This is a genomic window from Aestuariibius insulae (assembly GCF_040783535.2).
Taxonomy (GTDB): domain Bacteria; phylum Pseudomonadota; class Alphaproteobacteria; order Rhodobacterales; family Rhodobacteraceae; genus Aestuariibius; species Aestuariibius insulae.
In genome coordinates this window covers 338,838-396,508 of record NZ_JBFONW020000001.1, presented here as the reverse complement: position 1 = coordinate 396,508, position 57,671 = coordinate 338,838, and the positions used below count along the sequence as shown (strand labels likewise).

The 57,671-nt window shown below is 56.7% G+C and carries 47 protein-coding genes and 1 tRNA gene (2 of these 48 cut by a window edge); 24 read left to right on the top strand and 24 right to left on the bottom strand.

The window, feature by feature from the left end; genetic code table 11:
* The 3 genes from puhE to AAD018_RS01895 all read left to right on the top strand — a co-directional run.
* A protein-coding gene (gene puhE, locus AAD018_RS01905) for a putative photosynthetic complex assembly protein PuhE (protein ID WP_367313823.1) crosses the window boundary here: on the top strand, window positions 1–283 show its 3' end. 521 nt of this gene lie to the left of the window's left edge; 283 of the gene's 804 nt are visible here — the last part of the coding sequence; its start codon lies off the left edge, out of view; its stop codon occupies window positions 281–283.
* Window positions 280–1,494 carry a 5-aminolevulinate synthase gene (gene hemA, locus AAD018_RS01900; RefSeq protein ID WP_367313824.1) on the top strand — a complete coding sequence of 405 codons (1,215 nt, stop codon included), beginning with the start codon at window positions 280–282 and terminating at the stop codon, window positions 1,492–1,494. Before puhE ends, hemA begins: the two co-directional genes overlap by 4 nt.
* Before the next feature lie 108 nt (window positions 1,495–1,602).
* Complete coding sequence (locus AAD018_RS01895) at window positions 1,603–2,106, top strand: c-type cytochrome (protein ID WP_367313825.1); 504 nt, start codon at window positions 1,603–1,605, stop codon at window positions 2,104–2,106.
* Window positions 2,107–2,431: 325 nt separating this feature from the next.
* On the opposite strand, the gene gyrB is transcribed toward AAD018_RS01895, so the two are convergent.
* The 7 genes from gyrB to mutM form a co-directional block, all read right to left on the bottom strand.
* Window positions 2,432–4,846, bottom strand: a complete 2,415-nt coding sequence (gyrB, locus tag AAD018_RS01890) for a DNA topoisomerase (ATP-hydrolyzing) subunit B (RefSeq protein WP_367313826.1) — start codon at window positions 4,844–4,846, stop codon at window positions 2,432–2,434.
* 97 nt (window positions 4,847–4,943) lie between these two features.
* Window positions 4,944–6,029 carry a DNA replication/repair protein RecF gene (gene recF, locus AAD018_RS01885; protein ID WP_367313827.1) on the bottom strand — a complete coding sequence of 362 codons (1,086 nt, stop codon included), beginning with the start codon at window positions 6,027–6,029 and terminating at the stop codon, window positions 4,944–4,946.
* 15 nt (window positions 6,030–6,044) lie between these two features.
* A complete protein-coding gene (gene dnaN, locus AAD018_RS01880) occupies window positions 6,045–7,163 on the bottom strand; it encodes a DNA polymerase III subunit beta (protein ID WP_367313828.1) in 1,119 nt (372 codons plus the stop codon).
* Window positions 7,164–7,286: 123 nt separating this feature from the next.
* On the bottom strand, window positions 7,287–8,597 hold the full coding sequence (dnaA, locus tag AAD018_RS01875) for a chromosomal replication initiator protein DnaA (RefSeq protein ID WP_367313829.1): 1,311 nt from the start codon (window positions 8,595–8,597) through the stop codon (window positions 7,287–7,289).
* Window positions 8,598–9,381: 784 nt separating this feature from the next.
* Complete coding sequence (gene rpsT, locus AAD018_RS01870) at window positions 9,382–9,645, bottom strand: 30S ribosomal protein S20 (protein WP_367313830.1); 264 nt, start codon at window positions 9,643–9,645, stop codon at window positions 9,382–9,384.
* Between the two features lie 158 nt (window positions 9,646–9,803).
* A complete protein-coding gene (locus AAD018_RS01865; protein ID WP_367313831.1) occupies window positions 9,804–10,580 on the bottom strand; it encodes an enoyl-CoA hydratase in 777 nt (258 codons plus the stop codon).
* Between the two features lie 61 nt (window positions 10,581–10,641).
* Window positions 10,642–11,493, bottom strand: a complete 852-nt coding sequence (gene mutM / locus AAD018_RS01860; RefSeq protein WP_367313832.1) for a bifunctional DNA-formamidopyrimidine glycosylase/DNA-(apurinic or apyrimidinic site) lyase — start codon at window positions 11,491–11,493, stop codon at window positions 10,642–10,644.
* A 137-nt stretch (window positions 11,494–11,630) separates the two neighbouring features.
* On the opposite strand from mutM, the gene ubiE reads away from it, so the two are divergent.
* Entirely contained in the window at window positions 11,631–12,374 is a 744-nt protein-coding gene (gene ubiE / locus AAD018_RS01855) for a bifunctional demethylmenaquinone methyltransferase/2-methoxy-6-polyprenyl-1,4-benzoquinol methylase UbiE (protein WP_367313833.1), read from the top strand.
* Window positions 12,375–13,904 carry a 2-polyprenylphenol 6-hydroxylase gene (ubiB, locus tag AAD018_RS01850; protein WP_367313834.1) on the top strand — a complete coding sequence of 510 codons (1,530 nt, stop codon included), beginning with the start codon at window positions 12,375–12,377 and terminating at the stop codon, window positions 13,902–13,904.
* On the opposite strand, the gene AAD018_RS01845 is transcribed toward ubiB, so the two are convergent.
* Together AAD018_RS01845 and AAD018_RS01840 are read right to left on the bottom strand one after the other, a co-directional pair.
* The gene (locus AAD018_RS01845; protein ID WP_367313835.1) at window positions 13,901–14,551 is read right to left on the bottom strand and encodes a flagellar hook capping FlgD N-terminal domain-containing protein; all 651 of its coding nucleotides are present in this window, start codon (window positions 14,549–14,551) and stop codon (window positions 13,901–13,903) included. The two genes, ubiB and AAD018_RS01845, sit on opposite strands and share 4 nt — an antisense overlap.
* 15 nt (window positions 14,552–14,566) lie before the next feature.
* Window positions 14,567–15,895: a flagellar hook-length control protein FliK gene (locus AAD018_RS01840; protein WP_367313836.1), complete on the bottom strand. Its 1,329-nt coding sequence runs from the start codon at window positions 15,893–15,895 to the stop codon at window positions 14,567–14,569.
* Window positions 15,896–15,995: 100 nt separating this feature from the next.
* Between AAD018_RS01840 and AAD018_RS01835 the strand changes: the two genes are divergently transcribed.
* The 7 genes from AAD018_RS01835 to AAD018_RS01805 all read left to right on the top strand — a co-directional run bounded on the left by AAD018_RS01835 (window position 15,996) and on the right by AAD018_RS01805 (window position 24,281).
* Window positions 15,996–16,274 carry a rod-binding protein gene (locus AAD018_RS01835; protein WP_367313837.1) on the top strand — a complete coding sequence of 93 codons (279 nt, stop codon included), beginning with the start codon at window positions 15,996–15,998 and terminating at the stop codon, window positions 16,272–16,274.
* A 1-nt stretch (window position 16,275) separates the two neighbouring features.
* The gene (locus tag AAD018_RS01830) at window positions 16,276–16,605 is read left to right on the top strand and encodes a flagellar biosynthesis protein FlgN (protein WP_367313838.1); all 330 of its coding nucleotides are present in this window, start codon (window positions 16,276–16,278) and stop codon (window positions 16,603–16,605) included.
* A 186-nt stretch (window positions 16,606–16,791) separates the two neighbouring features.
* Window positions 16,792–18,342, top strand: a complete 1,551-nt coding sequence (locus AAD018_RS01825; protein ID WP_367313839.1) for a flagellin N-terminal helical domain-containing protein — start codon at window positions 16,792–16,794, stop codon at window positions 18,340–18,342.
* Between the two features lie 76 nt (window positions 18,343–18,418).
* Window positions 18,419–18,796 carry a flagellar biosynthesis regulator FlaF gene (gene flaF, locus AAD018_RS01820; protein ID WP_367313840.1) on the top strand — a complete coding sequence of 126 codons (378 nt, stop codon included), beginning with the start codon at window positions 18,419–18,421 and terminating at the stop codon, window positions 18,794–18,796.
* Window positions 18,796–19,200 carry a flagellar biosynthesis repressor FlbT gene (gene flbT / locus AAD018_RS01815; protein WP_367313841.1) on the top strand — a complete coding sequence of 135 codons (405 nt, stop codon included), beginning with the start codon at window positions 18,796–18,798 and terminating at the stop codon, window positions 19,198–19,200. The genes flaF and flbT overlap by 1 nt, the downstream gene beginning before the upstream one ends.
* Entirely contained in the window at window positions 19,200–19,982 is a 783-nt protein-coding gene (locus tag AAD018_RS01810; protein ID WP_367313842.1) for a DUF1217 domain-containing protein, read from the top strand. Before flbT ends, AAD018_RS01810 begins: the two co-directional genes overlap by 1 nt.
* 1,722 nt (window positions 19,983–21,704) lie before the next feature.
* Window positions 21,705–24,281: an HWE histidine kinase domain-containing protein gene (locus tag AAD018_RS01805; protein ID WP_367313843.1), complete on the top strand. Its 2,577-nt coding sequence runs from the start codon at window positions 21,705–21,707 to the stop codon at window positions 24,279–24,281.
* 446 nt (window positions 24,282–24,727) lie between these two features.
* On the opposite strand, the gene AAD018_RS01800 is transcribed toward AAD018_RS01805, so the two are convergent.
* The 5 genes from AAD018_RS01800 to AAD018_RS01780 form a co-directional block, all read right to left on the bottom strand.
* Window positions 24,728–25,495 (bottom strand): YHYH protein, encoded by a 768-nt coding sequence (locus tag AAD018_RS01800; protein WP_367313844.1) that lies wholly within the window; start codon window positions 25,493–25,495, stop codon window positions 24,728–24,730.
* Window positions 25,496–25,707: 212 nt separating this feature from the next.
* On the bottom strand, window positions 25,708–26,013 hold the full coding sequence (locus tag AAD018_RS01795; protein ID WP_367313845.1) for a hypothetical protein: 306 nt from the start codon (window positions 26,011–26,013) through the stop codon (window positions 25,708–25,710).
* A 146-nt stretch (window positions 26,014–26,159) separates the two neighbouring features.
* A complete protein-coding gene (locus AAD018_RS01790; protein ID WP_367313846.1) occupies window positions 26,160–27,119 on the bottom strand; it encodes a YHYH protein in 960 nt (319 codons plus the stop codon).
* A gap of 46 nt (window positions 27,120–27,165) precedes the next feature.
* Complete coding sequence (locus AAD018_RS01785; RefSeq protein ID WP_367313847.1) at window positions 27,166–27,807, bottom strand: PEBP family protein; 642 nt, start codon at window positions 27,805–27,807, stop codon at window positions 27,166–27,168.
* Window positions 27,808–27,840: 33 nt separating this feature from the next.
* Window positions 27,841–28,422 (bottom strand): EF-hand domain-containing protein, encoded by a 582-nt coding sequence (locus AAD018_RS01780; protein WP_367313848.1) that lies wholly within the window; start codon window positions 28,420–28,422, stop codon window positions 27,841–27,843.
* A 193-nt stretch (window positions 28,423–28,615) separates the two neighbouring features.
* On the opposite strand from AAD018_RS01780, the gene AAD018_RS01775 reads away from it, so the two are divergent.
* The gene (locus tag AAD018_RS01775; protein ID WP_367313849.1) at window positions 28,616–29,332 is read left to right on the top strand and encodes a response regulator; all 717 of its coding nucleotides are present in this window, start codon (window positions 28,616–28,618) and stop codon (window positions 29,330–29,332) included.
* Window positions 29,326–30,681, top strand: a complete 1,356-nt coding sequence (locus AAD018_RS01770) for an ATP-binding protein (protein ID WP_367313850.1) — start codon at window positions 29,326–29,328, stop codon at window positions 30,679–30,681. The genes AAD018_RS01775 and AAD018_RS01770 overlap by 7 nt, the downstream gene beginning before the upstream one ends.
* Window positions 30,682–31,325: 644 nt before the next feature.
* Here AAD018_RS01770 and AAD018_RS01765 read toward each other — a convergent pair.
* Window positions 31,326–32,024, bottom strand: coding sequence for a lytic transglycosylase domain-containing protein (locus tag AAD018_RS01765; RefSeq protein WP_367313851.1), 699 nt, complete (start codon window positions 32,022–32,024; stop codon window positions 31,326–31,328).
* 252 nt (window positions 32,025–32,276) lie between these two features.
* On the opposite strand from AAD018_RS01765, the gene AAD018_RS01760 reads away from it, so the two are divergent.
* Both AAD018_RS01760 and AAD018_RS01755 read left to right on the top strand, forming a co-directional pair.
* Window positions 32,277–32,669 carry a hypothetical protein gene (locus tag AAD018_RS01760; RefSeq protein ID WP_367313852.1) on the top strand — a complete coding sequence of 131 codons (393 nt, stop codon included), beginning with the start codon at window positions 32,277–32,279 and terminating at the stop codon, window positions 32,667–32,669.
* A 5-nt stretch (window positions 32,670–32,674) separates the two neighbouring features.
* Window positions 32,675–37,078, top strand: coding sequence for an nSTAND1 domain-containing NTPase (locus AAD018_RS01755; protein WP_367313853.1), 4,404 nt, complete (start codon window positions 32,675–32,677; stop codon window positions 37,076–37,078).
* A gap of 185 nt (window positions 37,079–37,263) precedes the next feature.
* On the opposite strand, the gene AAD018_RS01750 is transcribed toward AAD018_RS01755, so the two are convergent.
* The 6 genes from AAD018_RS01750 to AAD018_RS01725 all read right to left on the bottom strand — a co-directional run bounded on the left by AAD018_RS01750 (window position 37,264) and on the right by AAD018_RS01725 (window position 45,462).
* Complete coding sequence (locus AAD018_RS01750; protein WP_367313854.1) at window positions 37,264–38,241, bottom strand: AAA family ATPase; 978 nt, start codon at window positions 38,239–38,241, stop codon at window positions 37,264–37,266.
* Window positions 38,238–40,451 carry a hypothetical protein gene (locus AAD018_RS01745; protein ID WP_367313855.1) on the bottom strand — a complete coding sequence of 738 codons (2,214 nt, stop codon included), beginning with the start codon at window positions 40,449–40,451 and terminating at the stop codon, window positions 38,238–38,240. Before AAD018_RS01745 ends, AAD018_RS01750 begins: the two co-directional genes overlap by 4 nt.
* Window positions 40,448–41,206, bottom strand: coding sequence for a hypothetical protein (locus AAD018_RS01740; RefSeq protein WP_367313856.1), 759 nt, complete (start codon window positions 41,204–41,206; stop codon window positions 40,448–40,450). The genes AAD018_RS01745 and AAD018_RS01740 overlap by 4 nt, the downstream gene beginning before the upstream one ends.
* On the bottom strand, window positions 41,203–43,206 hold the full coding sequence (locus tag AAD018_RS01735; RefSeq protein ID WP_367313858.1) for a TniQ family protein: 2,004 nt from the start codon (window positions 43,204–43,206) through the stop codon (window positions 41,203–41,205). Before AAD018_RS01735 ends, AAD018_RS01740 begins: the two co-directional genes overlap by 4 nt.
* Window positions 43,207–43,374: 168 nt before the next feature.
* The gene (locus AAD018_RS01730; protein ID WP_412005197.1) at window positions 43,375–43,608 is read right to left on the bottom strand and encodes a helix-turn-helix domain-containing protein; all 234 of its coding nucleotides are present in this window, start codon (window positions 43,606–43,608) and stop codon (window positions 43,375–43,377) included.
* 483 nt (window positions 43,609–44,091) lie between these two features.
* Window positions 44,092–45,462, bottom strand: a complete 1,371-nt coding sequence (locus tag AAD018_RS01725; protein ID WP_367313860.1) for a hypothetical protein — start codon at window positions 45,460–45,462, stop codon at window positions 44,092–44,094.
* Window positions 45,463–46,336: 874 nt separating this feature from the next.
* On the opposite strand from AAD018_RS01725, the gene AAD018_RS01720 reads away from it, so the two are divergent.
* The 4 genes from AAD018_RS01720 (at window position 46,337) to AAD018_RS01705 (ending at window position 52,897) form a co-directional block, all read left to right on the top strand.
* The gene (locus AAD018_RS01720) at window positions 46,337–47,851 is read left to right on the top strand and encodes a hypothetical protein (RefSeq protein WP_412005163.1); all 1,515 of its coding nucleotides are present in this window, start codon (window positions 46,337–46,339) and stop codon (window positions 47,849–47,851) included.
* A 184-nt stretch (window positions 47,852–48,035) separates the two neighbouring features.
* Window positions 48,036–48,875: a competence protein CoiA gene (locus AAD018_RS01715; RefSeq protein ID WP_412005161.1), complete on the top strand. Its 840-nt coding sequence runs from the start codon at window positions 48,036–48,038 to the stop codon at window positions 48,873–48,875.
* Window positions 48,876–48,979: 104 nt separating this feature from the next.
* Window positions 48,980–51,031, top strand: coding sequence for an ATP-dependent nuclease (locus AAD018_RS01710; protein WP_367313863.1), 2,052 nt, complete (start codon window positions 48,980–48,982; stop codon window positions 51,029–51,031).
* Between the two features lie 18 nt (window positions 51,032–51,049).
* The gene (locus AAD018_RS01705; protein ID WP_367313864.1) at window positions 51,050–52,897 is read left to right on the top strand and encodes a UvrD-helicase domain-containing protein; all 1,848 of its coding nucleotides are present in this window, start codon (window positions 51,050–51,052) and stop codon (window positions 52,895–52,897) included.
* Between the two features lie 111 nt (window positions 52,898–53,008).
* Here AAD018_RS01705 and AAD018_RS01700 read toward each other — a convergent pair whose 3' ends face one another.
* Both AAD018_RS01700 and AAD018_RS01695 read right to left on the bottom strand, forming a co-directional pair.
* Window positions 53,009–53,563 (bottom strand): metallophosphoesterase, encoded by a 555-nt coding sequence (locus AAD018_RS01700; protein WP_367313865.1) that lies wholly within the window; start codon window positions 53,561–53,563, stop codon window positions 53,009–53,011.
* A 175-nt stretch (window positions 53,564–53,738) separates the two neighbouring features.
* Window positions 53,739–53,814, bottom strand: a tRNA-Lys gene (locus tag AAD018_RS01695).
* 87 nt (window positions 53,815–53,901) lie between these two features.
* Here AAD018_RS01695 and dapF point away from each other — a divergent pair.
* From dapF to AAD018_RS01675, 4 genes are all read left to right on the top strand, one after another.
* Window positions 53,902–54,747: a diaminopimelate epimerase gene (gene dapF, locus AAD018_RS01690; RefSeq protein ID WP_367313866.1), complete on the top strand. Its 846-nt coding sequence runs from the start codon at window positions 53,902–53,904 to the stop codon at window positions 54,745–54,747.
* Window positions 54,747–55,994, top strand: a complete 1,248-nt coding sequence (mtaB, locus tag AAD018_RS01685) for a tRNA (N(6)-L-threonylcarbamoyladenosine(37)-C(2))-methylthiotransferase MtaB (RefSeq protein ID WP_367313867.1) — start codon at window positions 54,747–54,749, stop codon at window positions 55,992–55,994. Before dapF ends, mtaB begins: the two co-directional genes overlap by 1 nt.
* A gap of 81 nt (window positions 55,995–56,075) precedes the next feature.
* Window positions 56,076–56,693: an FMN-binding negative transcriptional regulator gene (locus tag AAD018_RS01680; RefSeq protein WP_367313868.1), complete on the top strand. Its 618-nt coding sequence runs from the start codon at window positions 56,076–56,078 to the stop codon at window positions 56,691–56,693.
* A 20-nt stretch (window positions 56,694–56,713) separates the two neighbouring features.
* Window positions 56,714–57,319, top strand: coding sequence for a glutathione S-transferase (locus AAD018_RS01675; RefSeq protein ID WP_367313869.1), 606 nt, complete (start codon window positions 56,714–56,716; stop codon window positions 57,317–57,319).
* Here AAD018_RS01675 and AAD018_RS01670 read toward each other — a convergent pair whose 3' ends face one another.
* Window positions 57,320–57,671, bottom strand: the 3' portion of a protein-coding gene (locus tag AAD018_RS01670) for an outer membrane protein (RefSeq protein WP_367313870.1). The gene runs 290 nt beyond the window's last position; 352 of the gene's 642 nt are visible here — the last part of the coding sequence; the start codon falls outside the window, past its right edge; its stop codon occupies window positions 57,320–57,322. It lies immediately after the preceding gene.

The window sequence follows — 57,671 nt, the reverse complement described above, 5'->3', positions numbered from 1 at the left end:
CCCGCTGTCCCATATGGCCAGCTATTTCCGCAAAGGATCGGTCACGGCGGCCTTTCCCATCGGGATCACGGTGCTGACCTTTGCGGCGGCATGTTTCCTGTTTCAGCTCAGCCTCGCCGAGACCGATGCGGAGGCGGCCACATGGGCGCTTCTGGCGGCGATGGCGGTGCTCGCAACCCTCGAACATTGGCTGATGGTGGTGCCGCTGGCCGATGCGAAACTCTGGCGCTGGATGCTTCCCGCGCCTCTGCCTGCCTCTCAAGACGAAAGACCCAGATCATGAATTACGACGCGCTTTTTCAAGACCAGCTCGACACGCTCAAGGCCGAGGGCAACTACCGGATCTTTGCAGAGCTGGAGCGGCAATGTGGAAAATTCCCGCGAGCCGCGAACCACCATCAAGATGGCGTGCGCGACGTAACCGTATGGTGTTCCAACGATTATCTGGGAATGGGGCAGCATCCCGCAGTGATGGAGGCCATGTGCGAGGCCGTTCAGCGCTGCGGTACGGGGGCCGGCGGGACGCGAAATATCTCTGGGACGAACCACGATCACCTGCTTCTTGAGGCAGAGCTGGCGGATCTTCATGGCAAGGAGGCGGCGCTTCTTTTCACCAGCGGATATGTGTCGAACTGGGCGGCGCTGTCGACGTTGGGATCGCGGCTGAAGGATTGCGTGATCCTGAGCGATGCGGGCAATCATGCCTCGATGATCGAGGGGATCCGGCACAGCCGGGCAACCAAGGTGATCTGGAAGCATAACGATGTCGAGGATCTGGAGCGCAAGCTGCGGACGCTGCCTGCGGACGTGCCCAAAGTCGTAGCCTTCGAGAGCGTCTATTCGATGGATGGCGATATTGCTCCGATCCAGAGAATCGTTGAAATTGCAGAGAAATACGGCGCGATGACCTACCTGGACGAGGTCCACGCGGTCGGTCTTTACGGGCCTCGCGGCGGCGGGATCTCCGAGCAGGAGGGCGTGGCCGACCGGATCACTCTGATCGAGGGAACGCTTGGAAAAGCCTATGGTGTGGTGGGCGGATATATCACCGGATCGGTCGCTCTTTGCGACTTTATCCGAAGCTTTGCCAGCGGGTTCATCTTTACCACGGCCTTGCCTCCGGCAGTGGCCGCGGCGGCGCGGACGTCGATTGCGCATCTCAAGGTCAGCCATTCGGAGAGAGCGCGTCAGAGGCGTCAGGTGGCGCTGCTTAGATCGCGGCTTGATGCGCAGGGGATCCCGCATCTGATGAACGACAGTCATATCGTGCCGGTGATGATCAAGGATCCGGTGAAGACCAAGATGCTGGCCGATATCCTGATGGACGATTGGGGCATCTACGTGCAGCCGATCAATTATCCGACTGTCCCTAAAGGCATGGAAAGATTGAGGTTTACGCCGTCTCCGCTGCATTCGGATGCCGATATCGAGCATCTGGTCTCGGCGCTTTCTGTCCTATGGAAGCAGTGCGCGATCAATCATGCGGTTGCGTGATATTGTATGACAAGTCGAGATGCGCTTTGTCTGGACCAGCTATCGAGACATGCTAGGTTCCAACACAATGTGGTCTATGGATTACTGAAAAATCGTAAGGGAGTTCCTATGAAACATCTTGCCATTGCCGCTGCGGCGGCGCTTTTGACGGCTCCGGTTCATGCGGAGGGTCATATCGATCTGAGCGGCCTGCAAGGTGATGCAGCCGCCGGAGAAGAGCAGTTCAACCGGCAGTGCGTGGCGTGCCACGTGGTGGTCGACGAGGAAGGCGAAACGATTGCCGGACGCAATGCCCGGACCGGCCCAAACCAGTATGGTCTGGCCTACGAACTCGTTGGAAATGAAGAAGATTTCCGCTATTCCGACGGTCTGATCGCGATCGGCGAGACCGGTCAGCGATGGACCGAGGACGCTTTTGTGGCCTATGTTCAGGACCCCACCGGCTGGATCCGCGAGACGCTGGATGATCGCCGGGCGCGGGGCAAGATGAGCTATAAGGTGCGCGACGAGCAGGAAGCCTATGATCTTTTTGCCTATCTCGCATCGGTTGGTCCGGTCCTGGAAGGCGAAAAGCTGGAAGCTTTTGAGGCGGATACGGCTGAAGGCAGCTAAACCCCTCTTTCGAAACGATTTTGAGCCGCCTTCGGGAAACCGGGGGCGGTTTTTTCGTGTCTGATGATAGGATTTGAGGCTCGCTGGAGGACGGGTTCGAAGGGTCTGACGGAAAACAAAGGTTAACACGCCGGTTTTCCGAAATTTGGGCATGCGGCATCCGGTCGGAGTGCCGTCGGCATCTGGTCGGAGGATTCGCCGCGCGGTGGCGGATTAACGCTGCGCACGGTGCCCCCTCCGCAACGGGGATCTACAATCCATCCTTTAAGACATGGATTGTTTCAGCGCCTCCCGCCCCCTCAAAGATGGGCCGGGAGGCGCCGGATCAGAAGTCGAGATTCTCGACCGAGAGCGCGTTCTGCTGGATGAACTCGCGGCGGGGTTCGACGACGTCTCCCATTAGCTTGGTAAAGAGATCGTCGGCATCGGCAAGGTCCTCCACCTTGACCTGCAGCAGGGTGCGGGCGTCGGGGTCGAGCGTGGTCTCCCACAGCTGGTCGGGGTTCATCTCTCCGAGGCCCTTGTAGCGCTGGAGGGTGTTCCCCTTCTCGCCCTCTTCGAGGATCGCCTTGAGCAGGTCCAACGGGCCATGGATGAGCTGCGTGCGCTCCTTGCGGTGGAGCGTCGCGGGCGTCGCGTAGATCTCTTGCAGGGACTGTGTGAAGCTGCCGGTGCGGCGCGCCTCGCCGGAGCGGAGCATCGGGCCGTCGAGGGTGCGCACCTCTTCGACGCCGCGCAGGAGGCGGGCAAGGCGGATGCCGCGATCCTGCGTGATGCGACCTTGCCAGCCCTGTTCGTATTCCAGCGCGATCAGGTCGAGCCTGCGGGCGACGCGGTCGGCGGTGCCTTGCAGGTCGCTGTCGACCACGCCGGGCACGAAGGCGCCCGCGATGGCCGCCTGTTCGAGGATGTGGCGCGGGTAATGCGTCGGAAAGGCATCGAGGACGCGGCGCAGCTGGCGCGCTTCATCGACGATGCGGCGCAGGTCCTGACCGGTAATCTCGGAGCCGTCGCCAAGGCGCAGCATCGCACCATCGATGCCCTGGTCGATGAGGTAGTCCTGCATCTCGGCCTCGTCCTTGAGGTAGACCTCGGACTTGCCGCGGCTGACCTTATAGAGCGGCGGCTGAGCGATATAGAGATAGCCGCCTTCGATCAGTTGGGGCATTTGGCGGAAGAAGAAGGTCAGCAGGAGCGTGCGGATATGCGCGCCATCCACGTCGGCATCGGTCATGATGACGATCTTGTGGTAGCGCAGTTTGGAGATGTCGAACTCGTCCCGGCCAATGCCGGTGCCGAGGGCCATGACCATGTTGCCGATTTCCTGAGAGCCGAGCATGCGGTCGAAGCGGGCCCGCTCGACATTCAGGATCTTGCCCTTGAGGGGGAGGATGGCCTGTGTCCTGCGGTCCCGGCCCGTCTGGGCGGAGCCGCCGGCGCTGTCGCCCTCGACCAGGAAGATCTCGGTATTGGCGGGGTCCTTGTCGGAGCAATCCTTGAGCTTGGAGCTGAGGAAGTTCATGTCCATCGGGTTCTTGCGGCGCGTCAGGTCGCGCGCCTTGCGGGCGGCCTCACGGGCGAGCGCGGCTTCGACGATCTTGCCGACGATCTGCTTGGCCTCGTTCGGGTTTTCCTCGAACCATTCGGCGAGCTTTTCGTTCACCAGATTTTCGACCGCCGGGCGGACCTCGGAGCTGACGAGCTTGTCCTTGGTCTGGGAGCTGAACTTGGGGTCGGGCACCTTGACCGACAGAACACAGGTCAGCCCTTCGCGGGCATCGTCGCCGGTGAAGGAGACTTTCTCCCGCTTGGCGATGCCGGAGGTCTGGGCGTAGCTGTTGATCGTGCGGGTCAACGCGCCGCGAAAGCCCGCCATATGGGTGCCGCCATCGCGCTGCGGGATGTTGTTGGTGAAGGGCAGCACGTTCTCGTGGTAGCTGTCGTTCCACCACATCGCGATCTCGACGCCGATATCGTCGCGCGTGCCTTCGATGAAGATCGGCTCGGGCAGGACGGCGGTCTTGGACCGGTCGAGATATTTGACGAATTCCTTGACGCCGCCTTCGTAGAAGAGCTCGGTCTCGAGCGGTTCGGCGGGGCGTTCGTCGCGCAGCAGGATGCGGACGCCGGAATTGAGGAAAGCCAGTTCGCGCAGGCGCTTTTCCAGCGTCTCGAAGGAATAGTCGAGGTTCGAGAACGTGTCGGTCGAGGCCATGAAGCGGACCTCGGTGCCGGTGCGGTCGGTGTCGCCGAGCACTTTGAGATGCTTGGTCGTGAAGCCGCCTTCAAAGCGGGCCACGTGTTCCTTGCCCTCGCGCCAAATGCGCAGCTCGAGCCAGTCGGAGAGCGCGTTGACGACCGAGACGCCGACGCCGTGCAGACCGCCGGAGACCTTGTAGGAATTGCTGTCGAATTTGCCGCCCGCATGGAGCTGGGTCATGATGACCTCGGCCGCGGAGACGCCTTCTTCTTCGTGGATGCCGACGGGAATTCCGCGCCCGTTATCGGAGACAGAGACAGAGCTGTCGGCATGGATTGTGACGGTGACGCGGTCGGCGTGACCGGCGAGCGCTTCGTCGATGCCGTTGTCCACGACCTCGTAGACCATATGGTGCAAACCCGAGCCATCATCGGTGTCGCCGATATACATACCGGGGCGCTTGCGAACCGCCTCTAACCCCTTGAGAACTTTGATGGAATTTGCGCCGTAGTCCTCCGGCGCGGGAGTGGCATCTGCCATGGGATTTTCCCCGAATTATTGATGGCCCTATATACGAAGTGTGGGGGCGAATGTCACCCTTTGGCGCTATATTTTGTGTGCCTTGGTGGGGGTGATGTCAGGGGGCGATGCGCGAGATGCCATCGGTTTCCAGAACCTCGATCCGCTGGGCGCGGTCGCCCAGATCCTCGAAGAGCTCGGCGCCCGTTCCGGTCATCCAGGCCTGGGCGTTCAGGGCGATGATCTCGTCATAGAGCGCGGCGCGGCGACCGGCATCGAGATGGGCGGCGACCTCGTCCAGAAGCAGGAGCGGCGGGGTGCCGATCTGGGCCGCAAGGGCGCGGGCATTGGCGAGGATGAGGGAGATGAGGAGGGCCTTCTGCTCTCCGGTGGAGCAATCGCGGGCGGGGATGTCCTTGGCCGCGAAGGTGGCGAGAAGGTCGGCGCGGTGTGGGCCGACAAGCGTGCGGCCCGCGGGCAGATCGCGGGGACGGCTGGTCGCGAAGGCGGCGCGGAGGGCGTCTTCGGCGTCCGGGGCGTCATCGTCCAGCGCGAGGGTCGCCGTGGGGAAGGCGGTTTCGGTCGCCTCTTGGGCGGCGGTGAGCTGCGCGATGGTGTCCTTGCGGTTGGTGGTAATCTCGGCTCCCGCCTTAGCCATCGTCGCCTCGAGCGCGGCGTACCAGTGGGGGTCGCGGACCTGATCTTTGAGCAGGCGGTTGCGTTCTCGCATGGCCTTTTCATAGGTCAGGACCGCCTCACCATGGCGCGGCTCGAACGACAGAGCGGCGCGGTCGAGGAACCGGCGGCGGCCGTCGGCGCCCTCGATCCAGAGCCGGTCCATCGCCGGGATAAGCCAGAGGACGCGGGCGATGCGACCCAGCGCCGTCTGGCTGGTGGTTTTGCCGTCGATGCGGGTCTGGCGGGCGGCATGATCCTCGGACCAGGTTTCGATTTCGTGGGTGCGTCCCTGGGCGGTCAGATCGGCAGTGATTTTCCAGCCGATCGCCTCGGGGCGGCGCGTCATCTCTTGCGCGGAGGCGCGGCGCAGGCCGCGACCGGGAGAGAGCAGCGAGACCGCCTCGATCAGGTTGGTCTTGCCTGCACCGTTGGGACCGAAGATCGCGACGGGGCGCGGATCAAGGTCGAGCACCGTGCGATGGTGCGAGCGGAAATGGCTGAGGGTGAGGCGGGTGAGCGCGGTCATGCGCCCCGGGCGGCCTCAGACGCGCATCGGCATGACGACATAGACCGCGCTTTCGTCATTGCCTTCGCGCATCAGGGTCGGATCGCCGCTGGCATTGAAGAGGAAGACGGCGTTCTCACGATCCACCTGCCCCGCGATTTCGAGCAGGTATTTGGCGTTGAAGCCGATCTCGAGCCGTTCGTCGCCATAGGCCACGGCAAGCTCTTCCTCGGCATTGCCGGCATCGGGCGCGTTGACGGAGAGGACGAGGCGATCCTCGTCGATCTGCATCTTGACGGCGCGGGAGCGTTCGGAGCTGACAGTGGCGACACGGTCGACGGCCTTGGCGAAGTCGGCGGCGTCCACCTCGAGCCGCTTGGTGTTGTTCTGCGGGATGACTCGCGTGTAGTCGGGGAAGGTGCCGTCGATGACCTTGGAGGTCAGGGTGATATCCTCGGTCGCGAAGCGGACCTTGGTTTCGGAGACGGAGACGGCGATCTGGGCGTCGTCATCGTCGAGCAGCTTGCGCAGTTCGGCGACCGTCTTGCGCGGGACGATGACGCCCGCCATCTCGGCGGCGCCGTCGGGCAGGTCGGCATCGATGCGGGCGAGGCGGTGGCCGTCGGTGGCGACGCAGCGCAGCTGTTTGCCGCCCTCGCCGTCGGCGACATGCATATAGACGCCGTTGAGATAATAGCGCGTCTCTTCAGTGGAAATCGCGAATTTCGACTTGTCGAAGAGGCGGCGCAGCATCGGGGCGGGCGCGGCGAAGTTCGTGTCGTAATCAGCGGATGCCATGACGGGGAAGTCTTCGCGCGGGAGCGTGGCGAGCTGGAAATGCGAGCGGCCCGCCTCGATGGCGAGGCGGCCCGTAGTGCCGTCATCGGCGAGCGTGACGAGCGCGCCGTCAGGCAGCTTGCGGACGATTTCGTTGAGCGTGACGGCGTTGACCGTCGTGGCGCCTGCCCGTTCGACCTGGGCGGGGGCGCGATCGACGACCTCGATATCGAGGTCGGTGGCGCGGAAGGTGACACGGTCGCCTTCGGCTTCGATCAGGACATTGGCGAGGATCGGGATCGTGTTGCGGCGTTCGACAACGGATTGGGCCTGGGCCACGGCCTTGAGAAGGGCGGCCCGCTCGATGCTGATCTTCATATCCCTGTTCCTGCTTTTGACGTGCCCGGGTCCGACGGCCCCAGCCGGGACCGCGACGGTAGCCGTTTCGGGGGGAGCCTCAAGAGGTTTTTGTGACGGGGCTGTAACCTGTTGCGCCCGGGCCTACTCTTCCAGCTGGCGGCGCAGATTTTCCAGATCGTCCGAGAGCTGGCTGTCCTTGATCCTGAGATCCTCGATCCGGCGAACGCCGTGGATGACGGTGGTGTGGTCGCGTCCGCCGAACCGGCGCCCGATCTCGGGCAAGGAGCGGGAGGTCATCTGTTTGCAGAACCACATGGCGACCTGGCGGGGGCGCGCATAGTCGCGTTTGCGCTTGGGGCCGATCATGTCGCTGAGGCGGATCGAGTAGTATTCGCTGACCTTGCGCTGGATCTCTTCGACGGTGACCTTGCGTTCCGAAATCCGCAGGATGTCGGCGAGGCAGTCCTGCGCGAGTTCCAGCGTGATCTCGCGGCCGACGAGCGAGGAGAAGGCAAAGAGCCGGGTCAGCGCGCCTTCGAGGACGCGGACATTGGTCGAGATGCGGTGAGCGAGAAATTCCAGCACGCCATCGGCGACGACCACGTCGGGGTCAGTGTTCTGATGGGAGGTGAGCTTGGATTGCAGGATGCCGAGGCGCAGCTCGTAATCGGTCGGGTGCAGATCGACGACGAGGCCGCATTGTAGGCGCGATTTGATGCGGTCTTCGAGATCCTTGATCTCTCCCGGCGCGCGGTCGCCGGAGATGATGATCTGCTTTTGATCGTCGATGAGCGAGTTGAACGTGTGGAAGAATTCTTCCTGCGTGGAGGATTTGCCGGCGATGAACTGGACGTCATCGACCATCAGCACGTCGACGGAGCGGAAAAGGTGCTTGAAGTCCATCATCGTGTTGTCGCGGATGGCGCGGACAAACTCGTACATGAACTTTTCAGCGGAGATATAGAGCACGTTGAGCTCTGGCTGACGCTGGCGCAGCTCGTGGGCGATGGCGTGCATCAGGTGCGTCTTACCAAGACCCACGCCGCCATAAAGAAAGAGCGGGTTGAAGCTGACCGGACCGCCTTCGGCAACGCGTTTGGCGGCGGCATAGGCCAGCTCGTTCGGCTTGCCGACGACGAAGCGGTCGAAGGTAAAGCGCTCTTCCAGAGCGGGGGACGGGACGGTCGCAATGCCGGACGGCGCGGCTGCGACGTTGGCGACATCGAAAGCCAGGCGCTTGACGCTCTCTCCGGAGCGGTTGAGCTGGTAGATGATCTGGTCCGCGAAGTTCTGCGAGACGTAGTTGCCGATGAAGGTCGTGGGGACACCGAAGGTACAGACGCCGTCTTTCAGGTCTCGAAAGACGAGAGGCTCGATCCAGCTTGTATAGTGGCTTGTGCCGAGCGTTTTCTTGAGCTCATTGCGGACTACTCCCCATTGATCCTTCGTCATTCCCACCTGCGCCTGTTCCCGTTCGATCTTCACCAAAGGGTGGATATTTCCCCCCTTCGGACGGCCCTCGTTCGCCGCCCTGTTCCCAACGGTTCCTCATCCTTTTCGCAGGACAAAACCGGCCATGTCCGGTGCAACCCCGTTGCACGCGGTACGCCTTGACCGGCGTTTGACGAAGAGCCCGCCTGCGCAGATGGAGGGGCATCTGTCGATGCCTCGGTCCCGCGCAACGGACCCGTTCGGACATGTCTGTTGCTATGACGAACCGCGACGGATCGTCAGCTGCAGACGCGAAGCGTTGATCTTGCGAGCGACCTCCGTGGCCGATCCGGACCTTGCCTCACCGTGAATCACAGACCCCAAAACGAAGTGTCCGCGCAGTCGTCCCAACCGACGATGCCGACTTTGAGGTCTGTCTCTTCACCATGTCCCCCCAGGACGATGTGAATCGCATGGGGCAAGCTAGCAAGGGCGCTGCGGACCTCGCAAGATGAACAACACCCTTGACTAAACAAATGCTGAATCGAATCTCGAACTCGTAATCCCATCAAAGACTTGCCGCGGGAGCATCCTTGGCAGACTGCCCGTTTGGCGAGACTCCCGACGCACTGGTCGCGCCGTTTTTGTCACTAATCTGTTTCAAAAGTGTGCGCCTATGGAAGGGTCGGCCAGACTCTGCCACCCGGCGGATCCGGCGCCTCGCTCCCCCCCTCCCCCGGAACGACAAATGGCCCCGCAGATTTCCCTGCGAGGCCATCGTGGTCCGATCCAACCGGCGGCGCGATTAGCCGATGGCTTTGACGCGAGCCGACAGGCGGGACAGTTTCCGGGAGACGGTGTTCTTGTGGTAGACGCCCTTGGTGACGCCGCGCATCAGTTCGGGCTGAGCCGCGCGCAGGGCCGCGGTCGCCGCTTCTTTGTCGCCGGAGGCGATCGCCTCTTCGACCTTGCGTAGGAAGGTGCGGATGCGCGAGCGGCGTGCTTTGTTGATCTGGAAGCGCGTCTCGTTCTGGCGGGCGCGCTTTTTAGCCTGGGCGGAGTTTGCCATGTGTCGGTGTCCCTTTGCCGGGTTGATGTAAGTCGCACGTCACCCGCCAAATCCGGAACGTCGGTCGCCGGGACGAATCGAGCCTGAGAAGCGGGCTACACGCGCATGTCTGGCGGCGGTCTTTGAGCGAAGTCGGGCCTGCGGTCAAGCCCTATCCGCTATTTGTCGCGGAACTGGGCCTCGCGTTTTTCGATGAAGGCGGCCATGCCCTCGGCCTGATCCTCGGTTGCGAAGAGCGCGTGGAAGAGGCGGCGTTCAAAGAGCAGACCTTCGGAGAGCGTGGTCTCGTAGCTGCGGTTGACGGCTTCCTTGACGGCCATCGTGGCGATCTGGCTTTTCTCGGCGATCTTACCCGCGCAGGCGAGGGCCTCGTCCTTGAGTTTCTTGGCGGGCACGACGCGGGAGACAAGACCGGAGCGCTCGGCCTCATCGGCATCCATGAAGCGGCCCGTCAGGTGCATGTCCATCGCCTTGGATTTGCCGACGAAGCGGGTGAGCCGCTGGCTGCCGCCGATCCCGGCGACGACGCCGAGATTGATCTCGGGCTGGCCGAACTTGGCGGTGTCGGCGGCGATGATAAAGTCGCACATCATCGCAAGCTCGCACCCGCCGCCCAGCGCGTAGCCCGCGACGGCGGCGATGATCGGCTTGCGGCAATTCAGCAAATCGCGCGTCTGGGTGCCCATGTAATCGCTCGTGAACATATCCACGAAGGACTTGGACGCCATTTCCGAGATATCGGCACCGGCGGCAAAAGCCTTGTCCGAACCGGTGATAACGATGGAGCGGACCTTGTCGTTCTCGCCCGCCTCGCGGATCGCCTGGGCCAGCTCTCCGAGCAAGGCGGCGTTCAGCGCATTAAGCGCGTCGGGACGATTAAGGGTGATGAGTGCCACGTGATCGCCGATGTCGACGATGATGGTTTCGAATGCCATGATATCCTCTGGCTTCGGTTTGACAGACTTCGTGCTTAACAGCCGGTGCCGAGCTTTCAAGCTATCTTTGGCAGGTCGGACAATAGAAGCTCGACCGGCCGGACTGGACGATCCGGCGGATCGTGCCGGTGCAGCCATCGCTGGTGCAGGCCGCACCCTCGCGGTCATAGGCGCGAAAGGTGTGCTGAAAATAGCCGAGCTCTCCGTTTGTCTGGCGGTGATCGCGCAGGGACGAGCCGCCCGCCTCGATCGCGTCCGTGAGCACGTCGCGGATGATCGGCACGAGGCTGTGGATCCGTTTGGCTGACAGGTTGCGTGCTTTGCGGCGCGGGCTGATACGAGCGCGATGGAGCACTTCGCAGACATAGATGTTGCCAAGGCCCGCAACGATGCGCTGATCGAGGAGCGCGGTCTTTATGGGGGTGGCCTTGCCTTCGAGAGCGGTGGTGAGTGAGAAGCCATCGAAGCTGTTGCCCAGCGGCTCAGGGCCAAGCTTGGCAAGCAGCTTATGTGCGTCGATGTGGTCCGTAGGGGCAAGATCCATGGCGCCGAAGCGGCGCGGGTCGTTGAAGACGATGCGAGCGCCATTCTCGGTCTGCAGGACGACGTGATCGTGCTTTGCCTGCGGAAGCTTCGCGTGATGGAAGACGCCAGGCGCGGCGCTTTCGATCAGCATCCGGCCCGACATGCCCAGATGGATCAGCAGCGTCTCGCCGGTGTCGAGATCGGCGAGGATGTATTTCGACCGCCGCCGGAGACGGTCGACCCGCGCGCCGGTCAGACGCTCGGCCATTCGATCGGGGAAAGGCCAGCGCAGATCAGGGCGATTGACGTCGGCCCGGGCGATGCGCGCGCCTTCGAGGACGGGCACAAGGCCGCGCCGGACGGTTTCGACTTCGGGAAGTTCGGGCAAGGTCTTTGCTCTTTTCCAGGGGCAGAGTGCGGATATAGGGCGCGCGGCCGCCTCTCGCAAACAGGTGCGGCCTTGTCGGCCTTTGTGATTTGCGCGCGCAGCCTATATCGCGAGGGAGCGACTAGCAGGACGGGCCCATGACCGACGACGAGAAGACGACGCATTTCGGGAACGAGACGGTTCCGGAAGGGGAAAAGGCGGACCGGGTCAGGGGGGTCTTTACCTCGGTCGCATCGCGCTATGACGTGATGAACGACGTGATGAGCGCGGGCATTCACCGGCTTTGGAAAGACGCGATGATGGACTGGCTCGCGCCGCGAGCCGGGCAACGGTTGCTTGATGTGGCAGGCGGGACCGGCGACATCGCGTTTCGCTTTCTCAAGCGGGCCGGGGCCGCCGAGGCGGTCGTGCTGGATCTGACAGAGGATATGCTGGCGGCGGGACGCAAGCGGGCTGAGGCGGAAGGCGCGTCGATCGAATGGATCGCGGGCGATGCGATGGCGCTGCCGTTCGAGGATGCGTCTTTCGATGTCTATACGATCTCGTTCGGGATTCGGAACGTGACGCGTCCCGCCGATGCGCTGGCCGAGGCTTTTCGCGTGCTGCGGCCCGGCGGGCGGCTGATGGTTCTGGAGTTCTCGCAACTGCCCAATCCGGCGTTGCAGGCGGCCTATGATGCTTATTCGTTCAACGTGATCCCGCGCATGGGCCAGATGATCGCCGGAGATCGCGAGAGTTATCAGTATCTGGTCGAATCGATCCGAAAGTTCCCGGATCAGGAGATGTTTCTGGGGATGATCCGCGAGGCGGGATTCGAGCGGGCAAGCTACCGGAACCTGTCGATGGGAATTGCGGCGCTGCATTCCGGCTGGAAGATCTAGATGCGGGGTCCTCACAATATCTGGCGGTTGATCCGGACGGGCGCCACGCTGGAGCGGACGGGCGCGATGAACGTCGTGCTCGATGCGTTTCAGGCGCCGCCCTCGCTTAGGATCGTGGCCAAGGCCTTGGGCTGGCCGTTCAAATGGGCCGGGCTGAAGGGCGATCCGAGCATGCCGCCTGCGACGCGGGCGCTGACCGCTTTGGGGCCGGCCTATATCAAGTTCGGGCAGATCCTGTCGACGCGGCCCGATGTCGTGGGCGACGAGCTGGCTGTGCAGCTGCGGGTGCTTCAGGACAAGCTGCCGCCGTTCTCCATGGAGGAGGCGCGCGAGACGATCGAGAGCGAATTGCAGATGCCGGTCGAGGCCGCCTTTGCCGAGATCGGGCCGCCGGTTGCGGCGGCATCCATCGCGCAGGTTCATCGCGGCAAGCTGGTCGAGAGCGGCGAGGATGTCGCGATCAAGGTGTTGCGGCCTGGGATCGAAAAAGCATTCCGCAAGGATATCGATGCGTTCTACCTGGCCGCCCGGATCGTGGAGATCTTCTCTCCGGGTTCGCGGCGGCTGCATCCGACCGAGGTCATCGAACACTTCGAAGGTGTCGTGAACGGGGAGCTGGATTTCCGGCTGGAAAGCTCGGCTGCCGCCGAATTCGCCGCCAATACGAAAGGCGATGCCGGATTTCAGGTCCCCGAGATCAAGTGGTTCCTGTCCTCCCGCCGGGTGATGACGTTGGGCTGGGCGCAGGGTGTCCCGGCGGGCGATAACGATGCGCTCGATGCGGCGGGGCATGACCGCCGCGCCTTGGGAGAGCGGGTTCTGAAGCTGTTTCTCCAGCATGCTTTGCGCGATGGATATTTTCATGCCGACATGCATCAGGGGAATCTGAAGGTCGCGCCGAACGGGGACATCATCGCAATCGATTTCGGCATTATGGGACGGCTCGATGCCTATACGCGCCGGGTCTATGCGGAGATCCTGTTTGGGTTCATCCGCAAGGATTACCGGCGTGTGGCGGAGGTCCATTTCGAGGCGGGGTATGTGCCTGCGGACCGGGACGTGGACGAGTTTGCGCGTGCGTTGCGTGCGGTGGGCGAGCCGATCTTCGGCATGGATGCGACCCGGATTTCGATGGGCCGGCTTTTGACCTACCTCTTCGAAGTGACCGAACGGTTCGGGATGGAGACGCGAACCGAGTTGATCCTGCTGCAGCGGACAATGGTAGTGGTCGAAGGCGTGGCCCGGTCGTTGAACCCGCATATCAACATCTGGGAAGTCGCTCAGCCGGTGGTCGAATCCTATATCACGAACAATATCGGGCCGAAGGCGCTGCTAGGCGATCTGGCAAAGACTGTCCGGATCGTCTCTCGCTTTGGGCCCCGGCTGCCCCAGATGGCGGAAGCCGCATTGATCCGGCAGACCAATCCCAAGGCGCCCACGCGCACGCGTCGCTGGACGCATCCGCTCATCATGATGCTGGTGGGGGGCGGTCTGGTCCTGTTGGGGATGGTGTTTGAAAGCCTGCTTTAAGATCGGAGCGCGGTAATCTCGCCCGCAGGCACCGCCGCGCCGCCTGAGATGATGGCGACATTGGCTCCATCTTCGACCCGGACCTCGGTCACCCGTGCGTAATGTGCGACGGGATCCCGCTGCACGATCTGTCCGTCGAGCTGACTTTCGATGCGGAACGTATAGGCGCCCGCAGGCAGGGGCGCGCCTGACGCATCCCGTCCGACCCAATCGATCGGCCCAGGCTCTGCGGGAAGCGATTCGCGCGCGACCTCTGTGCCGCGAGCGTCGTAGACAACGAGTGCGCGGGTGTCGGCGCGCGCGATCGGTTCGGGCAAAAGCGTCAAAGGAGCGCCATCAAAGAAGGCAGGCGCGGTTGTTCGCGCCTCCATCCCGACCCAGCCTGCCATCTGGCCAAGGCCCGATACCTGCGATTGTTGCGTGAGCCGGGTCAGCAGATCGTTTGTCAGAACCTGCTGTTCGACCGATGAAAACTGGGCGAGTTGCGCCGCATAGTCGTCAGAATCGACAGGATCCGACGGGTCCTGATTTTGCAGCTGTGCGGTGAGGAGGTTCAAAAAGGTCTCGAAATCCGAACTGATGACCGAGTTGGTCGATGTCTGGGTGCGACCCGATTGGGGCGTCGAGAGGTCGGTCTGAATGTCCATGGGCTGTCCTATTGGTCAGAGGCGAAGGTCAAGTCGGTCCGAGAGACTGTATCGTTGGGGGGGTGTGGCAGCTTGAGGGGCGGTCTCCTCGGTCGCTGGAGAGGCGTCACCTTCCAGTGATGGCTCGGCATCTGGGGACGTCTGCCGGTCCTGAAACTGAAGATCGAGCCCGTCATATCCCATCTGGGTAAAGTCGGAGAGGAGCAAATCGGCATTCCGCCTTAGCAAATCGAGCGTATCGCTCCGGTCGGCAGTAACGAGCATGACGGTCTTTCCTTCTTGTTGGGTCAATTGGAGGCGAACCTGTCCCAGCTCTTCAGGTGAAAGGGTAATCTCGATCTGACCCGAAGCGGATGTGCTGAGCGCCGCAGAAATCTGACGCACGACGCCGGCAGGATCGGCTTGCACCGGCTGAAGACCTCGCGGAGCCGCCTCGAGACCAGTACGAAGGATCGTGGATCCTCTTTCAGATGTTTGTCCTTCAGCGCCCAGATCTGCGAAGGCGGCCGCGCTGTCGTCCGACATCTGGACCGGAAGAGGAGCAGACGTCACAGGGGCAAGAGGCACAGCAGGCAGAGATATCGAATGCGGCGACGGGGACCCTGGCCGAGTTGGCGCCAGAACGGTCGAAATTTCTATACTCTTAGGCGTCGCTTGCGCGCTTCGGGATTCGGTTGGTGACTTCATTTCGTGGACCGCGACATTCCATGCGACGGGCGGAGAGGACTTGGACGCCTCGCCGGTCGGAGCAGGAGACGTTCGGAGATCAACCCGCGCGACAACGTTTTTCAGGTCCTCACCGGATGGATTGGCCCGCGATATATTCGAGGGGTCCGGGGGCCGTTGATGGGAACCGACATGCAGGTTCTGAGGACGAGACATGTCTGCCGATAGAATATGATGTGGCTCAGTCGGCTGTTGTGACCGAGAGACGTCCTGCGCTGACTTTGCGTTCAGCGGTTCTACCGTGCCATCCTCAGAGCTTTTCCCGGCATCGCTAGCGAGAGGCGTCCGTTTTGTCTCATCTATCCGCCTATCACCGGGTTCGATACCGTTCGATATCGCGATATCCCCACTTCTTTTCAGTTCATTCTTTTTTTTGGTAGTCGGAAGCTCTAAATCCTGCGCACTTTCCAGATCAGATGTTGTCTCTAGTTCTTCTGTTTGAGGAAAAACCCCATCCGCGAGGCTTCTATCTTTTGGCTTCTGAGGTATTTCTTTTTCAATATTGGCTAAAATATTCGAGAAATTTGAAACGATATCCTTATCAAGGATTTCGATCAATCCTTCCGATCGAGAGATACCCGAAGGCGTAGGAATCTCCTGTGTGGAATAATCATACATTGTTATAGCTCCGGACTTCATACAGCTGATCTATCATCCAAAGGCTTACGATTTCTTTACCCGCGATACCTAAATTCGGCTTGAGTGAAGGAGATTCGAGATGGATATCGGTCAAATTGCTGCAGCCTCCCACCGCGAGAACGAGGTGCGTCTGCGCGCTGCCTCCGATGATCTCGAGATCAGCTTTCTGACCGAGATGCTGAAGGAGGCGGGCCTTGGTCGCGCTCCGGCTGATTTCGGAGGAGGAGCTGGTGAAAATCAGTTTGCGTCTTTTCTTGTGAGGGAGCAGGCGAGCCTGATTGTTGCCGCTGGTGGCATCGGCCTGTCGGAAACCATATTTAATTCCCTGATAGCAAGGGTAAATCATGCCAAAGAGTAGATTGACATCGGAGGTTCTGACACTCCTTCAGGCCGAGCGGGCCGCGCTGCTATCGGGTTCGTTCAGCGATCTTCCGGCTATTTCGGACCGTATCGAACGCCTCTTTGACAGGCGGCTGGAACCGGGCATCGACCAGGATGGTCTTCAGTTTTTGCGGGATATGGCGACGCGCAATCAAACCCTCATAACCGCAGCGCTGGACGGCATACGGGACGCACGCGCCAGGCTACAGCACCTGAGGACGGTCGCAGACACGCTTTCCACCTATGACAAAATTGGTCAGCGTGTCGACGTTACCGTTACTGGGTTATTATTGGAAAGAAAGCTCTAATTATACAAAAATGCCTCGTAGTCTTATTTGCGGTAGTAACTCAATATTAAGCTCGTGAAGTGAAGAAGAAATACCAGAACGGAAAACGCAGACATCTTAGCGATATCTGCATTTTGTCAGAATGATATGGTGATCCAAACGGATCAAGAGACCCGCGGCAAAGGTCCCGCAAACAAGGAGCTTGGTATGTCCAGCATTTTGACAAACAACAGCGCAATGGTCGCGCTTCAGACTCTCAAATCGATCAATAGCGATCTTTCGAAAACCCAATCCATGATCTCGACCGGAAAAGAGGTTGGATCAGCCCGGGACAACGCTTCTGTCTGGGCCATCTCCAAGGTGATGGAGGCAGACGTTAAGGGCTTTCAGAACATCTCGGACAGTCTCTCCCTTGGGCAGTCCACAGTGGCAGTTGCACGAAATGCCTCGGAAACGGTCACCGACCTGCTGACCGAAATCAAAGGCAAGATCGTCGCTTCACAGCAGTCGAATGTTGACCGCGGCAAGATCCAGACAGATGTCGAAGCCCTTACGGGACAGATCAAATCTGTTTTGAGCGCGGCTCAGTTCAACGGCCAGAACCTTGTCGATAACTTCGACGAGGCAAGCATTTTGTCCTCGCTGGATCGAGCCAACGATGGAACAGTGACCGCGGCATCTATTTCTTTCACTGGGCAGAACCTGACAACAGATGCAGGTACGCTGGAGACCGCGACTGCAATCAATCGGATCGGCAGTGTTGACGATGCCGGCGCCTATACGATCGGCGGAGGAGCAACCCTCGAAAACACCGCCAATACCGCGACTGTGACACTGGCGACGGATCTGAACAACGGTGATACGGTGACAATCAATGTCGGAGATCAGCAATTCACGTATACCAACAACGACTTCAATGGTGACGGGTCGGCTATGGCCATTGCCGATCTTGAGGACGTGGTCGCGGCAGGTCTTGGTAGCCTTGGACTTGAGAACGTCACCACCTCCGTTACCGGTGCTGGAGAGATCACGCTGAGTTCGACGAATGCGTTCGAATCCTTTGCCATTTCAGGAAGCTCTCCGACAACGACGGTAACGGTCGCAGGAGACGGGGCCGGAAGCGATACGCTGATCGCACGTGCCGAGACAATCTCACTCGGCGGCCAGAATGGAGGTGCCGTCAACGAAGGAGACGGTTACCAGATCGCATTGGGTGGCAACACATTCAACTATGTGGCCAAAGCAGGCGATACGCTTAACGATGTTGCAAGCGGTCTTAAACGTGTGATTGATGCCGGCGGCGTCGCGGGAATTTCGGTGAAAGTAAATACCGTTAATGATCCTGTTCTTTCCGCTCCAACGATTCAGATCGACAATAGTGATGCCTCTGCAGTTACCTTGACGGTTGATGACGGCGCTGGCGGTATTGCCTCGGGTGGTTTGATCGGTCTCGACGGCATTGATGTGACGACAACCGAGGGCGCCCAAAATGCACTCGCCAACATCGAAGGGCTGATCCAGACTGCGATCAATGCAGCTGCTGAATTCGGTTCGGTTCAAGGGCGGATCGACTCGCAAAGCGAGTTCATCAGCAATCTGACCGATAGCCTCAAGTCGGGGATCGGATCCCTTGTCGATGCCGATATGGAGGCTGCGTCTGCCCGACTTCAAGCTTTGCAGGTACAGCAGCAGTTGGGGATTCAGTCTCTGTCTATCGCCAACCAGGCACCCCAGTCGATCCTGTCGCTCTTCCGCTAATATCCACGAGGGAGCCTCCGATAGAGGCTCCCTCATTCCGGCACTTATTATTGAATATTTTCTCTGAGGTTTCAGAATGAACGCTCATGACTTGGCCTTGAAGGCGTATGGTGCGCCTGGCGGCCCCATACGATCTGCACGCGATACGGAACACGCGGCTTTTAGTAAGATTACACAACGCATCTGCAAGGCGCGGGATGCCAATCCATTTAACTTCGCGGAGCTTGCAGAAGCTCTTTACGACAATCAGAGGCTCTGGACGCTTGTGGCTATGGATGTCGCAGATGAAGGCAACGGTCTATCCGCCGAATTGCGAGGCCGTCTTTTCTATCTGGCACAATTTTCGACAAACCAGACGAAGCTTGTCCTTGGTCAGAAAGGTTCGGTAGATTCCATTATTGAAGTGAATACGGCGATCATGCGCGGCCTTCGCCCCATAAGGGATGCGGCATAATGGCGGGGCTGGTTCTCAAACTAACGCCCAACGAGCGTCTGTTGATCAACGGAGCTGTTCTTGAAAATGGCGAACAGCGCAGCAAGATCAGGATCATGACACCAAACGCTCGGATCCTACGCCTAAAGGATGCGATCCATCCGGAGGAGGCGACGACACCAGTGACGCGTTTATGTTATCATATTCAACTTATCTTATCCGGAGATCGCGAGGGTGCAGTTGCCAAAAAGGAGATCCTTGACGGGATCGAAACGCTGAGCCGTATTTTTACAGATCCGGACAGTAAGGGATATCTGGACAGTGCATCGAGCGCGATGATCGATCAAAACCCCTATCGCGCTTTAAAGGCTCTCCGATCCCTTGTTCCCCGTGAACTTAGGCTCCTGCAGGCGTCCGCAGACTGATGTTTCAACCGGTTCTTCCAATACAGGGCTATGGGGGATGGCAGTTCTTACAGCGAACCCTCGACCAACAAAGGGATACGTTCCAAGAGACCCCTGTTGTTAAACGCCTTACGGAAGCTTTCGAAGAAAAGATCGGAACAGTGCTCACAGCAGGACAACTTGTTGAAGATCGAGATCTCCTGCAGGTTGCGCTTGGGGCCTTTGGGCTGGATGAGGACATCGGAAATACCTTCTTCATCAGAAGGATTCTTGAGGACGGCACTCTTGACCCAGCTGCTCTTTCAAATCGGCTAAGCGATGTGAGATATCGCAATTTTGCAGATGCCTTTGGCTTTGGTGCCAATCAAATACCAAAGACGATCGAGCCAGATTTTGCGTCAGATATTATCGAGCAATACCAAGCAAGACAATTCGAGCGGGCTGTCGGGGATCAGAATGATGATTTCCGTCTATCGCTCAACGTAGAACCGGCCATTGCAGAGATTCTCAAGCGCAGCAACGATATCGATGCTCAGTGGTTCTCGGTCATGGGAACGCCCCCTCTTCGCAAAGTTTTCGAAGTTGCTTTCGGACTTCCCTCATCATTCGCGCAAATCGATCTAGATCAACAACTTGAAGTCCTTAAAGACCGTAGTCGATCGCTCTTTGGAGATACAAACCTGGCATCGATTTCCCAGAAAGAGCAGACCGAAAAGCTAATCCGACTTTTTCTGCTTAGGAGCGAGGCTGAGGCAGCAGTTCTACCGCAAGGTCAGATAGCACTCTCATTACTACAAAGCTAACAGCCTTTGCGGTAGCTAGCGTATTTTACAAACTTTGACTAGAGCCATCTGCACTAAAATAAGTTCTTCGAATACAAGAAATTTATCATCTAAGCCTTATTTCCCTTTTTAGGTTTGAATGGAGTTTGTTCAAACAGAGGCAGTGCGGCAAAGCGCTTTCTACCGAGAATTCTGAAGTTCCGTAAGCCTTGACTATGCGGCATCGTTTATCTTCCCGGTCCGGGACTAATTTATCTTCCACATGGTAATCGGCTTAGCTGTCGGTTAGTGCTGGTTAGTCAGTGCAAATCGAAGTTTGTCGAGTCAATGCTCGATGCTCTTGCTTGCATGGTCCGCCGTCGTTTCATCATGGAAACAGACCGCGCTCGCGCCAGGCTTGATCGTACGGCACCTGACGTCGTAATTTTCCTTACGCTTCACGGAACAATACGATACGTTAACTCTGCAACCGGCGCGCTGTTTGACGAACGCTTACTGCTTCGGATTGAACGATGTCCGTTACTCAGGAAGTCAGAACGTGCATCGGCCTTCATGCCTGGGTTCAACGCCAATTCAATAGGTGCGCATTGTCTCAATAGTCTTGCGTTAGGTTAACCCGCTTATGCAGATCCAAATGGCTCCAAGGCCGTTGTATCGGTTGAAAAGGATGGTGTGCACTGTAGTGCAATCTCCACGACTCCTCGAACGGACGGTCGGAATTATGAGCGTTGCACTCCGGTTGACCCTAAGCGAGGCAGATCTCGTTCTCGGTTTGACGAGAGACGCGCCGACTTCGCTAGGGCGCCGATCGTTTAGGGGTCGAACCGACTACGGTGTGCCTATTCCGAGAGCGTCCATACGCGAAGTTGGATCTGAGAGGACAGTCTGAACTCGCGCAGTTTATCCTTCACAGACATACGCCATCGAAATAATTGGTTTTATGACTATAGTAAGAGATTGGATCTTCGCAGCCGGGCCAGCTAAAGCCTATGCTGTCGGCGGCGCGACCGAGCAATTAGACCGTGATTTGGCGCTTATAGCGAATGGCAAGTTCTACGCGCTACAGTGCAGTATTTGGCCCATGCGTTGGAGGATAACTATAAGCTGTCTGTGCTGTCAGACAAAGCCAATATTAGTCATTGGCTGCGCGGCATTCGCTGGTCTCTGTTGGCCCGGTTTACGTTCCTTTCGCGTTATCGCTACCTGCTCAGGGAGCGGAAGATACATCAGCAAGGGCGAGCAACCGGGCTTATCAATGGCCGCGGTACAACATGATACGCCATGACCCAAGGATCCTTGAGGCTCGACTGCCTAGACACCCGACGTCCTTAAGGTTCCCGGACAGAGCTTTGAGACGTTGGACTGGGTTCGGGAGTAGATGCAGACCGATGAAGCACGGGCGCCTCACGGTTTTTGATTGTGGATCGCAAGATCAACGTTTTTGGTGTTCCTGCCGGTGGCGACCGTGTGTTGCCGAGATTACCGCAGTGCTTGGCACCGATACCAGATGGCAGGTGGCTTTGAATGAGGTCAGGCGTTGACTTGTAGCTGACGGACATTTTCGAGGGTTTGGCCTGGAAAAAGAGGATCTCGGGTGTGGCTCCGTGGTTCACACGTCGCCCGATTGATAGCGTGTCCCTGTCCGCGACGCTGTGGTGATTTGCCAGCGGACCGGCGGCCCTGTAGTGGTCAAAGGGGATCACGCTTTTCATCCGATTTGAACGGTACCGAGAGAGACAAGGCATGCTTAAAACAGTTGATGGGGAAGCCCTCAGTCTCGACAATTGCGATCGAGAGCCGATCCATACGCCTGGCCAGATCCAGCCTTTCGGCACACTGCTGGCCGGGGCGCCGTCCCTCTCTGCGATTGAGTATGCGGGCGCCAATCTGGCCGATCATCTTGGATATGAGGCCAAGGATGTACTGGGTACATCCTTTGGCGAGCTTCTTCCGAGCAATGTCATTCACGATGTTCGGAACATCTTGTCCTATTCCACTGCTGACAGTCAGCGGGAACGCGTCGGCCGGTATGCCGTCAACGATCGCGAGGTCGAGATCTATGCCCACCGGACCGCGAACAATCACGCCATTGTTGAGTTTGAGTCGGGCCTAGAGGATCCGCTGGCAGGAAAGCGGGCTCCGATCGAGCAGGCTCGGCTGTTCCTCGCAAAGGCGTCGAGCATGAGGCAGATCGACCGTCTTATGCATATCGCCGTGTTCGGATTGCGCGAAATCACCGGCTATGATCGCGTCAAAGCGTATCGGTATGCTGAGGATGGCAGCGGGGAGGTCATAGCAGAGGCGCGGAATGGAAGCGTGCCAAGCTTTCTTGGGCTGCGCTATCCCGCATGGGACGTGCCCACGCAAGCGAGAGCTTTGCAGGTCAGAAACCCGTTACGGATGCTGTCAGATGTCCGGCAGGAGCCGATCCCGCTTCTAGCACAAGACCAGAGCGCGCCCGCTCTTGATATGTCGCTTGCGCATCTGCGCGGCATCTCTCCGATCCATGTCGAATATCTCAGCAATATGGGTGTCGGCGCGACGCTGACGATCGGCCTTATCGTGGACGGCAAGTTGTGGGGGATGTTCGCCTGCCATCATATGAGCCCTCGTGTGATCGAATCCGATACCCGCATTGCCGCAGAGCTTTTCGGGCAGATGATATCGCTGCTGATCAAGGAGCGGATCGAGAACGAACAGGCAGAGGCCCGTGCCCAGACAGCGAGCGCCCGTCAGGAAATCATTGCGAAATCGGATGCGACCACCGATCTGCTTCACGCGTTTCCGGCAGTGGCAAAGGTGCTTCGAAACCTGGTGGAGTGCGATGGTCTCGCCGTGCTTCGCGAAGACCGGCTTCAGACAGATGGATCCGTTCCCTCGCCCGACGCGATCCGGGCTATCGGAGGCCTGGCGGCTTCGGACGAAAACCTTCTTCGAGAAACGAGTTCTCTTGCCGAAGCTGGTTGGCACGAGAACGGGTTCGGGGAAGGGCATGATCTGAACAAGTCCGCAGGATGTATGCTGGTACGCGCAACCGCGGCCTTTCCGCTACAGCTTTTGTTCTTTCGCGATGAGATCGTTCAGACGGTTCGCTGGGCGGGCAAGCCGGAAAAGGAATACGACAAAGGGCCCTATGGCTCTCGTATCACGCCGCGGGGGTCGTTCGAGGCCTATCTGAAAGAGTTGCGCGACAGGTCAGCGCCATGGACGCCCTTCGACCTGTCCGCGGCCCGCGAGATCCAGATTATGCTCACCCAGATCACGGCAAAGGGAGAGCGAAAGGAACTGGATCGGCACAAGGATCTGGTCAGTCACCAGCGCCAGCAGGATCTGATGATCGCTGAACTGAACCACCGGGTGAAAAACATCCTCGCCCTCATCCGGTCCCTGTCACGTCAGGCCAAGGCGTCTTCCGCGTCGCTCGAGAGTTACGCTCTGGCCCTTGAGCAGAGGATTGCAGCCCTTGCAGCGGCTCATGACCTTGCGGTGTCCGATTCCATGCGCGGTGTCTCTCTCCGCGGCATCCTGGATACCGAGTTGGGCCCGTATTTGAGGGACGATCAAGCCCAGGTCGTCCTCTCCGGTCCGATCGTTGGCCTGCGTGCGGACGTGGCTCCGATGATTGCGCTGGTGTTCCATGAGATCGTCAGCAACGCGGCCAAGTATGGAGCGCTCTCGACAACTGACGGCATCGTGCAGGCGCGCTGGTCGGTCGATCCGGATGGTCTGACCTTCAACTGGCGCGAAATTGGCGGCCCACCTGTCGAGGCGCCGTCCCGGCATGGCTTCGGTCGGTCTTTGATCGAGAAGGCTATTCCCTACGAATTCGATGGCTCGGTCTCGCTCGACTATGATCCTGCAGGCGTGAAGTTCAGCTTCGATTTACCTGCGCGAAACCTGGTCGATCTCGACGAGGAGACCCAACCGAAGCTGGCCATGAAAGTCGGCGAGATCAAACATGTCGCGACGGGAAAAACCGCGTTGATCGTGGAGGACAACGTGGTGCTCGCCATGGATATGGTCGAGAGCATCACGCGTCTTGGAGCCGAGAAGATTGAGACTGCGGGAACGATCGAAAGCGGCCTTGAACTGTTGGATCATCACGAGTTTGACTTTGCGGTGCTCGACATGAACCTGCGCGGCGAGGTTGCTTTTGATCTGGCGCTGAGGCTCAGGAAGGAAGGCGTGCCGTTCATCTTTGTTACCGGCTATGGATCACGGATCGACGTTCCTCCGGAATTGGAAGAGATCCAGATCCTGACAAAACCGGTAGATGACGGAACGCTGTCTCGCGGACTGGCCGACATTTTGAAATCGTAAGACTAAGGGATTGCAGCACAAACGTCTTTTCGAAGCGATGTCTGCCGCGTCTCGCTTCTATCCAGACCTCCGATCTTGACCTGCTACAGTGCGTTTAGTCGCTGGAAGACTGTACAAAATAGCGTCTTCGGTTCAGCGGGTCGAATGGCAGCGTAGTTCGAGCCTTCGGTCTCTAAAGGGTGGCGGCATTCGCCGTTGTCGCGAGTGGATCAAATGCGGACTACGGGCGCAACATTAAGATGGCGGATTGTGTTATCGAGGAGCTGGGGGGTGGGGCGTCCCAAAAGGCTCTAGAGGTGCTTGGGGTAGTGCGTCAGGGCCCCGAACGGACCCCATAGGGACGCGCTGGATGTTTGATGTCGGATTCTGCATGGGCGTCGGCTAATGCGTCAGTCTCCGCGTTGATCGCAGTATTTCATCTAGCACCATTCTTTAGCCGTCGTCACCTATCGGAGGTCGGCTGCCCCCCGGGGGTGTCGATCGCCGCGTCCGCCGATGAAGTCACTCGACACGGTTCCTTTGAAGCAGCGTGGAAAGAACGGATAGGTGTCGGTTGCGAAATAGACATACTGACCGTTGAACATGGCGCCGTTGCATTCATCCAGAGTGCCAGAGCCTGCGACAAATTCGTAGTCCTGCACATAGGTGCCGTCGTGGGCGCCACCCGGACCGGAGGCACGCTCCCCAGGTTTCAGTTGCCACGATGATTGTGCCTCAGCGCCCACGTAGTGGATTTCGAACCCGTCCGCGGCATAGCCGAAGAGCGTGCCGTCAAGCGCGCCTGTCACTGCGAAAGGGATGCCGTGGTAGTGATACATCCCATCCCCGTCTACATGCGCATTCTGGGCGTCCATGACGAGCCCCCCGATCCCTTCGACGTTCCATCCCGAAGAGGGATCGCGCGAGTAGCCCCTTTCGGACGACGGATCATAGTATTCCGCAGTGCCCGGGCGCAAGGGGATGCCGGTCACCGTAACGCCCGAGATACGAACTCTGCTGGTGACGGTGCCAGTCAGCTCTGGTGTCGCATCCAGGCAAAATTGATGGTTCTGTTCTTGCACTGTGGCCCAGGCGCGCCAAGGGCCGGTTTCATGATCCGGCACGCCGTCGGATGTAATACAGCGCCGGTCGCCCTCTAAGGTGATCGTCACATGCGCCTGAGCCGCGCCGCTGGTCAAAAGCGTTAGAGCGAGCATGGCGCCAAGGGTTTTCATGCTGACCTCCGGGTCATTGGATAAATATCGAACGGGTTCAAAGTCTTGATGGGTCTGTTCGTTCATGGCCTCGTCTCCTGTTTTCTGGCTGTTGTCATGCTAAGATCATCGGGCCGTCATTTCGGTCAGCAGCGGCGTATATGGCCCGCGATGATCGCCCTGGCCTTCTTCATTCAGAGGTCGTCGCTGAAGCGTATGGAAACGGTCGCCCATTAGGCTAGCTTCACAGGTCGCGAGCCATTCGTGGGTGCAGACGAGCCTGACCACCGGGTAGCGGGGTCCTGCACGGTACCCGCGCGGTCATTTGCCATGCCGACAGGACCCTGTGCGCCGGTCCTTCGATGGACGGCGACGTATTGGATCATTCCAGTCTTTGAGCAGGCCGGGCGGTTGGTCGGGCGCGCGATGACAGCGACTTCGCTTGGCTCGAGCTCTGCGATGTCGATCTCTACCGGACCGGCCTCGACTTCGATCAATCGATCCTCGGCGACAGGGCGGTCGGTGGGATGCCGTCCCAATCGACGAGCGTGGCGGGTTGAGCGTTCAGGAGCACTGGGCAGAACACACCGGTAGAAGAGGCGCCGACGGAGGCGATGACGAGGATCAGGATCTGCCCTGATACCTGGTGGACCCGGATCGCGGTCCGTTCGGCGAAGTCCGCATTTCATCGGCAGTACTCGCCGCTTACGACCTCGCCAGCATTCGTGACGGTGCGCGTCGTGACGTCGTAGCAGCCGGGCGTTTCGGAGGGAGCGTAGCGGATGTAGTAGTCTTCGCCCTCGTAGCTGTAGTCCATGCTTCGCTGGCCGTCAGGACTTTCGGTAAAGGCGAGGCCTTCGACGCCGCCGCTTGGAGGCCGTCCTAGGGATACGCTACCGCCGTCCACCGCCGTCAGAACCCGCACACGGGGCAGCGTGTCGAAGGCCGCTACCTCGCCCATGAGGCATTGCACGATGTAAGGAGCATCCTCGGACGTGTGGTAGCGATAGCCGAACGTCTCGTCTGGCTGGCCGTTGCAGATATCGAGGGCGCCCTCGGGGATAGCAGTGCCATCGGGGTTCAAGCGCCCATAGATCGGATAGCCGTCGAAGGCCCAGCCGATAACTGCGCCAGGGCCGGAATTCTCCATCTGCGCGATCATGCAGGTCGGCTCAGCGTGGTAGTGATAGTCGTCGCCGCGCCCGGCATGGCCGCCGCAGACATCGAGCTGGCCGGTCTGGATGGTGTCATGATGCGCCTGGTGGTGTGCGAGATCGGATTGGCTCATTTCTCCGCCTGCCGTGTAGTCGAAGATGGGCACCCCGTTTACGGCGACGCCGAGGGCCGAGTCGCGGGTGAGCGGCATCATGCCCGGCACCGGATCGAGCAGGATTGGAGCCGCGTAATCGGCGGGGACAGGCACCTGCTCGTTCGTGCCGGTGATGCCGGTCATCATCTCGTGGTCGGGATACGTGTCCGATCGAAGGACGGCGTGCGCGTCGGTGCAGGTGACAGTGACGCTGTCGTCAAATCCGGCGTCAGCGACGGAGGCGGCAATCGCCTCGCAATGGTCGCCATGGGCCTGCGCCGCATTGGAAAAAGCGAGGCCACCGAGGATCGCGATCAGGAGGTAGCGATTGATCATTGCGGTGCTCCTTCATCCGGTGGGGCTTTGGTCTCGTGAGGCGGCCTCATTCGACGGTGAGGCGGCAGAGGATCGTATTATCCCGCTGTAGGTCCGGGCCCCAGATAAACTGGGCGTTGGGGGACCATGAGATCCGGTCGTAGCCATCCTTTGGGTCGACTGCGGCTGGAGAGTGGATCGTGGCCTCGGGCCAGGCGGAGGCATCGAAGGCGGGCAGATCCCATCCGTCCGGCTCTTCTGCGATGTCGAAGCCGCACGCCCCTTCCCCCGCGACAGGGTTGGCCTCTGCCGCGCAGGCTGGATCGAGTGGGGCGGCGTGAATGACGCGGCACAGCCAATCCGCGCCGGATAGGGCAACGGGGCGACCGGCAGCATCGATGATCTGAAGGATGACTCCTCCATCGCTGATCTGCTGGCGGCGCGTGCCGATGTATTCGAGTCCAGTATCGTTCTCGATAAAGTCGCGGGCAACGAGGCCGATGGTAAAGGGACGCTCCGCCGCGAAGGCGAAGCTCTCCGCATTGAAGGATCGTTCAGTGGTGATTGGCACGCTATCCTCGGCAACCGAGAGGCCGTCTATGCGCATGTCGAACCAGTTATCGGCCCAGATGTCCGCCTGAAACGTCTCAGCCCATGAGATGGCCGGACACAAGGCTGGCAGACAAAGGGCAATGGAAACGAGGCGCATAGGCTATCCTTCCTTGTCAAAGCTGAGAGCAGGTCAGTCGCGGTCCCGTCGTGAAGGACGGTCCTGAAGCGTCAAAGCGTCGTCGCCATCTCGGTCAAGGCGGACGACCGCATCGCCGAAGCGGGCGTCGATCTCTTCTGCGGTGATCGCGCCGGAGCCATCGGCATCAAGGTGCTGGAACCGATCGACGATCCGTTCCTCGATGCGGGCGACGTAGATCGGCTCGAACTCTGCCAGAGAGAGATTGCCGTCGCCGTTCGCATCGGCGCTTGTGATCTGGGCAGCGAGGAAGGCGTCGATTTCCTCCTGCGAGACAGTCTCGCTTCCGTCCGCATCGAGTTCGGCAAAGAGCGTACGAAGGTCGCCAGGGCCAAACACGCCAACCAGACCGCCACCTTGCTTTCGACCGCGGCGCCCAGCTCTGACGTCGCCGGAACGTTGGCCGCGTGCCTGCGCGGGCGCCGACCGCGCGTCTGCAGGTGCTCTATTCAGTTCTGGGGCGGGGCTTCCCTGGGTTGAGGCGTCAGGACCGGGCAGCCCTTGCGCGACAGCGAGCGTTGCGCGTCCGGCTACGAGTGTAGTTGCGATTAGGATATATTGGGTGAGGGTTCGCATAGATGTCTCCTATCTGAGGCGGATCGGCCCGTGGTCGTCGCAGCCGGTCCGCCGGATCTGAAACCGGCTTGCCATGCATCGAGGGCCCTGCCGAGCAGGGCGTTGTCGCTGTTTGTCGCTAGACCTATGGCCTGATACATTTCGCGACAAAAAAATCTGCACATGGCCCTGCGCAGGCCGGTAGATTGTCCCTGTGACTAATACAGAGCCTCATATTCTCGTCGTCGACGATGCCCGCGAGATTCGCGAGCCGCTCGGCCGTTACCTCCGCGGACATGGCCATCGCACGAGCCTAGCGGCAAACGCTGCAGTAGCGCGGCAGGCGATTGAGGAACGGGCTGTCAACCTAGCAGTGGTGGACGTGATGATGCCGGGCGAAGATGGGCTGTCCTTGACGCGCTGGCTGGTCGACCGGGGCGGCCCGCCGGTCGTCCTGCTCACGGCCATGGCCGAGGAAGCCGACCGCGTGCTGGGGCTGGAACTCGGCGCCGATGACTACGTCGTAAAGCCGTTCTCACCGCGGGAGCTGCTTGCACGCATCCGCGCTGTTCTGCGTCGGACACAGCCGGTTAGCTCCCAAATCGCGCTGGAGACGCGGCGCTTCGCGGGCTGGTCGTTTGATCCAGCTTCACGCATGCTCGCACATCAGGACGGACGAACCGCGACGCTGACCTCTGGCGAGGCGCGGCTTCTTCGCGTCTTTCTCGATAATCCTCGCGCGATCCTTTCGCGCGAGCGTCTCCTGGATCTCACGCAGGGGCGAGAAGCGAAGATCTATGATCGGACCATCGACAACGCTGTGGTACGTCTGCGCCGAAAGCTGGAGGATGACCGCGCGAATCCGCGTCTGCTGGTTACCGAATGGGGCGGCGGCTATGCCCTCGCGACCGACGTGGACGCTGAATGCTGAGGCGGATATGGCCGGACGGGATCGGAGCGCGTCTCGCCCTGCTGCTGGCGGCTATACTGGTCGCCGCGAACTTTGTGGCCTTGGCCCTGCTCTCGCTGGAGCGGGACAGGCTTGACCGGCAGGCCCGCGCCGAGCGCGAGGTGGAACGGGCCGCCTCGCTTGTCCCTGCGCTGGAGGCGGTCGCACGAAATCAGCGCGATGACATCGCCCGTCTAGCCTCGACCCGGCGGACCCGGCTGAGGGTGCAGGACCTGCCGAGACTCGCCTCGACCTCGAGCGATCGCCGGTCCAACAGCCTACGAGCGGCTCTGGAGAACGCGCTGCCCGGTCGTACGATCCGGGCGAGCGTTCGACCTCGGAAAAGTGGTCACAGCGCGCGAGATGTCGAGACAGTGATAGTGTCCATCGCCCTGTCCGATCCTGGAGGACGCTCGGGAAACTGGTTGAACCTCGTGTCCTCTCCGTTTGGCAGCCGCGTCTCGCAGCGCCGCCAGCAGGACTTCGTGGTCGCTCTTGGCCTCTCGCTGCTTGGCGTCCTTGGAGCCACGCTTCTTATTACAAGGCGGATGACCCGCCCCCTCGGAACGCTTGCCGACGCGGCACAGGCTGCTGGCAGAGGCGACCGGTCCGCGCGCGTCCCCGAGCGAGGTCCCCGGGAAGTGAGAGAGGCAGCGATCGCTTTCAACGATATGCAAAGCCGCGTAGCTCGTTTCGAGTCCGAGAGGATGCGAACGATGGCGGCCGTCGGACATGATTTGCGAACGCCGATTACGTCTTTGCGCATTCGGGCCGAGATGCTGGCCGAAAACGAGAAGGGCGAAGCAGCCGCCGAGGCTAAGGCCATGCTCGCCACCCTCGGGTCCATGGAGGTGATGGCCGACGGCCTTGTCACCTACGCAAGAGACACGAGCGACGCCGAGCCGACACGGCGCTCCGATCTCGCTAGCTTCCTCAGCCGGATCGCAAAGGAGCGCGGTGCGACGTTGGGGCAGACCACCGCCCTCGATGTCGATATTCGTCCCGTCGCTGTCACGCGTGCTGTCGGCAATCTGATCGACAATGCAATACGCTATGCCGGGACTGCGACTGTGTCCTTGACTGCCGAAGGCGGAGAGGCCGTGATCGCTGTGGAGGACCAGGGACCCGGCATATCCAAGGCGCATCTCACCGATATCACGGAGCCCTTTGTGAGAGGAGAGGCGTCCCGGAGCGCCGAGACAGGCGGATCTGGTCTCGGTCTAGCAATCGCGCGCGCTGTCGCTGAAAGCCATGGTGGGACGCTACGCCTTGTCAATCGCGCTGAGGGCGGCCTTCGGGCCGAGCTTAGATTGCCACGTCAAGGACGCTAGGAGGATAGATACCTGGCATCGCTCGAATTCGTTGATCTCGATTGCGAAAGCTCCATAAGTAGGCTCATTCCAGGGATCAAAACGTCATGATCCGTGCAACAAAGTGCTGCTTTGTCCCATCAGCAACGAGCCAAGTGGCAATGTATTGAAAGTCTGTATTCCTAAGGACAGCATTTAGATATCCCTAAACTGACACTTCCTCTTGGTAGAAAAAACAACTGCTCCTTTACTGTCAGATGGTTGAAACGAATTCGCCGACCTCATGACCATGTAAATTCGCTCTCAACTTGGCGAGTAACCAGAATGACGAAAAACATGACCCGAATGGTCAAACATCACGGGTCGTCACAAATGTCAGTTCCTCATAAGAGTGCAACTTCGGTCCTATCTCAAAGATGGATCACTTGTAACTGGCGGAAAAAATTAAGAAAAATGAACCGAATTTCTTGGTTTTCTGATAAGCTTACAAGCGTAACCGATAACCTTGCAGTTTTTCGACCTGTAGAGCTCAATTTAGAAATTGATCGCGATACGGCGAGAAAGATTTAGAGCATTCTGACACGAGAAAAATTCATTCATTTACAATGGGGTAACATAGAATTTCCGGAGTGCGGGCCGGCGCAATGACCGGCCCGCGCTTTACCTTACTGTGCCGCGGCGAGCGCTTTTTCTATCTTCGGAAGCATTGGAAGCACACGGGATCTTGCTAGATCAACGCCACCGTAATTGTTGGTGAAGCTGCCATCGTGGTGGCGTGCGTAGACATACTCGTCACCAAGACCAGCACGCTTTGCGGCGGCGTAGTTGTCTAGTGTGTGCTCCACCAGTGCGCGCGCCTGCTCTTGCACGTCCCAACGGTTGGCATTAGTCAAACCATATGCCTCACCAGTCTTGCGGATGAACTGCCCCAAGCCCTGTGCGCTGGTAGTACCTGCTGCTGCGTCGGGGTTAAAACCGGATTCGACGTAGGCGATTGCAAGCACCATGGCTTCCTGGTCTGCTGTCATATATGCCCGCTTGGCCGCCGCACGAATGGCATTGATGCTGGCGCGCTGAGTGGCTTGGGTTGCATCACCCCAGATGCGTGAGTTCCCGCGAAGTTGGCCATTCTCCACGATTGGAGCGTTGTAGTATGACCATTCAACAACCGTTTTGTACTTCGCACCTTTCTTTGCATAAAGGCTGACGTAGGGATCTTCGGTCGCAACGCTAGTGGTGACTACATGCGCAGGCTGTTCGATGCGAGTAGCGATATCGCCAGAAACGCAGCCGGAAGTGGTAAAGGATATGGCTGCAACGGCAACCATGTTGACTGCGGTACGGCCGTTGAAAACGTGTGTCATCGGAAGCTCCATTTGTTGGTTCCGATGCCGAGGTTGGGAGTGTTGAGATCGGCGCTTTAGGCCGCCGATCGGTGCCGATGAGCACGTCTAGAGCTCTATAATCATGTGATAAAATTTGAACGGCAAGGATCGGCGCGATCGGCGCCGAACGGTGTCTGCAGTGCTGCTGGAAAAGCGTGTTCGCGTTAGAATTGCGTCGAATCGACAGCCTGATTAGGCTTGTCTGAAGTCATTTGATTTGGGGGATTTGAGGTGCCGGTAACGAATGGTGAGCTTGTTCAGGAGTTGGTGAGGAGAGCGCTAGTTAAGCATCCGCAGCTCAACAAGACGGGGGTCTCTGGCGACCAAGGAGATGGCCATCAACCTTACGGCTTTGCAGCAAAGCAGTTGTTGAATGCTGAGAAGGGTGAGAATGTCACAACCCAGAAACTAGCTGCGATTGCTCAGCGGCTCGGAGAGCTGCTTGGGGAAGAATTGTCGGCCGAGGATCTTGTCGGACCAGAGGAAGATGCTTCTGCTGGAGCAGAGGAAATGCCTCGCGTTGGGAAAGTTATGACCGCCATTGCGGCCGAGGGCGCGCCGGCTGTGAATGCCGAAGAGAATGCTCACGTCAGCATCAGCATTAGCAACACGGCGAAAGACTGAGTTCTTTGGCCAACCGTGACGATACGAGCTCGAACGAGCAGAAGGCTGTTGCGACGGGCAGAGGCTCTCTGGCAATCAACGCAGCCGAGTATGCTAATGTCACGGTCTATCAGTACGTCACCTATGCAGGTGACAAGGTCACGGTCCGGGAGACCATCGACCCATCCCGTTGCCCATACCCCGGTCTGGAGACCTTCCGAACTTCTGAGGCCAAGTACTTTGCCGGTCGGGCGGACGATGCCGCTGAGCTGGAAGCCAAGCTGAGAGATCATGACATCTGCGGAGTGATCGCGGCATCCGGTGCGGGCAAGTCTTCTCTTGTCCATGCAGGTTTGATCCCTGTTCTTGCAGAACGCGAGATGGAAGCTTGGGACATCTTCGCCTTCAAGCCCGGCCAGGAGCCGCTCTATGGTCTCGCCCGATCCATGTCCGGTGTGCTGGCGGAAGCGGAGACCCGCAAAGGCCAGTTTGATGAGATTGATGCCACTGTTGCTGATCTGCGCGAAACGCCCGGGCGTCTGCGGAGATACATCGAAGACATCATCAGCCGCCGGGCATCTGCGGCTGATGGCAAGCAGCATCGCGTCCTGATCTTCGTTGATCAGTGGGAAGAACTCTACACGCGTGAGAACGACGACGATCGGGACATTCTCGTTCGGGAGCTGATGGACGTGGCTGAGCGTGGTCTTGCCAAGGTACTTCTGACAATGCGCATCGATTTTATGAATGATCTCGTGAGCAAGAGCACGGAGTTTTACGATGTATTGGAACCCGCTGTCCTCATCCTCCGCCCTCTAAGTGAAACCGGCCGCAGGGCGGCGATAGAGAAGCCCGCTGAGGTCGCTGGATTAAGAGTGCCACCGGAACTGACATCCAGATTAATAGCGGATCTGGGGAAAGACAACGGCGCGCTTCCCTATCTCCAGTTTGTCCTGCGCCAGCTCTGGGAGATGCGCGACAAAGAAGCGAATAGCCTGACGACTGCAACGTATGACAATATGGACGGTCTCAAGGGCGCAATCGAAGCCCACGCCGATGATGTGTTCCGAAAGTTGTCGAAAGAGGAACAAGGCCTGGCGAAACGCGTTCTGCCGCGCCTTGCCAACGTATCCGAAAATGGCATCACGTCACGGCGTCTACCCTTTGCCGACTTCGACGAACCTGCCAGAAAGCTGCTGCGGCAGCTCGCAGAGACGGACGCGCGTCTGATCGTTCTGAGTTCGGCAACGGACGACGTCACTGAGGCTGAGATCGTCGCTGAAGTCGCGCATGAAGCCCTCCTAGACGACTGGAAAACCCTCTCAGGCTGGATTGCAGACCGCAAAGACTTCTTCCGCCTCAGAAACAAGCTCGAAGCTGATGCAAAAGCATGGGTCGAGAACGACAAAAACCCCGAGTTTTTGATATCCGCAGGAAAGCCTCTCTTGGATGCTGAAGACTTGCTCGCCAAAGCGCTGCCAAGCGATCTCAGCAAAGACCTCGACGTTTTCGTCTCAATGTCCACGGAGAAGAAGAAACAAGATGACGACGCTCAACGACATGCCGACTTGGAGCAGCTTGCTAGGCTAAAAGCCAAGAACCGTGGACTGATGGCCCTCGCTGCTGTGCTCATCCTGGCAACCATTGGCGCTGGATACTTTTGGAATCAAAGTATCCTTGCAGGCCGCGACGCAGAGAGACAGCGCGTTGCCGCAGAGACAGCTCTAGATGCAGAGAAAGTGGCAACGGAATTAGCAGCCGCATCTGCAGAGGCCGAGATGGCAGCGAGAATAGATTCTGAAGCGGCTGAGCTTGAGGCTCAAAGAAACTACATTTCTACCCTTTTGGAGCAAGCAGAGCTCGCGATATCTACACAAGATTTCTCTCTTGCCGGAGCGAAAGTCGATGCTGCGGTTGAAGCCCTTGAAGCGCTTCCAGATGACTTCGATCTGATTGCTACAATAAATCTGACAAGGCACCGCTCAGAGAACTCCATAGATGAGGCAAACGTTCCTCGTGAAATCAATGACGGTAGATTCTATTTTTCACCTTCAACTCAGCATCTTATATCAGTCAACTTGCTGACCTTAGCGGAGCTTGAAGTATCAAATGGCGTTGTCAAAACTTTTGATACACGAAGGTTTACCCGCCTCGAGGCACATATAGTTGGAACCGATTTTTTCTTTACACTGGACGAAGATTTTGAGGGAGCGTTTGGGGCAACAACCGACGAGCTCTCAAGAAGAACCTTCGTTCTAACACAGGATCTCAATCAGCTCGCTATCCTCAACAGCGAACCACCGTCAATCAGCAAAGTAAGCCTCAGTGCGTTAGATACCGAGAATATACCTGAGAACCTATCTTATTTTGAATATGCTCCGGCAGTTGGCAAGATTATCCTTTCGAATGGTAAGCAATTTTCGCTTCTTGATCCCAACGATGCCTCCGTTCATCAACTGGATCTCGAAGAGTTACGGTTACTACCTTACCACCTCGTTCAAGATGCCTTTCTAAGCATCAATAGCTATTCCGCAGATCAATCCAGAGAGTTGATATCCGCCATTGGTCGTGCCGTCGAGGACGAAGAAGGCGGTAGATCTAGAACTATGTCGGCCGTCGCACAACGCAGGGACTTTCACCATATACCAAGCTGCTACACTGCCTTACTTAGCTTTGAAAATGGTAATACCATTATATTTGATACACAAAAAAACAAGATTCAGCGCGCGTTCTCATTTAGAGGCGTTCCATATTCCACATTTCTCAGCTCAGATTGTAAGTTGGCGCTGTTGGTTGATGAGCTTGGATATACAGAACTATGGGATGTTGATTTGGGGCAGCCGACGTTGCGATTAACTGCCCCAACAGATTTCAATGCTGTCCTTGGGTTCAGCGAAGACAATAGCTTTGGGGTTCGAGTTAGAAATGATGAATTGCCGAATGAGGCAAATTTCTTAAACCCACCTTTTGAGGAGGGCGACCGAGTCGAACTCTCAAACCTCGCTCAGTATACTCAAGTCGCGCCGGGAAAGTTTCACAGGATATTCAGCGAAGCTAACACCCAGCTATATTCATTGCTCCCAAGGCTTGGCTTCAGACAAAGGCGTATAACAGGTGTAGAGAGCGCATCCTTTAGTGAAGGCTTATTATTGACGGTAGACGAAGCAAGTACTAGCCCATCTCTAAGGGTCTATACCAAAGAACTTCAAGAAATCGACAGTTTGCTTCTCGACGAGACGGGAGCTGATATTGCATTTCTCAAGTACGTTCCGAAAACGCGCCGATTTGTTTTTCTTTTGGAGGGGAACGTTCATATTTTCGATAGAGGCATCTCGAACGTTACGAGATTTGAGAATTCTGGGCGAGAAGAAACCATTGAGCTCTGGTCAGAAGCTGAAGGTATACTTGCAACCAGCCGAATTTTTGATGTTTTGATCAATGATCGGTACTTCGTGCGAGAAGACAACGGCGCGTTTGTGCTGTTTGATTTGGAAGCGGTCGATCCATTGCTTACCAATTCAATCGTTGAGTATTCAACTGCGATTACGCCAGAGGATGGTGATTTTCTAGATGGGTATTTTTGGCTTCTCGCTAGAAATGCAGAAGGCGTACCCGGCATTTATAGATTTGGATACGATTCGAGTTCTCTAGAACATATTGTAAGTCTCCCATCAGACTGCGGAGTATCCTTGTCCAAGATTCGGCAGGACTTATTTGTCTATCATTACTCGAATGACGATTTTGAATGCTCGACCCCAGGAACCTCCTATATTCAGAGGCGCTCCAACTTTGTAGCGCTGGAGTTTTTTGACGGCTTTATGCTAGATGCGCTACCTGAGCAGGATATCTATTTATTCTACCACTCGAAAAATACTAGTCGGATTGAGGCCCGTTCCGGGGCATCGTCATGTAATTTCAATGCAAGTTCTCAACCGCGGATCTCACATCTTAGGCCCGGGAAAGTGCCGATAAGTAGTCCGGCCAGAGAGAGAATTTCTGGATTAGAAGGATTTTATTCAGGCGCGATTGATTCGTTTCTCCGGCAGAAGAGATTTGTCTTATCTCCCCCGGGGACCTATATCATTGGCACAGACTATTGGACGGTGGAACGCCGCGAAGTCGCTACCTGTTCGACGACTTGGAGACGTGAATTTCTGACTGGTCAAGGACGCGTGGATAAGCTGTCCCACACCACGGGTTCCTCAGACGGTGAAGAAATCTATGTACTTCGGAGCAACTCTGGACAAATGAGTGTGCTTCAAGCAACGTCTGGGCAAACTATCGATAACTTTGATACGTTCGGAGATCCTCGTAGAATTTTAATTGATCCGAGCAATCAGATTTTTGGATTTTCTAGTAGCTATGGTCCACCTCATACCATCTACACAATACAGCAGGGTTACTCCCAGATCCGTGCGTCGTCCGATTAGTAGTGCATCATTATACCATGCACACGTGGATTTAACACTTTTTTATAAGATGCGCTCAATATCCGATGAGGTTAAATCTCTTCGCATTGATTATGCAGATAATAGAAAGCTTCGCTGATAGAGCTGAACCTTTATAAGGTCTCCGCCAGGGCTCACTTTCAACCGTTGATATTATTTTCAGATACTCACTTGCTTAGCCAAGCGGACAGTATTGCCTCGCTGTCGAAGTACTTTTCATACTCGTTGATCGAGAACGGAGAAGTTCGGGGGTTTAGCTCCTGTGCTTCGGTGAACGCACGACAAAAGTGGGCAGACGTTATGGAGGCCTCCTTTGCAGAGACAGCTTTGACCAAGGCGTCAAAGAGAAGATTGATGACCAAACCCCAACGGTTGGAGCACGCAAAGGCCAACCTGCGGAAGAAGTCCGAGTTGCTCAGGTCGATAAAGTCCACTTCGACTCGGTCGGCATAAGCGAAGCAGAGTCTGTTGAGCTCTAGCAAGTCTTCTTCGCTGCTCGGGTCGATCTCATCATAAGTAACGGTCTTGACCAGAAACCGAAGCTGCTCTTCCCTCATGATGAATTCTCGAAGCTCCTCTACGCCGGAGAAGATCAACATAAGCGGCCAACTGGGCTTCTTGAGCAGAGACTTGAAACTATCGATGAGAATGTTCTGGGCCTCGGCGGACTTGTCTTTGAAGATATGTTGGCACTCATCGTAGTGAATACACACCACGCCGTGTTCTTGGGCATGTTTTGCAACTAGGTTCCAGATCACATCTTGATTTGCGTTTTGCGGAACCTGGATTGGAAAACCAAGTTCGGTCAGCGTGCTCGAACCGAGCATTTTCCAAGTCACGAGGCCGCTTAGAGTCACCTTGATCATCTTTGCGGTTCTGCCATCGGGCAGCACGATTTGAGCCGAGTTGAACTCTCTGCTCAGTTGTTCGAGGTCAGCCGTTTTTCCGACCCGAGAAGGCCCAATCAGCAGTAGTGCGAACGCCTCAAATCTCTTTCCACCTTGCTCCCGAATGCCTGCCCGCGCTAGATAATCGGTCACAATATGTGTAAACACTCGCTCCAAGCGACGGGTTCTCGGGAACTCATAGTGAACCGAAGCGAGTTTCTTTAGGATCGCAGCCCTTTCATCATCGACGAACTTCACTTGAGGTTGCCTTCAGATTTAGGGCGGCCAAAGTGCCTCTTCTCGGTGGCCTCCGACGTCGCGGGTGGTTCATCTTTATCAAAGTCGATTGGCCCATCGAACCCAGATCCAACCTTGAATACGCCACCTGTGGGAGACAGCGCGGAAACCTCACCAGGTGATGCTGTACCAGACAGTGGTTCATGCCTGGCATTTCGAACCTGAATGATCGTTTGAGCCTTGGTCTCCGCTTCGGCGATCGTCATGAAGCTTCTCGGCAGCTTCTCTTCGAGCCCCTTCCTTTTCACTTCGTCGTGGCGCCTCTTGCGAGCTTTCAAAAGGCGCGTCTCGTAGTCAGCTGCGTCATCGGTCGGTTCGGAACAAGCATAGGCTTGAAACTCTAGAGCCTCTGCCACCGTCAGGTCACTCATCATCGTCCAGGTCAGCTCACCAAGTACTGGCGTGTCATTTCCCTTCTGCAAAACGGTCACTTCGTTAACGCAATCGGGATCTGAGAAGACGGTGACCTTCCGATTCTTGCTTTCCGCTATGACCTGTATCGCTTCGGACGAGTAAGGAAGACCAAAGACCCTCACGCCCTCATGAGTGACCCTTGCTTCGGAGCGCCACCCCAAATGAATCCGACGTGTCATCTCGGGGATTGCCGCCACGCACCCATAATTGTCATTGGCATAGTTGTAGGCTTCAATCGGACGCATACCGCGCATCGTTGAACCGCCATGTCGCCGGAAAGGGTATTCGTCTACGAAGTAGCGGGTTATGATCCCAAAAAGCTCATCCGCGTCAAATACGGCGTTCTTTATCGGATCATAGCCCTTCAAATGACCCGCTTTCCGGCCCGTATATCCATGAATGAGGTTGAAGACCTGGCTTTCGTTAGAACCGAAGAAGCGTTCGATGTAAGGTCGGTCTCCAGAATGATGAGATCGACAGTCGACTGATTGAGCTAAGATCCCCATCGTCGCCATCTTTACCGGTCCGTTTCGCAGGCCTGCTCCATTATCCGTCTTAACAGCGAGGAGACCCACAGCAGGCGCAGGATCAGACTCGCAGCCGTACAAAACTTTCTCTTTCGTCTTGTCTCTTGTGGCCATTCGCAGAACGTCTAGCGTCGCCTCGTGACCGGGGTTGTCGGTTAAGGTCCACCCGAGGGGCAAGCGGGTAGCAACATCGAATGCAACGATGAGCCAAAGCCGGGTCGTCAGGATCTTCTCAATCTCTTCGACTACGAGTTTCTCTTCTTTTGAAAATTTCTCCCACCAGCCCTTCTCTTTGCACACTGTCATCAATGAGAGACGACATTCGTCGAGCTCAATCTGTTCGCCAAACTTTAGAGCATGTGTTTCAGTCAAGCCCCGCAAATGGTCGTTTTGTGCGGCTCGCTTCCCATCGCGGGCAACAGCGCGGGCAGTTGGATTTATTTTCTTGATCTCCCGACGTACAGTTTGCTGTGATACCATCTTGAACGATGCCAGACCAATTTGCTGACGTCGTTCGTTTTCATCCATGAAGAGCGTTTCCAAGTAGGCATGTGCCGCAGCTGGGGATGCACCTTTCTTATCCATGTAAATTTCGTCGACAGCCTGTCGAATGACCTCCCACATGCGCGGGCTGACACCATGGTTTGACCGATTACCCTTTAGGTGATCTTTGTCCGCCAGTACCAATTCGTCGCAATCATGGTCGTAATAGCGCTCGCGGTACTTCCAAATTGTGCGGCCACCAGGCACGAAGTTGGCGTCTCGGCGTGATCCTCCTCTTACCTTTGACTGTTCAGTTTGCAGCCAGACGATTGGACGGGTTGTGTAGATCTTCTCAGCAAATTTGATAACGCGAAGCACTACCTCTTTCTTGTCCAACGCAGCTTGATAAATGGCGACGCCTTCAGCTTCGACGGCATCGACTCCCAGGATAAGTGCTTTGCGAAAATCAATCTGGTCACGACAAGCAGGCGACAACGTGTCTTTATAAAGTCGCTGTCCAGCTCGAAGCGCGGTTGCGGCACCAGAGACAGACTGAATAAGCTGCGCTGCTGCTACGCCCGGCATCTTTAAGAAGCTCAGAACTTCGTTGATGTTCCAGATGCAGTGTGTCCCTGCCGTTTCGTTGAAGACGTCGTATGCTCCATCGCTGCGGCGCTCAATACTCCTCGTCTGTCCAGCAAGAATGAGCTGCGTACGGTCTTCAATCGTGTAGTTTGGTTTCTTCATACTGAAGCCTTCCAAACTCTGGAATGGTGACAAATCACGTTGTCCAGATTTGCGCGTAACTGCCCGTTAGCGAGCAATCTCAAACAAGCATCGAAGATTCGGGCTCTCGACAGGTCGACAACCTTGCTGATGTCGGACATGCGCCAGAGTGCAGAAATGCCCCACAAAGCGTCCGTGACAATTTGATCTGCAATCGGGTCCGGTTCGAAGCAAACGGCCCGGTGCATGCGGCGTAGGTTTTCCCGGCGCGGTCTTGAATAGGCGTCCGCCTCTACGACCGCAAATTCATGTGCCTCGGATGGAGGCGTCGCCAACCAAATTGCTTCGATCTCTTCCTGAGTTTCAGGCTTCCGCAAGCTGGTGCGGTTCCTCACGAATACAAACCGCCTTAGGCCGTTCCTGAAAGTCAGACGCAGGTCAATCGTATGCTTGCGTTTCCGACCAGCAGGATACTGGTACGCGAACTCAACCGGCTGAAACTCGACATCGTAAATGTCAGGTGAAATCAACGCTTCTTCGGCTACTGCTGCCTCAGAGGCACTCTCCGCAGCGCCAACTCTTGGGATCCAGTTGTTTGCCTCAGTCTTGTAGGGAAGCATGACCTTTTGAGAGGTATTACTGACGGAGATTGGATTCCGGACGCCCGTAAATGGCAACACGCCATGAATGGGCCCCAGTTCGATCTTACCAGCTGATCTGGTCTTAGGTAGACCGTATGCCCAGGTATCATGATCGATTGTATTTTCATCAATCATCGGCGCTCCCCCGAAAGGTAGGGCTGCGTCAACATTTGTGGCCGAGAGACGGTCCGGAGCTCGTTGTCGAGCCGCGTCATCATCGCTTCGAATTGTTGATTTCCTGATCTGACCCTGAAGCCACAATCAGCGATGTCTGAGCGATAGTAGATGAGGCTGTACTTTGGGCTTTGAGTGAAAGGGATTAGGTCTAATCCCTTAAGCTTGGCGTAAATTGCTTGGCCTTGGACACCTTCATCAGCTGCGATCAGGCCGAGGGTGACATGACCCTGTACAAACTGTTTCAGCGAGCCAATTCCGACCATCCCAATAGCGCGCCTATGGCGACTTCGCTTGATGGTTTTCATTTCAAGAAATCCCTCTTCGACGAGAAATTTCACGGTGCTGTCGTTGATCCGTAGAAGAGCTTTAAGTTCCGTCTTCGTGATACCGGTCCACGGATCAAACGGGAGCGCGTCCCAGACCTCTTCGGGATCTGCAAATATGCTTCGGAATCCTCTGTCCGATGCATCACTACAAAGCGATTGGATCTTGCCGCTAGCCACCAATGCTTGCAGTTCTTCGATCGGGCATTTGGTGCGAATACAGAGCGCCAGTAAGTCTTCAAAGTTGCTGGGGATGCCAGAAACTATCTTCGCGTGGCGTTTGGTTTGATTCAGAAGTTCGAGGATGTCGGAGGGGTGATAACACTGTGCAATCCCAGGAAGTTCAAACTGTGGCCGTAGCTTTTTTGACCGGTGCAGGCGCTTGAAGGCGTCGTAGCCGATCCCAAGTTTTGCGGCCGCCTCCTTTGCCGAAAGGCACTCCGCGAACCGTTGAATTTCAGTGCCATAGCGGTCTATCGGAAAAACCATCCCTTTACCGATTGAGCCCTGGGGCAAGTCACTGGCTCGCAGAAACCTCTTTAGCCGAGGGCCATCCACACTGAACTCGCGCGCCGCGCTAGACAGTCGATGGATCTTCCGCGTAGTGCGCTTGCGCCCAAACACTGCCTTGTCGACAGGAATTGGGTAATGTGCAAAGGCAAAGGCTGACAAAGTGTCCAGCAATACGGCCAGCCTCGGACTGCGGTGATCCACCCTCGACAGCCAGGCAGAAATCGCGCCGAAGTCCTTATGGAAGTTTCGCCGGCCCGTTTCTGATCTGAGCGCGATCTCTTCAAGTAAGTCATAGAGATCTCTCGCAGACCTGCCTGCTGCATCAAAGGCAACCTCTTCGCATATCCTTAGCTCATCATCGCTAAGCTTGGAGAGACGGGCCTCTGAGCCATGCTCAAGAACCGCACCTGCGGCCCGAAGGAACTTTAGCGCGACATCCAAATCGAGTTGATCAATCCAACGGTTGGAAACCGCGCCTTCCAAGCGCTGAATGATGTAGTTTTCAATCTCGAGGCAAGCGCCTTCATTCGCCTCAAATTGTGATTTCGGGTCGCACCAAACTCTGTGGTCGAACAACCTACCTGCAAAATCATACGGCGATCGGGGGTACGCTGCCCGCGGCAGCGTGATGAGATTGAGCTTATGGATAGGACAGACACGAAAACTCAAAAGCTGCCATTCAGCACGACCGTATGCTCTGTGTTTGCCATTGCTGAGATCTGCCGCAATGCACGCAGGGCACAGCCTTTGATCATAGCGCTTTGCAATTTCTGACGAAAGGACTTGGCCATTCACACGGTAGATATGATGACTGTCCAATCTGACGGCAAATTTGCCTAGCCGTTTTGCATCGACACCACAAAGGTCTGAAAGCGCATCAATGGATGCTGGATCACCATTCACTAGCGAAATCAATCTCATATCGAAGAACCGGCAAAGGTCCTGCGTATATTCCAGTCCGTTTCGTCTGGTCAGGCGTGAGACGTAAGACTGTAGAGTTTCGCGGTCATAGAGCGGTACGGTAAGCGCTAGTATGCGACCGCTCGGTTTGATTGTACCTGTCAGCGACAGGCTATGTCCGTCACGATGTAATGTCGGATTGAGTTGCGTGCTCATTCTCATCCCCAATGTCTTCGTCAGGCGTTTCGGCAGCCCAAAAGGGCAGCCAAACACTTGACTGCGTCTGCAAAAACGGGGATGAAGGAATAGAGAAAAGGGTATCCTCGATGCCCCGAATATTTGAAGAACTCAAAGGTTGCCGCCTTTGAGTTCTTTTCGTTTGGGCCTAACTCATGACCGGCCCTCCCGTGTGGTCTGATAGCGCTCTGGCCACAGGTCGCTTGGCTCGCAATCCAATTGCCTGGCGATCTCGTTCTCGACCAATGCGCTTTTGGTCCGTCCTTGGCAGGTTGCCGTGACGTGGGACTTCGACTTCTTCAGTGTACGGCTGATCATTCCGAGAGAGACACCGCGCTCATGTAAGCGCTCAATGATCTGCTTATGGCGGTCTATATTTAGTACCAACAAGGTCAAATACTCCCCAAGAAATGCCGTTCAGCTACACACCTGAATTCTTGATTGCATGGAGATGATTCGTTGCGCAAGAACTTTCTGAATTGGGTTCCCAGCTCAACAAAGACAGCATAAGTTAATAATAAAAACAATAATTTACGCTATGTCTGGCAGGGCCAAAATAGCGCATCTTTTTTCTGGCGGAATACTCGCTACCAACCCATTGAATCTCTTCGGATTGTTCATCGCATGATCAGCCCGGACGCGAACCAATAAAGGATGTAGCACTATATGTAGTAGCTGACCTTCATCACCTGTCATCGAGTTACTGCGAACCGCCAGAACTTTAGCTAGCGATTCCCGACATTCTAGGATTAGCGCAGAAGGGATGTAGATCAGATAGGTATCGACTGGAGCGTAGCTTTCGCGGAGCGAGCGTTGGCTGTCTTCCATAACCGATCTGCCCAATGTTGGCTGAGTGTGCGAGCCGTTTGCTCACTGGATGCGTTTTAAAAGCGCTGCACGAGCTATCTGTTCTCCATCCTTCCAGGCCCTTCCTGCCTGACTGATCAGGCGTCTGCGTTTGTCATCACGCGGGCCGTGTATGATGGAGGAACGAACCTTGTAGAAGTGCCTCACCTGCTCCTTGATAACTATCTTGTTTTCATCGTCTGCTGCTAGGAGGTCGGCTGCCGCATTCTCCAATTCTCGACTTAGCGATCGCCCCCGAAGTTTGAACAAGCGCTCAAACACAATTGCCAAGTCCAATACCTTGTCCTCTGAGGAGAACCGCCCATCACGCCGATGGGCTTCGGCAAGTCTATGAATGATCGGAGCCATGTCTGGATACTCGGTTTCTCGCCTGCGCGCGAAGAGGTCTTTGATTACTTCGATCTGCGCCGCGTCAACTGCCGGGGTCTTTTCAAACGCTGAGAACAAGTGGCTGATTGAACGGCCGCTACGGGTCTGGGCAGAGTCATGATGTGAGCCGAGTAGGCCACTAGCGCGGCGTGGAATGCATCCTTCAAAAGTAGCTAACCATGAGATGCGACGGCTCAGATCCACTGAAAGTAGATTGGCCAACTCGTCCGCCCAACGATCAAAAAGTGGGGGAAGGTTCAGTGTTTGTGTGTTTGGGGGATTGTGCAAATCTCCAAACCTTGGTCTCCACGGAAACCTTCGAGCAATCCCAAACACGGGCTCCAGACGCCGCCAACTGACCTGTTGCGCAGCCACGTCCTTGAGCCATTCGAGTTCAATGTGTGCAGACAGCTGTTTGCAGGGTATAAGCGCGTACCCCTCTCCAAGTTCGACTTCGCTTTTAATGCAGATCCCGTGATACACGGCGACATCTAGCGCCTCATTTAGTGAGTTTTTCTGACTGTTATCGTCCTGCTCGATTGGCAGTTTCAGAAGTGCATTCAGATCGCGGGCTGGATCCATGAAGGGCTCCTTTGATCCCGCTTCCTGTGCCTCCATTAGCCCGACAATCAATTGGCTCAGGGTCGTCATTGACGTGCGGTTCAAAATACCGACCTGAAACTCGTCTCGACCCAGGTTGTTGCCCAACGCGCGCGAAATTGTGGGATGATCTCGAAGAACCCCACGAACCGGGTCAATTGCAGCCTTCAACTTCTTGAAATGATCAGTGTTCTTGTAACGAACCTCGAACAAAGTGTCATTGTACAGTTTCTGGATGGCATCGCTGGGATACGGTGTCTCGTCACGGCCGTTTCGAATGATCCGTGTGTAGCCGCTTGCGCTGAAGTACCAGTCCAAGAAAGGTCGCTGTGCCCGTTCAAGGTTGTTGAGAGCACTTGAAAGTCGCGTCGTCCAGTCTTTCTGGTCAAAGTCCTTGAATAACATGAAGAACCTTTAGACCAACCTCTGACGGACTTCTAGGATCAGCGGTCTAGGCTGAACGGGGAATCGTCTGGTGCGTATCGCAGCCCAATGCTGCCGTGCATCATGGGTCGACGATGCTGCTTTGCGGCTTTTCAAAGCGGACTTTGGAAAGGAGCATCCGGCCTTGTTCGAGTGATCCGCTGATTGGATAGTTGGTAGGTTGTAAGGACTGCCAACTATGAACTCTTCGGGACCAGACAGACGGACATTTTACACTTTGCAAATTTTAGGCTCGCTCACATACTCGCTTCGTTAATTCTGAGAATTACTGTGGACTATTGAAATGAGAATTCACCTTGACCGGAAGCTAGTCATCTTTGTTTTTCCAGTTTGTTTTCTGTGCTTGATGTTGCTGCAGCCAATGCAGGTCTATTTCTCGCGCACCTCAGGCTTTAACTATCTGCTTCATGTAAGCTTCTTCATCCTAGCGATAGCCGGAAGCCTACTTACCGCATACCTTGCCGTTCGGGCATCCTCTGATATCAAAACGGCTCTTTGCGTTAACGCCATGGCTTGGCTTGGGACTTACGTGTTGCTCGTCATACTGGTTGGTATCTCTGAAGTCGATGTTCCTCGTTTCTTGGGCGCTCCAGCTCTAGCCGCAATCTTCGTAGGAACGGTCTTTGCCGTTTTTACGTATATTTGGTTTCTCCGACCTGCAGCACTTTTAGGAACTATTACAGCGATCCTAGTCATAGTTATAGTGGCACCCTCAGAGAGTTACGTTCGAACGCTGCCAGACGCTGAACCCGCGGAAGTTTGGTTTGGGCCCGATGAAAATTTTAGAGAGTGTGAGTATAGGTCGGACATAAACTGTGCTTTCGTTGCGTGGCTGATGGCACGACCTGATCTTGCAGCCTACGCAGAGACCGGTCTGCCCTACCCAGTATTCCTTGTATCTGTCGAAGGGGGAGGAATTTATGCGGCGGCGCACGCCTATGCAGCGTTAGACATTTTTTCTGAGACTTGCCCAAACTTTCGCCAGCATGTTTTTTCGATAAGCTCAGTTTCTGGCGGTTCGGTCGGCTCGGCTGCTTATGTAGCTGATCAGAGCAGTTACGGCCAAACCACTAGAATCGAGAGTTGTAACCTTAAGTCTTCAGAGCGATCGCAAAAGTTCGCAGAGGACTTTCTTTCACCCATTTTGGGTTCGTTCCTGTTTGGTAACATTCCCAACTTCTTTACCCGATACGTCTTTGATTTGAACGATAGTTCTGAGGTTCTCGAAACCACCTTCACCGCCGAGCTTGACTTTGCGGAATTGGGTTCTGGTGTAGGTGAGTATTGGAGACCAGATGGCAATAGTCCTGTAATTCTGATCAACACAACAAATCTGGCAAGCGGCAGAGTCGAGACTGTATCGCCATTTTCGACTACCAGAGGATTAACCACTGGGTCATCACGCAACGATGCGTTTCGCCCCAACAATGGGTCTGTACCGGCGAACCTTAGTTTTGCGAGCGGTTCTAGCCTGTCGGCTAGGTTTCCATTCTTGACGCCGTCAGGATTGCTTGCTGAGCCACTTTCATCTGAAGACGCAGGCTTTGACGGGACTCGGTACAACGTATATGTGGACGGTGGTTACTTCGATAACAGTGGAATAGGTGTGACAAGGCAGCTGCTTTCAGATTTGAATAGCAGTTGGAACCACGGCTTGGACTACAACTGCAAGGATGAGTCTGAAGCCTTCTGTAACTATATTTTGTTGGACCGGGGGGCCCAATCATCGGACGCGACGGTCTCGACCGCCGGCAACAACCCTGACTGGGGTGGCAGGGACCTCAGGCTGGAGACAGCCTCCTACTTGGCGGCGTTTGAATGCATTTCTAGGACAGAAAGACCTTGTTCAAAAGAAATTTGGGATGCCGGTGTCGTTCCAGTGAGCATTTACCACTTAGTGATATATGCTGAGCCAGACCACTGGGATGAGCCTGACCCGACAGCGATACAAAGACTTTACTCGCAAAGTCAAAATCAGTCTTTTTTCGATCCGATAACCGCTCTTTTGAGCACAAGGTCATCCAGAGCTGCGATTGAAAGAAACGACCTATTGTTTCAGATACATGGCTCTTGGCTACAGCCTCATGGGCTCTCCGCCAACGACAAGACCGTTATCCTACAAAACCTAGATGTTGAGGCATTTGGTTTCCCGCTGTCTTGGACCTTGGGCTCGGAGTCAATGGATACGCTTTTAGCCGACCTTCTCGACACATCCGAGTGCCAGTTTCAGGTTGATGGTCTAACATGGGAAGGAAATCCATCGATCCATGAGACCGGTTGCACGATCGGAGACATTGCGGTGATCTTGACCGACAGCCCTTTGGAAGGACATGATCTTGGAGAGTTCTAGCTAAGGCGGCCCTATCATGCGGATCAAAGAGTCTTCGTCCCATCCTAACTAAGCCTACTTTAAACCGTGCGGGTAAGGCGGCCCATAGCCGACCTCTGGCTCCAAATTGGAATGCTGCAGTTACAGCCCGTATCGCCGAAGTTCGTTGCAGGCAAAAAAAGCGAAGGTAACATCGTCAGCCCGGATGAAAGTTTTGAGACAAGGGGCGCAATTTAAGATGTTAGTAGCCTCCAATAATGGCGTCAGGGTGGACGCAAGAAATGCCATACGGGGTGAAGAGCACCGCTGCCCCGGCTGCAATGCCGAAGTGGTTTTGAAGCGTGGGCGCAAGGTAATTGCACACTTCGCCCACAAGCCACCGGTCGACTGTTCATGGGGCAAGGGTGAGACCCACGCGCACAGGCACTCCAAGGCGCTGGTAGCGGACGCTCTCACAGAGCGCGGGCTGCATGCTGAGGTTGAATTCGTGGTGGAGACGCTAACAGGGGATCGGCGCGCGGATGTAATGACGTGGCACCCTGACACGGGACAGGCTATCGCTATCAAATTGCAGCACTCCGCCATTGACTTGGACAACATCGAAACCCGGGCGCGGTCATACGCTTCGGCTGGAATTGCGCAGCTCTGGATTGGGTTTCTGAGCAAGAACGCCAAAGACAAAGCCTTCCCGGATGGAAAGGATCGCTGGAAGATTGAGCAATACTCAGCCCGGCCTTTCGAAAACTGGATTAGCGGTTTCAACATGGGCAAAGGCTTCTGGATGTATGATCCGTTTGAAGGGTGCTTCTGGAACTGTGAATTCTCGGATCATCACACTTGGGTAGAAGAAACCACGCGCTATGACGAATATGGGGAAGAGCACTATCACGGCGGCTACTGGCGTAATTCGAAGCGATGGAAAGAACTCACCATGAGGGGGCCATACGACATAGCCGAACTCAAGCTGAAACTCTTCACCCGGAGCAAAGCATTTGGCACTTCCCGCTATTGGTGGCCCGCCGGAAGAGGTGCGACATTCAGTTGAGCGTTGCTCTGGCTGCGCCAGGCCTTTGCCTGGGTTATTGGTGACAGAATGCCGAGAGTTCTGTACACTCTAAAGATGTATTTTCACACCTAAAGTAGTTGATTATGAGAATAAAAAAGGTAGCGATCACAAACTTTCGGCGACTTGAAAGTGTTGAGATCGACTTTGAAGAGACTGAAACCGTTTTTGTCGGCTCAAATAACAGCGGCAAGACATCGGCGACCGCGATCATGCGCTGTTTCCTTGGTGGTAAAGAGTTCAGCGTCCATGACTTTTCCGTGGGCTGCATCCCATCGGTAGATCAGTTCGGGAAGTCAGGCAAGGCCGAGGACATTCCCCACATCGACCTCGATATTTGGTTTGAGGTTGACCCGGACGGCATAGAGTATGGCCGCGCGGCAGTACTTCTGCCGCGAATGTCCGACGACTTCGACGAACTCGGAGTGCGCCTTCGTCTGGTAGTAGACGACGCCGAAAAGCTTAGGAGTGATTTTTTAGCAGCGTATCCCGACGCAGACCAAGAAGGTACTGAACACAAGCTTTCCAAGTTCCTTGCAACCAATGGAATGTTCAAACGACATTTTGGAACGCAGTTCTTTGCGCTGTCTTCTGACGGTACAGATGATCCTGATGCGACGCCACTGGACAAGCAAGAAGGGCGCAAACTAATTCAAGGTTTGTTGAGAGTGGACTTTGTTGATGCGCAACGCAACATCGATGACCACGACAGCCATCGCAGCAATCGTTTGTCGGCAGCTTTTGCTGGGTACTATGAGAAAAATCTCGACCAAGCAGATATTGCTCAAGCGGCCTTTGAGATCATCGACCAAAACAACAACAACCTAACCGACCACTACGAGGAACAGTTCTCGCCTCTTTTGGATATGATCGGAGGGCTAGGCTTTCCCGCCGTCAATGACCGGCACTTGAAACTGGTCTCAACCCTAAGTCCAGAAACGGCCTTACGAGGCAATACTGACTTGCTGTACATTGATGAGAATAAGGCACACGAGCTGCCAGAGCGGTACAATGGCCTTGGGTTCAAAAACCTCATCTACATGGCCATCCAAGCAAAGCACTTCTACTCGCAATGGGCGCGAACTCCAAAGGACCGTCCATTGTGCCAGGTGATCTTCATTGAAGAACCTGAGGTTCACCTCCATGCTCAGGTCCAGCAAACCTTTATCCAGAACATCTGGGATGTTTTAGACTCTTCGGCCAAGGCCGAAGGTGATGAGGGCGAAGTTCCTCAAATGGTTGTTACAACGCATTCGTCACACATTCTCGATGCGGTGGACTTCTCCAAAGTGAGGTATTTCAGAAGATCTCACCTTACTACGGATGATCCTGAGACTTGCCCTGTGATGAACGCGTCTACCGTGAAGAGTTTGCGTGACTTTGCGCCGTCACCTTTGGGAGAAGGTGAAGACTCTGAAAAGCGAGCTCTCGAGTTTTTGGAACGCTACCTGCGATTGACCCACTGTGACCTATTCTTCGCCGACGCGGCGATTTTGGTGGAAGGAGCAGTGGAGAAACTGCTTTTGCCAGAGATGATCCAAAAGGCGGCTCCAGATCTGAGAAAATCGTTCCTCACAATTCTCGAAATCGGGGGGGCGTACGCCCATCGGTTTGATGAGTTGATCCGCTTCCTACACATCCCATGCCTTGTGATTACCGATCTGGATTCAGTGTCTCCCCAAGGCCATCATCCAGCGGTTCGAGCTGACACTCCCAACGCGCTGACCTCTAACGCTTCATTAAAGACAATGTTGGATGTTTCCACCGTCCAAGAACTCATCGACCGACCATTTGATGAAAAATGCCAAAACGCGCCCCATCGAGCGATCGTCTACCAGCTGGATGTTTTGGTTTCAGAAGACGACATTGAGTTGACTATGCGCCCGCGAACGCTAGAGGAAAGCTTCGCCTATGAGAATTTCTCCAAGATCCGTAGCGGCGACTTGGTTTTGGGCATCGAGGTACCTCAAGAACTTGGGGAAGCATATCAGGCGATATTTGAACGAGTGAAATCCAGCTCATTTAAGAAGACTGACTTTGCGATGAACGTCCTGGCTGGCGAAGAAAACTGGCAGGTGCCGAGTTACATCTCCGAAGGCCTCGCTTGGCTGGAAACGACTGTATCGAGTCAACAATGATCATAAGATTGAATAGTCATGCCTAATCTCATTCCAACCCAAGCCGACCAACAAGTTGCTCAGTGCCTTGAGGAAGGCCGAAGCTTTGCGATGATTGCCGGTGCGGGGGCTGGGAAGACCACTTCACTAATTTCGGCTTTGGAGCATGTCCGAAAAGAATCTGGCCCGTCGCTACTCAAGCAAGGTCAGCGTGTGGCCTGCATTACGTACACCAAACGAGCTGTGGCGGTCATACGAGAACGGTTGGGTTTTGACGAGTTGTTCGAGGTCTCCACGCTGCATAGTTTTCTTTGGGGTGAAATAGGGCGGTTTCAAGTTGATATCCATGAAGCTGTGACCCATTTCGTCATTCCAAAGCACATTGAGTCTGCTCGAGACAAAGACAACGGCGGAGCATCCAAAACGGCTATCGCCGCCCGTCAGAAAGCGGAAAAACTAGAAGGGGAGCTTGAGGCTTTAGCTGACGCGAGCGCATGGGCGTATGATGACTCCAACTTCAGCAATTTCAGCGAAGGTTTGCTAGGTCACGACGATGTGATCGCAGTGGCCGGATATCTCCTTGGTGAAAAGAGTGTTTTTCGACGAATCCTTGGTTCGCGCTACCCTTTCATTTTTGTGGATGAAGCCCAAGACACCTTCGTTTCGATCGTCGAAGGCTTGAACGAGCTAGGCGCAGGCGTGGGGCTACCCCTGGTCGGTTACTTCGGTGATCCTTGGCAACAGATTTATGATGGACGTGCAGGAGATTTTTCGCCTCCTGAAGAAGGTTTGTCGATTACCAAAACCGAGAATTTTCGTTGTAGCCCGCAAGTCGTCGGTCTCCTGAACGCTTTTCGAACCGATGTTGAACAAGTTCCAGCCGGCAAAGCCGCTGATATAGAAGGGAGTGTAGAAATGGTTCTGGTTGAAGCCGAAACTCCCGAAGGACCGAGAAGAACCTACACCAGCGAGCAGCGCGACCGTGCCTTGCAGAAAATGGACCAAGCTATCGAGAGCTGGGGTTGGACTACGCGCGAAGACGTCACGCTGCTTTTCCTGGTGCGCCAAATGATTGCCCGCCGATTGGGTTTCGAACAACTCAATTCTCTTTTCACTGGTGATTTTGCCTCTTCAAGGGCCCAAGATGATTTTGAGGCAGGGGATCACGTTCTAGTGCGCCCGTTTATTAAGTTGATTCTGCCACTAATCAGAGCTCAACAGGACGGAGATCAACGTCGCGTCATCGATCTGCTTCGCGCAAACAGCCCGAGCTTTTCTGCTGATGGTCCGAATAGCAACCTCAGCCTCGGCAAAATGATTGAACTGTCGAGAAATGCGATTGAGAAGCTCGAAGCTACTTGGGCTTCGAGTACCGTCAAAGAAGTGTTGCTCTTGGCTCAGGATCTGGGGTTGGCGCAAATGCCGAAGCGCTTGGTTGAGCACCTCAGCCGAGATCCGCGATCAGAAGCCTTCGACAAGGAGCTCCATAGTCAAGAGAAAGGAGACTGGCTCGCGGACGCGTTTTTTGCCATGAGCACAGAAGAGCTTTCCCCGTACTTCGACTTTATTTCTGAGAACACGCCGTTTAGTACGCAACACGGTGTGAAGGGTGAAGAATACCCCAATGTGGTCGTGGTGTTTGACGATGTGGAAGCTCGTTGGAGCCAGTACAATTTCAATAAGTTGCTAACCCCAAGAACGATCGGGGAACCCACCGAAGGCCAATTCGATCGCGGTAGAAAGCTGGCCTACGTGTGTTTTTCGCGTGCGGAGCTGAACCTGCGAATTCTCCTTTTCACACCAAGCCCGGCCGACGCACGTGCGGAGCTTCTTTCCAAAGGCCTTTTTGAAGATGGTCAAATCAAGGTGGTCAGCTTGGCAGCATAGGGTGGTACGGCGGCGCTTGAACAGCGTGCCCGACACGCCCGGCTCGAAGGTCAGCTTTCTTCTCGATGCACCTAAGCTCTCGCACTCGAAGCGAACGACCGCTTCCCACGTTCAGCGTGGCTCAACGTCTTTCCAATGCAAGTTCTCAGGCAACTCCAAGGCTCTAGCAGCAACGTCATCGAATTGCACAGGCGAAAAATCCCAAACATCGACCCCGAGGTTCACAGAATTTCTCGAGCCAAGCCAGTTGTTGTGAACATGACCGAACATTTGAATAGCGCTACGTCGGGCATGGTTCCATGTAATCATTGGATAGTGGCAAAGCGTGTTGGACTGCTTGAGCGAGCCGTCACGTAGCTCAACAAGTGGAGACACAGTATCCCACGGCAGTGTCAAAGTCGGTTCGCGATCGTGGTTCCCAATGATCAAGTGCTTTCGAGCGCCCGGCAGCTGATCGAAAATCTCTTTAAGATAGCCAGCATCCTTTGACCTTGGGCCAAAAGCGAAGTCACCAATAATCCAGAGATCATCGTCCTCATGAACCCTCTCGCACATGTTCGCGATCAAGACGGCGTCCATCTCCTCCACGGAGGAAAAGGGGCGATCACAGAACTTCATAACGTTCTCATGACCGAAATGCGTATCAGCAGTATACCAGTGAGCCATGGTTGCTATCCGAGTTTCCCTGATTTTTTGGTAGGATAGCTGGCCATACGCAGGCTGCAACATCGGCCAATCCGGTCACAACGCCATCTTCAGCGATAGTGGCCGAAGCGCCAAATCTGCACACTTATGCGTAAATCCGCACTCTTATGAGTAAATGACAACAAATTGAGTGAAGTGGTGAGCCGACAGGGGCTCGAACCCTGGACCTACTGATTAAAAGTCAGTTGCTCTACCAACTGAGCTATCGGCTCACTGCGGCGCTCTCTAGGAACAACGCGGCAGACGGTCAACCCAGAATCACTGGATTGACCGTGATACTCTGTCTATAGCGCGCATCCATGATCGCCCAGACCCAGACCGGCCTTCCGTTCCTGAAGATGAACGGGCTTGGCAACGACTTCGTCGTTATCGATGCGCGCGAAACGCCGCACGCGGTGACGCCGGATTTGTGCCGGGTCATGGCCGATCGGCATTTCGGCGTCGGGTTCGATCAGCTCGCCCTGATGAAGCCGTCAGAGAAGGCGGATCTGGAACTGGTCTTCTACAATGCCGATGGCAGCCGATCGGTGGCTTGCGGGAATGCGACGCGCTGTATCGCGCGCATGGTGATGGACGAGGCGGAACGGGATGGCCTGTCGATCCTGACGGGAGATCGTCTTCTCGCGGCCAGGAATGAGGGCGGCGTTACGTCGGTCTGTATGGGAGAGCCCCTGACGGCGTGGGACGAGATCCCATTGGCGCGCAAGGTCGATACGCTTCATCTGCCGCTTGAGGGGGATCCGGTCGCGACCTCCATGGGCAATCCGCATTGCACCTTCTTCGTGGAAGATATCGAAGCCGTCGATCTGGCCTCTTTCGGGCCGTCAAGAGAGACAGACGCCCTGTTCCCAGAGCGCACGAATGTTCAGATCGCCCAGATCACCGGGCCTGACCGGATCCGAATGCGGGTCTGGGAGCGCGGAACCGGGATCACGCTGGCCTCGGGATCGTCGTCCTGTGCGACGGCAGTAGCGGCACATCGGCGGGGCCTGACCGGGAGGGCCGTCCGGATCGATCTGGACGGCGGCACACTCGAGATCGACTGGCGCGCGGACGGGGTCTGGATGAAAGGGCCGACCTCTCATCCGTTCTCTGGCGTCTGGCACGACGCACGAGTGGACGAGACCGGGACATGGGGGCTGTGATGGATCGCACGGCGCCCCGGTTCAGCACCTTTGGCTGCAGGCTGAATGCCTACGAGACCGAAGCGATGACCGACCTCGCCGCGCGGGCAGGGCTCGAGAATGCGCATGTGGTCAATACCTGCGCGGTGACCTCGGAGGCGGTTCGGAAAGCCCGGCAGGAGATCCGCCGGATCCGGCGCGAGACCCCCGGCGCGCGGATCGTTGTGACGGGATGTGCTGCGCAGACTGAGCCTGAGACCTTTGCTGCGATGGACGAAGTCGATCATGTGATCGGCAACACCGAGAAGATGGCTCCGTCGACCTGGACGGCGCTGACCGAAGGGACCGAGCGGATCCAGGTCGATGACATCATGTCGGTGACCGAAACCGCGGGTCATCTGATCGACGGGTTCGGGACGCGGGCGCGGGCCTATGTGCAGGTACAGAACGGCTGCGATCACCGCTGCACGTTCTGCATCATCCCCTATGGGCGCGGCAATTCACGATCGGTTCCGGCTGGCGTCGTGGTCGACCAGATCAAGCGGCTTGTGGATCGCGGCTATCACGAGGTCGTCCTGACCGGAGTGGACCTGACGTCATGGGGCGCCGATCTGCCATCGGCGCCCCGGCTGGGCGATCTGGTGCGGCGGATCCTGCGGCTGGTGCCGGATCTGGCGCGGCTGCGGATCAGCTCGATCGACTCGATCGAGGCGGATCCAGCCCTGATGGAGGCAATCGCGACCGAACCGCGTCTGATGCCGCATCTGCATCTGTCGCTTCAGCATGGGGACGACCTGATCCTCAAGCGGATGAAGCGCCGCCATCTGAGAGACGACGCAATTCGCTTTTGCGAGGAGGCCCGCGCGTTGAGGCCGGAGATGACCTTTGGCGCGGATATCATTGCGGGGTTCCCGACCGAGACGGAAGCGGCCTTCGAGAATGCGCTGTCGCTGGTCGAGGCTTGCGATCTGACCTGGCTGCATGTCTTTCCCTACTCTCCCCGTCCTGGAACACCGGCGGCCCGGATGCCGCAGGTGAACGGCGCGGCAATCAAGGCTCGGGCGGCCCGTTTGCGCGAGGCCGGGTCGGCAGCGGCCCGGCGCCATCTGGAGGCACAGGTGGGCCGATCGCACCGGATCCTCATGGAAGCGCCTCGCATGGGACGGACAGAGCAATTCGCCGAGGTCGCCTTAGGCACGGATCAGCCCACAGGCACTATCGTCACGGCAAGTGTCACCGGCTTGCAGGGCCCCCGTCTGACGGCTTAGACCGGAACCTGTCCTCATCTTGCTAAAAATACCTCCGCCGGAGGCTCCGGCGCTGTCCACTCTCGCGAACGGTCGATCCAGATGCATCCGAACCCCTCCTTTCGCAAAGCCGGGACCAAAGCGGCCCTTGCCGTGGCGCGGGAGCGCGCGTTCGGTCAACTTGTCCTGAACGGCGAGGACGGCCCGCTTGTGTCGCATATCCCTTTTCTGATCGCGCCTGATGCGTCGAGTCTCGATCTGCATCTGGTGCGGTCCAACCCGATCCTTCGGCAGCTTGAGGAACCGAGCACTGCCTTGATCACCGTTTCGGGGCCAGACGGCTATGTTTCTCCGGATTGGTACGAGGTGCCGGATCAGGTCCCGACCTGGAACTACGTGGCGGTCCACCTGCGCGGCACACTGCGACGTTTGCCCCAGAATGACATGCGCAAGATGCTCGATCGTCAGTCGGCGGCCTATGAGACCCGTCTCGACAAGGTGCCGTGGACGACCGCCAAGATGACACCGGCTGCGCTCGAGCGGATGATGCGCCAGATCGTCCCTTGCCGGATGACGATCGAGACGGTGGACAGTACCTTCAAGCTCAACCAGAACAAACCGGATGATGTCCGGCTCAGAGCCGCGTCGCGGATTTCCTCCGGCGGGATTGGCGCGGAGCTGGATGCGCTGGCGGATCTGATGGCCGATCCCCCGGCCTGACCCTAGACAGGAGACCTTCGATGAAATTGCTGACCTCCGACGCCTCTCCGTTTGCCCGCAAGGTCCGGGTTCTGCTGCGGGAGGCCGATCTGCTGGACCGGGTCGAGGAAGTGGCCGTCTCGACCAGTCCGACCGCCTCGGATCCCGGCGTGGTGGCGGCCAACCCGCTGGGCAAGATCCCGACGCTTTTGCGCGACGATGGCCCTGCGATCTATGACAGCCGGATCATCACGCGATACCTTGATACGCTGACAGAGCGATCCTTTTATCCGGAGCGGTCGATCTGGGATGTTCTGACGCTCGAGGCGACGGCGGATGCGATGATGGAGGCGACGATACTGCGCGTCTACGAAGCGCGGTTGCGCCCCAAAAAGATGCAGTTCCCCGATTGGCTTGAGGCACAGAAGGGCAAGGCGGACCGGGCGCTCGATGTGATCGAGGCGCGTTGGATGTCGATGCTGGAGGGGCCGTTGCATATGGGGCAGATCGCCGTGGCCTGCGCCTTGGGATATCTCGATCTGAGGATGAGCTCAGAAGACTGGCGGGGAAGCAGGCCGTCACTTGCCAAATGGTACGGCACCTTTTCAGAGCGGCCGTCGATGCAGGACACACGCCCGCCCGGATGATCAGAAGCGGTAGCTGACCCCAAGATTAAGCGCGTTGGTCACGATGTCCGTTTCCAGCGTGCCGCCCCCGTCGAGATCGGCCTCGTTCGAGGAATAGGTGATCTTGTATTCTCCAAAGAGCGCCCAAGTGTCGTTTATATCGTAAGAGACACCGCCCAGCGCCATCGCGGCGGGACCGGTCAGCTGATATTCGAACGTATCGTTGGTGCCGTCCTCGGCATCGACATGAGGCACGGCGACCCCGACGCCTGCGCCGATATAAGGCGTGAAGGCGCCCCACGCATCGGGAAAGCGCCGCATGACATTGGCGGTCACGATATTGAGCCCGTCGGTGAGTTCGAGCGTCTCGAAC

Coding starts and splice junctions, on each gene's coding strand:
- dapF (WP_367313866.1), top strand. CDS start 53,902: ATGATCGCCCAGACCCAGACCGGCCTTCCGTTCCTGAAGATGAACGGG.
- AAD018_RS01700 (WP_367313865.1), bottom strand. CDS start 53,563: ATGGCTCACTGGTATACTGCTGATACGCATTTCGGTCATGAGAACGTT.
- flaF (WP_367313840.1), top strand. CDS start 18,419: ATGAACGCTCATGACTTGGCCTTGAAGGCGTATGGTGCGCCTGGCGGC.
- AAD018_RS01720 (WP_412005163.1), top strand. CDS start 46,337: ATGGCACGACCTGATCTTGCAGCCTACGCAGAGACCGGTCTGCCCTAC.
- AAD018_RS01835 (WP_367313837.1), top strand. CDS start 15,996: ATGGATATCGGTCAAATTGCTGCAGCCTCCCACCGCGAGAACGAGGTG.
- AAD018_RS01740 (WP_367313856.1), bottom strand. CDS start 41,206: ATGATTGATGAAAATACAATCGATCATGATACCTGGGCATACGGTCTA.
- ubiE (WP_367313833.1), top strand. CDS start 11,631: ATGACCGACGACGAGAAGACGACGCATTTCGGGAACGAGACGGTTCCG.
- AAD018_RS01715 (WP_412005161.1), top strand. CDS start 48,036: ATGAAAGTTTTGAGACAAGGGGCGCAATTTAAGATGTTAGTAGCCTCC.
- dnaN (WP_367313828.1), bottom strand. CDS start 7,163: ATGAAGATCAGCATCGAGCGGGCCGCCCTTCTCAAGGCCGTGGCCCAG.
- AAD018_RS01785 (WP_367313847.1), bottom strand. CDS start 27,807: ATGCGCCTCGTTTCCATTGCCCTTTGTCTGCCAGCCTTGTGTCCGGCC.
- AAD018_RS01780 (WP_367313848.1), bottom strand. CDS start 28,422: ATGCGAACCCTCACCCAATATATCCTAATCGCAACTACACTCGTAGCC.
- AAD018_RS01845 (WP_367313835.1), bottom strand. CDS start 14,551: ATGGACATTCAGACCGACCTCTCGACGCCCCAATCGGGTCGCACCCAG.
- gyrB (WP_367313826.1), bottom strand. CDS start 4,846: ATGGCAGATGCCACTCCCGCGCCGGAGGACTACGGCGCAAATTCCATC.
- ubiB (WP_367313834.1), top strand. CDS start 12,375: ATGCGGGGTCCTCACAATATCTGGCGGTTGATCCGGACGGGCGCCACG.
- AAD018_RS01805 (WP_367313843.1), top strand. CDS start 21,705: ATGCTTAAAACAGTTGATGGGGAAGCCCTCAGTCTCGACAATTGCGAT.
- AAD018_RS01800 (WP_367313844.1), bottom strand. CDS start 25,495: ATGAAAACCCTTGGCGCCATGCTCGCTCTAACGCTTTTGACCAGCGGC.
- AAD018_RS01680 (WP_367313868.1), top strand. CDS start 56,076: ATGCATCCGAACCCCTCCTTTCGCAAAGCCGGGACCAAAGCGGCCCTT.
- AAD018_RS01790 (WP_367313846.1), bottom strand. CDS start 27,119: ATGATCAATCGCTACCTCCTGATCGCGATCCTCGGTGGCCTCGCTTTT.
- mtaB (WP_367313867.1), top strand. CDS start 54,747: ATGGATCGCACGGCGCCCCGGTTCAGCACCTTTGGCTGCAGGCTGAAT.
- AAD018_RS01725 (WP_367313860.1), bottom strand. CDS start 45,462: ATGTTATTCAAGGACTTTGACCAGAAAGACTGGACGACGCGACTTTCA.
- AAD018_RS01770 (WP_367313850.1), top strand. CDS start 29,326: ATGCTGAGGCGGATATGGCCGGACGGGATCGGAGCGCGTCTCGCCCTG.
- rpsT (WP_367313830.1), bottom strand. CDS start 9,645: ATGGCAAACTCCGCCCAGGCTAAAAAGCGCGCCCGCCAGAACGAGACG.
- dnaA (WP_367313829.1), bottom strand. CDS start 8,597: ATGACGAAGGATCAATGGGGAGTAGTCCGCAATGAGCTCAAGAAAACG.
- AAD018_RS01765 (WP_367313851.1), bottom strand. CDS start 32,024: ATGACACACGTTTTCAACGGCCGTACCGCAGTCAACATGGTTGCCGTT.
- AAD018_RS01865 (WP_367313831.1), bottom strand. CDS start 10,580: ATGGCATTCGAAACCATCATCGTCGACATCGGCGATCACGTGGCACTC.
- AAD018_RS01745 (WP_367313855.1), bottom strand. CDS start 40,451: ATGAAGAAACCAAACTACACGATTGAAGACCGTACGCAGCTCATTCTT.
- AAD018_RS01705 (WP_367313864.1), top strand. CDS start 51,050: ATGCCTAATCTCATTCCAACCCAAGCCGACCAACAAGTTGCTCAGTGC.
- AAD018_RS01735 (WP_367313858.1), bottom strand. CDS start 43,206: ATGAGAATGAGCACGCAACTCAATCCGACATTACATCGTGACGGACAT.
- recF (WP_367313827.1), bottom strand. CDS start 6,029: ATGACCGCGCTCACCCGCCTCACCCTCAGCCATTTCCGCTCGCACCAT.
- AAD018_RS01825 (WP_367313839.1), top strand. CDS start 16,792: ATGTCCAGCATTTTGACAAACAACAGCGCAATGGTCGCGCTTCAGACT.
- AAD018_RS01810 (WP_367313842.1), top strand. CDS start 19,200: ATGTTTCAACCGGTTCTTCCAATACAGGGCTATGGGGGATGGCAGTTC.
- AAD018_RS01710 (WP_367313863.1), top strand. CDS start 48,980: ATGAGAATAAAAAAGGTAGCGATCACAAACTTTCGGCGACTTGAAAGT.
- AAD018_RS01895 (WP_367313825.1), top strand. CDS start 1,603: ATGAAACATCTTGCCATTGCCGCTGCGGCGGCGCTTTTGACGGCTCCG.
- AAD018_RS01840 (WP_367313836.1), bottom strand. CDS start 15,895: ATGTATGATTATTCCACACAGGAGATTCCTACGCCTTCGGGTATCTCT.
- flbT (WP_367313841.1), top strand. CDS start 18,796: ATGGCGGGGCTGGTTCTCAAACTAACGCCCAACGAGCGTCTGTTGATC.
- hemA (WP_367313824.1), top strand. CDS start 280: ATGAATTACGACGCGCTTTTTCAAGACCAGCTCGACACGCTCAAGGCC.
- AAD018_RS01675 (WP_367313869.1), top strand. CDS start 56,714: ATGAAATTGCTGACCTCCGACGCCTCTCCGTTTGCCCGCAAGGTCCGG.